Source organism: Mycolicibacterium insubricum, from assembly GCF_010731615.1.
Taxonomy (GTDB): Bacteria; Actinomycetota; Actinomycetes; order Mycobacteriales; family Mycobacteriaceae; genus Mycobacterium; species Mycobacterium insubricum.
On record NZ_AP022618.1, the window covers coordinates 1,256,508 to 1,309,667 of the forward strand.

Sequence of the window (53,160 nt, forward strand, 5' to 3'; positions counted from 1 at the left end):
CGAATCGGTGGTCGATGGCGTCGGCGAAATAGTTCTGCCGCACGTGCCACGGCCGTTTGGTGCCCGACTTGGGCAACGTGTGCCTGGCGCGCTGGACGTAGCCGGCGTTGATGTCCCAGGACGGCTTCTCGGTCAACGGCAGATCGCCGCGATGTGGATACGCGTGCGTGTATCCGTGAGAAGACATGTGAGACAGCAACTTTGCTACCGACTTGGCCGTCATGTCCGCACGCAACGTCCAGGAGGCGTTGGTGTACCCCACGCACCAGGCGAGGTTGGGGACGTCTTCGATCAGGTGTGCCTTGTAGACGAACCTCTCGGCCGGGTCGATCCCGGTGCCGTCGAGCGACACCCGTACCCCGCCCAGGGCCTGCAGGGCCAGCCCGGTCGCGGTGACCACGACGTCGGCCCTCAAGTGCGTGCCGGAGGCCAGCCAGATGCCGGTGGCGTCGAAACGTTCGATCGTGTCGGTGACCACCTCGGTGGCGCCGTCGCGGATCGAGGCGAACAGGTCGCCGTCGGCGTCCAGGCAGACCCGCTGGTCCCACGGGTCGTAACGGGGGTTGAAGTGCACGTCGACGGGATAGCCCTCGGGTAGTTTCTTGATCGCCCGGGTGCGGATATAGCGGCGCATGGAGTGCGGCGCTTTGCGGCACAGGAACCACACGACACCCTCCAGGACGGCGCCCTTGTCGCGGGCGAAGCGGTGAGAGGCCTTGCGGGGGAGTAGTTTCCGAACAACTTCGGTGCTCGGGCTGACCCGGGCCCCGGCGGCGACGTAGGTGGGGGAGCGTTGCAGCATGGTCACCTTGGCCCCGGCGCGGGCCAGCGCGGGCACCAGCGTGACGGCGGTCGCCCCGCTGCCGATGACGACGACCTGCCTGCCGGCGCAGTCCAGATCCTCGGGCCAGTGCTGCGGGTGCACGACGGTGCCGGCGAACTCGTCGATGCCCGGGAAGTCCGGGGTGTAGCCGGCGTCGTAGTCGTAGTAGCCGCTGCCGAAGAACAGGAAGCGGGCGCGGTAGGTCGTTGCGCCGCCGTCGGATTCGCAACGCACGGTCCAAGTGTCGGTCGCCGAATCCCAGTCGACGGACAGCACATGGGTACTGAAGCGGATGTGGCGGTAGATGCCGTGGCGGCGCGCGGTCTGCTCCAGATAGTCGCGGATGTCCGCGCCGTCGGCCACCCCTTCGCGCCTGGTCCACGGCTCCCACGGGAAGCTCAGGCTGAAGATCGAACTGTCGCTGCGCACACCGGGATAGCGGAACAGATCCCAGGTGCCGCCGACCCGCTCCCGGCGCTCCAGGATGAGGTAGTCCACACCGGGGTTGGCCTCGGTGATGCGGTGGGCCGCACCGAGGCCGGAGATCCCGGCACCGATGATGAGAACGTCGAGGACCTCGGTGCCGGAACCCATGGCGCCAGCGTAGCCAGCAACCCGGGGGGTCGGTGCGTTATCCGCAGGCCTTGGCCGGCTCGGGGGTGAGGCCCGACTTGAACTCGATGGTTCCGGACTTGTTCGGGTCTGGTGCATTGACCTTCTGGACCATCGAGTCGACGGCCACCGAGCAATCGAGTTTGAGCCCGGCCAGCCCGGCGCTGTTCACCGACACCTTCAGCCAGGGGGTGTCCGTGTTCTTGGCGGTCACCGTCTTGGTCCATTTGTACCCGGCGGTCACCCCGACGTTGTTCTCGTTGACGATCTGGTTGTTGTCGCCGAGGTAGGAGATGTTGATGCTGGCCAGCGGCAGGCCCTGGGCCACGAGTGAGTAGTCGACCGTCGAGTTGGTCATGTTTTCGGTGAGGCCCGGGGGGATCGTGACGGTCTTGTCGATCCCGTCGATCCCGCCGCGGGGGCCGGTCGACGGTGCCTCCTTGTGCGCGGTGTACAGCGCCACCGCGACACTGCTGAGATCGGAACCGTCGCGGCGGTAGTTGCCGGTGCCGAAGGTGTCATAACCGCAGTCGGCGATCGCGCCGGCAGCCTTGTTCATCAGATCATCGACGGCGTAGCGGTCTCGGGAGTCGCTCTGGTCGATGACCACGGCCCGGTCGGCTTTGGCGCCGACCTTGTCCAGCGAGCCGACCGGATCCGTCTGGGGATTGACCCCCAGATCGATCGGTGGCGGCTCCGGAAAGAGATATTCAGACCCCCGGGTCCCGGGTTCGGCGATGTTGTAGTCGGCATTGATCCAGGAGCTGTACCAGGCCACGGTGGCACCCGGCTTGGCCCAGGTCAGGGGGGCGCAACCGGCAGCCGCGCGAGCGCTGGCCACCCGGGCGTTGAGGTCGTCCTCGGTGCTGGCGTGGGCCAGCGGAGCGATCACTAGGCCGGCCGCGATCAGTGCTGCCGCGGCGGTGCCCGCCAGACGGGTGGGATGTGTGGGAGTGTTCATGCCGCCGATCGTCGGACCGAAACATGTCGGCGGCAACGGGCGGTCCCGCCCAGCGGAACGCAGCCGCTGGCACGCAGCGGCTCCCGGCGGCTACCGGTAGTTGACGAACTGCAGCGCGACGTCGAGGTCGGCGCCCTTGAGCAGGGCGATGACGGCCTGCAGATCGTCGCGCTTCTTCGAGCTCACCCGGATCTCGTCGCCCTGGATCTGGGTCTTGACGCCCTTGGGGCCGTCGTCGCGGATCAGCTTGTTGATCTTCTTGGCGTTCTCCGAGTCGATGCCCTGCTTCAGGGTGCCGGTCACCTTGTAGGTCTTGCCCGAGGCGGCGGGCTCGCCGGCGTCGAACGCCTTCATCGAGATGTCGCGGCGGATCAGCTTCTCCTTGAACACGTCGACGGCCGCCTTGAGCCGCTCCTCGGTGGAGCTGACGAGTTCGATGGATTCCTCGCCCTTCCAGGCGATGGTGGTGTCGGTGCCGCGGAAGTCGAAGCGGGTGGTCAGCTCCTTGGCGGCCTGGTTGAGCGCGTTGTCGACCTCCTGGCGGTCGATCTTGCTCACGATGTCGAACGATGAATCCGCCATGGACCCGTCCTTTCCTCTCGGCCCTCCCGCCCCGGGCCGACGATGCGTTTTCGTGTTCGGTACAACCTCGTTGTACCCTTCATGTCGCATCAAACCCGGCAGGTTGCCCGAGCGGCCAATGGGAGCGGACTGTAAATCCGTCGGCGGAAGCCTACACAGGTTCGAATCCTGTACCTGCCACACCTGGTCAGGCCCCCTTTCGAGGGGGCCTGACTTCGTTCGACGGGTTCGAAAAGTGCACGAAAGTGCACAAGGCCCGTGAAGTAAACGCCCAGGTCGCGTCGCCACGCTCGAACGAATGTTTGCTGAATCAGCCACCCAGAAGCCTCGACAGGCTGTCCGCGCCGATCGCCAGCGCGTCGCTGTTCGGGTTCACATACGTCTGGATCGTGAACGCCTTCGACGAGTGCCCGAGCCACGCCGAGATCACCGCGATCGGCACCCCGTCCAGGTGCATCAGCGTCCCGCACGTGTGCCGGGCATCGTGCAGCCGAACATGGCGGATACCGGCGCCGGACAGCATCCGCTCCCACCGCGACGTCAGCGCATGCGGGCTCAATGCCTCCCCGGCCTCGTTCACGACGACATACCCGCTGCCCTGATACGCGGGCCCCAACCGGACGCGATCTTCGGTCTGGAGGCGTTTGGCGGCCTTCAGGACCCCCAACAGGCGGTCGGTCAACGGCAAAGTCCGCCGCGACGTCTTCGACTTCGGCGTATCGGTGTGCACCGTCGTGCCGAACCGCAGCCGCGTCTCCGTGATCGTCAGCTGCTTGCCCTTCAGGTCGACGTCCTCCCACCGGAGGCCGGCGATCTCACCGCGGCGCAGGCCCGACAACGCCAGATGCCACGCCACCTCGTACCGATCCCCAGCCACATGCGCCAGCAGCTTCTTGAGCTCAGCCGCGGTCAACGGCTGCGGGGGAGCAGGATCGGCCGGGATCCGGTCAACCAGGGCCGCCACGTTGCGCACCACATGCCCCTGCTGCTGCTCACTCTTGAGCACCGCCGTCAACAACCCCAGCAGGTAGTTCACCGACCGCGGCGACCAAGGCTTGCGCGTGCGGTCCAGCGGGGTCTTCAAACCGCCGGCGCGCAACTTCGTCACCAGGTCGTCCACCTGGCGCTTGGTCAGCTTCTGCACCTCGACGCCGCCGAGCTCGGCCAGCACCGGCTCCAGGTTCGTGCGGTGGCCGTGCAGCGTCGACTCCTTCAGCCGGTGCCGTGACGCCAGCCAATCCTCGACCGCATCCCGCACGGTGATCGTCGACGGATGCACATACGTCCCCGCCGCGACCGCGCCCAGCGTCTTGGCCAGCGCGTCACGGGCCTCCGCCTCCGACTTGTACCGCTTGCGGAACTGCAGGCGCTTCCCGCCCTCGTCAACCCCAACGTCGACGGTCAGCTTGTAGCGGACCACCGGCCGCCCACCCGAGCGCGACTTCAACTCGATCTGCTTGATCTGAGGCGGCAACTGCCGACGCTTACTCATCACGACCCCCTGGCTGGATAACCGCCGAGGCTACGCTTGGGTACCGACACTTTCACCCGAAGTGGCGTGCCGGGCTGGCAAAGACTATTCGGGATCGTCGGGGCGATCCCGAAGCGCTCGCATCGTCTCTTGCTCGATGTCCCGCAGGTATTCGTTTTCGGCCTCGATCCGCTCCGCTTCCTTGCGGGCGGCGTCGTACTTGGCGTACTCGCTGGTCGCATGCGCCTCGCCGGTGGCCCGGCTAACTGTGCCCGGTCCGCTCAACACGGTTCGTTCACTGAATGTCAGGAACCGGTCGGTGTAGGTCGCCCAGTCCTGCATCGTCATCTGCTTGCGCTGCGCAGCGCGGTCCCTAGCAAAGTCGAGATACAGGGTGGAGAGCCTGTTCAGCTCGCGAATCTCGTCCTCGTCCAGGTAGTTCTTGGCAACCTTGGTGTCGGCTTTCTTCACTTTCCGACCCGCCCAGCTGGTCAGGCCCATGTTGTCCTTCGTAGCATCCGAGCGCGCGACAATCAGCTCGGCTGCGGTCTGGCCGGTCACCGCGTAGGTGATCTTGTTCTGCACGGTGGCAAAGAACTCGCGAGCGGTGAGAGAGTTCCTGTCGTAGTCGACGGCGGTGGTGAAGATGTCCTTCACTTTCTGATAGAACCGCTTCTCCGAGGCTCGGATCTCCTGGATCCGCTCAAGAAGCTCGTCGAAGTAGTCCACGCCCCACGGGTTCTTGAGCCGGCGATCATCGATGGCGAAGCCCTTGATCAGGTACTCCTGAAGCACGGTGTTGGCCCAGCGGCGGAACTGGGCGGCGCGCGGCGACCGCACACGGAAGCCCACGGCGAGGATCATCTCCAGGCTGTAGGCATCGATCGACCGGACAACCTCACGGCCACCTTCGCTCTGAACTCTTCGGAATTTCCGATAAGTTGCCTCGGACGTGCACTCGCCGTCGTCGTAGATGTTTCGGATGTGTTCGCTGATAGTGCCCTGGCTCTTGTCAAACATCTCCGATATCTGCGCCTGGGTCATCCAGATGGTGCCGTCGATCGGGTGGAGCTCGGCGCGGAACCGACCGTCGTCCGTCGCGTAGACGATGAACTCGCCGTTGTCCGCCGGCATCAGCTCGTTGTCGTCATCCACCAGCTACTCCTCACATGGGCGTGATGTCCCTGCCGTGATGTCCCTGCCGCTCATGCGGCACCCGGGATCGCCCGCACCGCGCCGACCGACCCGCGCGGGAGCGCCGACCTCAGGGATGAATACAGCAATCACGAGATCGTGACAAGATCATCCGCACGCCGGGGGACATGCCACCTTCCCTGGTCAGCGTGACCTGCGAATTCCGCCGAAATGTCGTTACCTAATCGTGATGTTCTGAACGATGCGCGATGTCAGCGGCGGTAGAAGCCATTGAGTTCATCACGAACCTCGTTGACAGTCGCGTACGCGTGCAGGAGCCGCGGAAGCAGCATCAACAAGAGGAGGCCCATGTAGACAAAGATTCCGGCGCATACGCCCGACAACGGGCCAGTCAGCCGTAGATCATTGGAGGGGGCGAACGCCAGGCCCCCGACAAGTACTCCGGCGTTGATGAACGCCAGCATCGCGGCAAAAAGCAGGTGCGTCGCGCTCTCGTCCATCGCGTCCTTGTCGGTGTCGCTGAGCGGCAACCCCGACTCGAAACGATCCGCGTACTTCATTCGCAGGTTGGACACCTGGGCGAATACTGCGAGCAGGCTGCTGGCCAGCAAGGCGTCAGCCGCTAGGAGTGCTCCCGCGTTGGATAGGCCGCCACCAAACAGGGGGAGCGCTATCCCAGCTCCCAGGGCTGGCACCATGAGCCCAAGTCGTGCGGACCAGTCTGGCTTCGTCCTGCCGTCACTAGCGTCGACGGATAGGCACTTCCAGTGGGCGGCGATGAGAGGGATGAAGTTGAATCGATCGGTCATGGCAACCCGCCCCTCTCGTGCTAACTGAAGTCGAAAGCCCCGTTTACCTGCGATGATAACTCTCGGGCTTTCGCTGTCGCCGCGATCCTGAACTCAGTATCGCTCGGCGCCTCCTCCCCGATGGGATAGGTGAAGACGTCCGGGATCCGAGTCGGGCTTACTTGGTGCTTACCGTACTCAGTGTCTACGACAACCCAACCGTCGTCGAGATCGATCTCATCGACGTTCCGGCCCAGCACAGTCGCGAGCTTCGCGGCCAGGTCCTCGTCGGACTGTTTGGCCTTCATCACGGTTTGGAGATCTTTGAGCGCTCTCTTCTTACCCTGCTTGTCCAAGGTGCTCGTGATCCGGAACTCTTCATTGCGGCGGAGTCGACCGCGACCGCTGGACCCAGCCACCAAGACAACTTCGACCAGCGTCGACGTCGCGATGAATTGCTGCACCTGAATCGCATCGCCGAGCGCGTAGGCCGTGAAGTTGTACCAGGGCTTCTGAGACTCAGTTTCGTCTGCCGTCTTGGAGGCCGTCTGCGACCACCACCGTGCCCACTGACTCAGGTAGCGAGTCGGACAAGCGCCCGCAATGGCCTCGACGGCCATCATCCCGGTCTCGCCGGCATCGGGAAACCAGAGAATGAATCGGTAGTCGCGAGTCGGCGAATAGTCACTGATGTCGACCGGCTTGAGTTTGCCTCTTTTTGACGCTTTTGGGATGGCGAGTCCGTGGCCGGATGGCCGACCGTGGCGGAACTGGCCCACTACGCGCTGACCGTGAGATTCGATCCTGATCAGTTGGAACACCGGTGCATGGTCGGGGTTCTGCTTGCGGTCGTCTCCATTGAGCTTCGGGGGCAGGCCGTGGACATCGCGATCGATGAATTTCTTTGCGGTTGCTGCGAAGTGATCCTGATATCGCCAGGTCGGCTTGTCCTTCTCCTCTACGACGAGCGGCTGAGCGTGCTTTCGAGCGCGTTCCTTCTTCACTTCGAAGGTGTAGAGCCGGTAGCCGTAGCTGGTCAATGGAATCTCCTCCGGACAGTGGTTCGACGCGTACCTGATGTGACGTGATCGTGATGGTCTGACCGGCATATCCCACCGGTAACCCCGCTTACGGTGCCTGGAACACACACCACGGGGGCGGGGATGGACGACGAGGTGACCGGGCTGCAGCGCGAGCTGCTCGCCCGACTCGACGCGCACCCGATGGAAGCCTGGTCACCCCGGCTGCTCCGCGCCGTGATCGCCGTCCTGGACCTCACGCAACCGCTCCCGATGCTCCCGGAGACCGGCGGCCGCCGACTCCGCCTCGTCCGATGACCCGACACCCACTCGTGCCCTGGTGAAGTTGTGCGCCACGAAATCCTCAATCTCGACGATGAGCGCTGCGGCCTCCTCGGATTCTCGGCGGGCGTCGAGCTGGGCCACAGCGCGTTGCAGGACCTCCTCCGCGAGGGTCAGATAGGCCGCCATGCCGGCCGGCGACTCACGGTCGGGGATCTGCGCCCGGCGGGAGCTCAGCTCCGCGCACAGACCGGCGCCGGGCGCGAGCTCATCGACCCGGCGCAGATAACCGTCGAGTTGGTCATCGACGGCGACCAGGCGGTGTGCTGCGGGGTCGTTCGCGAGCAGCTCGGCGCGGTCAATCCAATGGATCTGGCGGGTGGCCTGCTCTAGCTGTTCCGGAGTGACGTCGGGTCGTTGCGGCAACAGACGAAGTCGATCCAGCTGACGCACCAGTAACTGTTTCACTGCTGCGACGTAGGCGGTTTGCGTGGCGCTGATGTAGATGGTGGTGGCGAATGCGCGCCGAAGCTCCACGAGGTCGTCCTGCAGGTCAACGAACGGGTGGATGGATGCCGACCGTTGGAACACCGCATCCATCCGGGCGTCAAATGCTTCGAGCCACTCCGGCTTGGCCGCACCTGCCGCCGACTCCGTCCCCTCCGATGAGCTCGATGACGGGGGCTCGCTGGTCAGGCCGCACTCGTACAACACCCGGTGCGCCTCGGCGAACTCATCCTGCACATGCTTGATCTCGGCTCTCCGTGCGCCGACGACCCGCTTGGTGTAGTCCAAGGCCTCCGGGACGTCGAAGGCCGTCAGGAAATCATCGAGCCCGCTGAGGTAGTCCGACCCAACTGCCAGTACCGGAGGGAGATCCCGCAGCTGCGGCGCCGTTGCGTGAATGTCCTTGTCGCGGACCTCCTGGGCGAGCTCGTGACCAGCGTGTAGGAGGTCGTCGATTCTCGACAGAGCCTTGTTCAGCCCCCGGCTGTCGATGCCGTCCTCGGTAGCCGCCGCCTGTGCGATGCGCTGAACAGCATCATTGGTGACGGAAAGGCGAGTCGTCCACTCTTCAACGAAGTAGGGATCGATCCCCGCCGTGTCGGCGAACTGTTGGGACTCCTCACGGGAAGCCTCTCGCTCGATGACATCGAGCGCCTCCCGCGCGGACTCCAGCGCCTTCGCCGCCGCCAGTCGTCGCAGGAACGCATTGTTGGTTGACGGTTCAATCTCGGCGCGCAGCTGCTCGATCTCGGCATTCGCCTGGTCCAACGTCAAGCCCGAGGCCGTCGAATCCGCGGCCGCGCCCGGCTCGGGTTGCTCATCCTGGCCAGTGAGCATCCGGTGGAGCAGTTCATGCTGACGCAGCCGCACGGCCAACTGTGCGACCTGTAACTGCCCCTCGCGGCTCAATAACGGAAAGACGGTCGGTAGCTGACCAATTGTGAATTCGTCGAATGTCGCCCGAACCTTCTCGTAGTCCTCCGGGCTGATCTGCCCCGACTTCAACGCCAACTCGAACAACACATCCGGATCGGCCACACGATCGGCGAGATTCGCCAGCGCTGCCTGCTCCCTCACCGAACGGCCGAGGGGGTCTGCGGTAGGTGCGGTCGGTACCGACCGCTGGGGAGCTGGCGGCACGCCACCTGAGAGGACATTCGCGGCTGCGCCCGGGGGCCAGCCGAATCCCGCGTCGAGCATGGAAAGCGTCCGTGGCGCGATCCCCACGAGCTCTTGGTCATCCATGATCTTGCGGAGCGTGGTGTCGGTCGGGCCTCCACGTCTGCGGAACTCGGCCTGACTGATCTCCAAAGACTCGAACGCCGCCCGGATCGCTCTCGCGAACTCGGGTGTGTTCCTTCGGTTCATGGTCCGAGTCTCCCAGACTTTTTCGGCAAACATTCGGACCGTGTGGCAAACGACACGGCCGTAATTCTCGGCACGTAGATGGCCAGTTCGCCAGTTTCGGCTGATCAGAGACGTTTGCCAGTTTTGGCCATGTTCCGAACATTCGGTTTGCCATAGCGAAAGTATGGTGTAAAGTTCGGGTCATGTCCGGAACTTGTGCCGAAACTCGGCGATATGCGCGGCAGCGGAAACCGAAGGTTCCGCCGCACGTCTCGATCGCCGTGCTTAGGCGCGTGTCCGGACTGACCTTGGATGAGGTTTGCGATCTGGTTGCCGAGGTGACAGGTGACCGCCCGACCCGGGGCGCTCTGAGCGCGATCGAGAACGGCCATCGCGGCGCCAGCGCCCAACTGATTTCCGGCCTTGAGCATGCGTACAACCTCGACGCGGGATCAATTTCGACCGTCTATCGGCCGCGCAATACGCCGGCCGTCAGCGAGGTGGCCTGATGACCGCCGCTGAAACCTTCGGGCGCGGGGTGCGCGTCGGTTCAGGTGTCGCGCTGACGACGCTGACTCCGGCGGAGAGTGCCGCTTGGTGTCATGAGGTGGCGCATGACCTCCTCGACTACGTCGCGTCGCGGAACCTGCTCGGCGGTGAACCAGGTCAGGGTTGCGCGGAACACCGTCTCGACGGTCCGGCCGCTGCTGCCGGCGACGAAGGCGCTGCCGGCGTCGATCGGCTTTCGGCCCGGGTTCATGCGTACGTGTTCGAGGTGCTGCTGGACCGTGCTCGAAAGGTTGAAGTCCAGCTGTTCGAATGCGGGTACGTCCGTCGGGCCGGTCTGAGCTATGACGTTCCCGTCCACGTCGATGATGACGGTGACCTTGTCAGCGCGGTGTCCGCAGTCATTGACGACGACCGCGGTCCCGTCATCCTCAACCTTGAGCACCCAGTGGTATGGGGTGTCGTTCTGCGCGACGATCAGCGCCCGCTCGGCGATCGAATTCGCGTCGCGAGCGAGCTCGTTCGCATCTACCGCGATGCCGTTTGCCTCCTGGGCCTGCCGGAGAGCATCCGCGGCCGTGTCGTTGGCGGACTTCGCGATCTTGTTGGCGTCCTTGGTGGCCTTTACCGCGAATACCGCGATAACCCCGCTGGCGGTCGCCGCCGCGGCGCCGGCGATGGCGATCCAATCGGCAGTGATCATGAAGTCCCTCCTTCGCTCGGCGCCGCCGCCGGCGCTGCTGATCCGAGCACGAGCGTAGGAGACCCCGCACCCGGGCCCGTCGAGCTCAACGACTTCGAGGCGGGTGCCTGATGACCACCACCGAAACCTTCGGCCGCGGCGACATGATCGCGGCCACCGCCGCGGCGACCGCGGCGTCCAAGGCCGAGTACCCGGACCGCCTCGCAGTGCACCTCGGTGCTTGGGAACTCGACGTTCAGCGGCGCCTCGCGCAGTTGGAGCATCTGCGGCACTGGCTGCTGTTCGGGAGTCCGATCGTTGCCCGCCCGTGGCTCGTCCCCGCCGGCGTCGCTGTCGAGAGCGGGGCGGCCCGGTGAGCGCGCAGGCGGAGCTGCTGGGTTTGGTGCACGAGCGGTTGGGTTTCCCGTCGGTGTCGCACCTGTACGCGACGGCGTTCGATCTACACGATGAACTCGGTGAACAGCGCGAGTCGCGCCTGATCGGGGACGCACTGGCGGCCGGCGGCACGCTCGATGTCGCTCTCAAGCTTCACGACGTGACTCAGCAGCGTCAGCACGACGAGGTCGTCGCCGCTCACCGGTCCGCCGAACTCGCCGCTCTCGTCCGGCTGCGCGAACTGGGCGCAAGTCAGGACGTGATCAATCGAGCCACGGCTGAGGTGCATCGACTCGGGTACCTGCCCCTGGAGGGCGAGGACCGCGTTGCGCAGGTCGGCACGAGTGGTCATTACAAGCTCCTTACGTTGCACGGGTTCGCGTCCCGTTATGTCGCCGCGGCGTTCTCCTTGCCGTTGCGGTGGTTGCAGCGTAAGTCGGGCCGCCGACAGGTCCCCGCCCCCGGAGCGGGCCTGTCGGCGGCCACCCCCGAAGCGGGTGCGCAATGAGTGTGGAGGTGGCGGATGCCGTGGGAGCCGGAGAACTTTGCACCGGCGGAACGGAAGGCAGCCGGATCGGCAGTCGTCCAGGCGCAGGTGGTTGTCTACAAGCTGCGGGTGAACGCATCAGAGTTCGGCGCGGAGCACGCCGCCGCGGTCACGGGTGCGTACCTGCGGGTGGGGGACATGCTCGACATGCTCTACCACGACATCTACGGGCTGGACGGAACTGGATCTGTGATACCTCAGCCGCCGAGCGCGAGCTGAATCACCGCCTGGGCGGGTATCGCGGAGACCATGTTGACCGTGAATGGATAAACGAACTTATTCATCCATTCACGCCAGCGGTCCCTTTTGCCGCTGCGGGCCGCCGTAGTGGCCATCGCGGCAATCAGACGGTCGACGGCTTCCCTCAACTCGAAGTCGCCGACGTCGTCGTAACGGTCGATGCACCAAAGCAGGTGGTTGATCACCCCGCGAACGTGCTGTTTCAGCAGGGGGTCGATTGTGTCGTCCTCGTCGAGAACAGTTTGCGTTCCTTCCGCGAACGTGCGGAGAGCATCCAGACCGTCCGTCGAGACGGTCGGGACCAACGTCCGGAACCACTCGGACAGGTTCCACAGGTGATCCAGAGCGGTGTTGTCGATGTGCTTCAAGTTGGACTGGACTTGCCATTCGTTGGGGTTATGCAGCGTCAGCGCGCACCACTTCGGGAACTGCTCTCGGTACACCTCGGTGCCAATGTTCACCGCATCCATCTGGTCGAGCAGATCCTCGATCGCATCCAAATGGCGGACAGCTATCCGCTGATCCGTCGTGTCGGCATAGAGCCTGCCGCCCACACGCCAGTTGGACAGGGTCGCGTGCAGCAGCGCGGCTGGGTTGGCCATTGGACTCCCTCTTCAACATCCACCAAATCGGCCCCCGCCCGTTGCACCGGGACGAGGGCCACGACACCCGAGAGGAAAGCTCAAATGTCAGGAGTCAGCGTATCAATCAGCCTCGGACGGAGCGGCGAATACGTACTCCGCGAGTACGGCAACCACCAGGGCTTGGACAAGCCGGTCGACGACACCACCGTGATGGTCGACCTCGGCGAGGAAGTCTGGCTCTCCGGGAGTGTCGGCGAGCTCCGGCGGCTGATGGCCGCGATCGAGCGGGGCATTGCGAACATCCCGACCGCGCGGGTCGCAGTCCGGGAATGGGAAGCGCGTTGCGCGGCTCGCCGGGCGGCCGCCAAGTCGGTGCCGGCATGAGCGCCCCGGTGAAGGCAACGCCGCCGGCGGCGTTGCTGTACCTCTCCGAGGCCCAGGCCGCCCTGAAGGTCGGGAAAACCGGCCTGTACCGGCTGATGAACTCCGGCCAGATCGCCTGGGTCCAGGTCGGTGCGCACCGCCGGATCGCCTCGACCGAAATCGACCGGTTCATCACCGAGAACACCCGGCGGTCCGCATGAGCGGCGGCGTGCTGGTGAACACATTCGATCGCGACGCCGTCTATCTGAATCCGTGCAGCGCCGCTGATGTACGGCGCTTTGCCCGGGGGCTACGGCAGCTACTCGACGCGCTGGATAGGGAGATTGTCGTCGCGGCCCTTGTCGGAGAGTGCGAGTCCGATCTGCTGGACACCGAACGACAGGAAGTGAATCGCGTCTGCGAGTTCCTTGATGGCCGGATCGCCATGCGATCGGAGCCCACTGACCTTCGCAGTCGCGCTCTGGCAGTTCTGGATGCCTTCCTGGACCAGATCCAGCCGGCTGCTGAGGTAGGTCATGATGCTTCTCCTTCGTTCGATGCCCGTCCGGGCGCTGTTGGCACAGCGAGCGTAGGGGAACGGAGCGGGCCGGCAGTTGTCGCCGGCTCGCTCCGGACACCCGGCGGTGCGCGATGAACGCGGCAGTGAGCTGGGGTGCGGGGCTGGCGTTGCTGGCCACCGCGGTGCTGTGTGTCCTCGACGCGATCGCCGCGCAAGCCCGCGTTGCGTTCGCCCGGCACGCGGACGAGGCGATCGCCCTGGCCGCCGGCCGGGCGTCCGAGCGGTCGGGACCGGTGTCGTGACCGGGGCCGCGGCGAAGTCGGCGCCGGATATCCGCACGGTGTGCCAGCTGACCGGGGAACGCGCCCCGAAGCAGTCCGACGACGTCATGGAATACCTGATTCGGACGATCGCGGTGAGCGTGTGCTCGTGCGGTGATCGACTCGAAATCTATTCGACCCCAACGAAAACCGCTGTTGACGCGGAAGATGTCGCGCTGTTGGACCGCTGGGTTGCTGCGCACCGCGACTGTGGAGGGGGTGCCCGGTGATCCGGCGGATGGGGGACTGGCTGCTGGGCTGGCTGGCCGCCGGCACCGCGGTCGGCCGAGAGCTTCTCGAGTGGCTCGCTGCGGGACCGCTCGACGTCCTCGGCACCGACGTCCCGGCGGCCGGCGGGTTCGGGCGGATGGAATGCGACGGGCCCGACGCGGCCGGACCCGTCTGCGACGAAGCCGACGCCGACCACGACGAACTACTCCCGCTGACCTTGCCCAGCGGGTGTGGGATTCCGGTGCGGGGTTCTTCCCCCATGAGCCAGCCATCTGGCGGCCCCGCACCGGAACCCACCCCACGCCGGGTACTGGCCGGGGCGGACCTGGAAATGCTGCGCGCTGCGCAGCTGCTCACCAACGAACTCCCGGACGGTACGGCGTGCGGGCGGTGCAAACACCGGAGCGGTGTCATCGTCCGCGACTACCTCGCCCCGGCCGCGGCACGGATCTGCGGCACCTGCGCCGTCGACCTCGGTCCATTGCCACCCGCTCGCGTCTTGGCAGCAGCGGCGGAGTTCCTGGAGTACTCCTCCCGGCCGAACCTGTTCAGTTCCGAGCTGAACCGCTGGCGCGCCACGTCGCTCGTTCGCCTCTCCGATGACCTCCGTTCCCTTGCAACACAATTCGACGCACTCGACCAGTAAGGACAACCATGCGTACCCTGACCATCCCGATGCGGCCACGCAGGCTGCACCGGCTCGCCGCACTCATCCTGTTCGGAAGCCTCACCGCCGCCGGCATCCTCACCGCCACGACCCACCACGCTGACGCGTCCCCGGGGCAGTGTCTCCGGGCCGGCTTCTGCGACAGCCTCCCCCTGACCGCCGTCCCGACCACAGTCGACGCCCGAGGCTGGGTGCCCGCGTGAGCGCGGCGCCCAAGGTGGACGACCTCGCGGGGGCCAAGGAAGTCCTCGGCTGGGACGAACCTGATGCCGCCCTCGCCACCGCGTACGCGCTGGTCGACATCGCCGAATCCCTGCGCACCCTTGCCGCCGCCAGCAGCTTCCGGAACTACACCGTCGCGGGCGGTCGGCCCCTCGATGAGAACACCGCGATCCGGATCTCCAAGAACCTGACTGAAGGGGGCCAGCAGTGATCCGCCGGTTCTTCACCGACGGTCTCGTGTGGGTCGTCGCCGCCGTCTTGATCGTCGGCTACGCCGTCGGCCGCAGCGTCGGCGCCGGACTCGTCGGGGGGTACTGGGGTGCCTGAATTCACCATGGGCGAGCCCGGCATCGTCGACATCGCCGATTTCCTCGACGGCAAAACGGCCGCCCGGATGCGTTGTGACCTTCGGGAACGTGCCCTCTACAACGCGGTGCAGCTGCACTGCGAGACCGGTGACGCCATGGCCATCATCGACCGCGACGCCGCGGTCCGGGACGTCCTGGCCACCGCCACCGACTTCTACACCTGGATCACCCAGGGGGCCCGCGATGTCTGACCGTGACCTGATCGTCGTCGACGTCGAAACCACCGGTCTCAACGTGGGCCTGCACGTGCCGATCGAGGTCGCGGCGATCAACACCCGCACCGGCGAACAGCGCAACTTCTTCCCCCGGCTGTCCGCGGATGCCCTGGCGGTCGCGGCGCCGGAAGCGTTGGCCGTCAACCGGTACTTCGAACGCCGCTGCTTCGAACACGCCCTCGATGCCGACGAGACCGTCGCAGCCTACGGGGACCTGCTGGAATTCCTGGCCGGCGCCACCCTCGGCGGCGCGAACGTCCGGTTCGATGCCGCGATGCTCATGGCCGGCGTGCGCGCCGCCCGATACCCGTCGTTCATCGTCGACGTGAACCACGAACCGTGGCATTTCCGGCTGGCCGATCTGGAATCCGCGGCGGCCGGCGCGCTCGGCCTCCCGATGACGGAACTGCCGAGTCTGGCCCGGTGCTGCGAGCTCCTCGGCGTCAAGAACATCGATCCGCACACCGCCCTCGGTGACGCCACCGCCACCGCCGCATGCTTCGCGCGGATCGCCGAACTGCCGAAACCGGAACCGAAGGCGAAGCCGTGACCCTCGACGAAATCGCCACGGCCGAACCGCTGATGGACCGGCGTACCGCCTATCGGCTGCACCTGTGCGTCGACTGCCGCGCGGTCACCGCAGCGGCGGGGATGACGCGCTGCTGGCCGTGTCACTCCGACTGGTCCGGCATCAGGCTCCGCGGCCGGCGTGCCCGCGCCGCGGCGATCCGCGCCATGTGCGGCCAGCTGCGCCACCCCGGCCTGATCGCCCTGGCCTGGACCATCACCGTCGTCCTCGGGATCGACTGATGCCCAGGACGGCGGGGCGGCTCCCCACTATCGACGAACTGACCTGGGACACCGCGGTCCTGCCCGACGGCCGCTTCGCCGTCCGTTGCCACGAATACCCCTCGATCAAGTCCGGCCCGTGCCGGACCGAGCTCGACGCCAAGGACCAGGCCATCACCCGCACCGTCGCCTGGCTGCGCAACCAAGACGACCTCATCGACCTGCAACGCGGACGACCCCGCCCCACCCACTGATCCAACACCTTTCGGAAGGAACCCCATGCCCACCTCCATGCGGATCGCCATCATCACCGCGACCATCGCCCTACTGGCCGCGGCCGCGACCGTCGTCATCCCCAACCCCGGCCAATGAAAGACCAGGGTGCGGTGCGCGGCGAACGGTCAAACCCGTCTCTGCCTGATCTCCACGGGCAAGCGTGGGCCACGACCCGGACTTCTACACGGTGAGCCCATTGCTGCCGACCCGCGTACCGCACCCAACCCCAACCTGATCCGGAAGGAAACTCACTGCCATGCCTGAAGATTCCGCATTCGAAGAATTCGCCGCCGTCCTCGTCGGCCACAACAAAGGCCTCGCCCACGACAAAGCCTCACGCCTCCTGCGCGACGCCGTTGAAGCCGTCAAGCTCACCGGCAAGAAGGCCACCGTCACTGTCGCGCTGACGATCTCACCGCTGAAGAACAACCGCCGCGCCGTCCAGGTAGGCGACAAGGTCACCGCGGCCATCCCCGAACCGAAACTCGAATCCGTCTGGTACGCCGACGACGAGGGCGGCCTGCACCGCAACGACCCCGAGCAGTACCGCATCGACTACGAACCCACCAACGGCACCGCGGCCCGCTGAAACCCACACCCACAGAACAGGACACCACCATGACCGTCACTAACACACCCGTCACCCTGCGGACCGCTGTCGGCAACGGCGCGGTCAGCACCGCGCCGTTCCCCGCCACCGAAATCGACCTCGGCGTCCACGGTGTGCGCAACTACATCGCCGTCACCGAAGAACACGGCCTCCAGCAGACCACCGTCGACGTCCGCGACTACCTGCCCCGACCGTCGCGGCCCTCCGGCCGTCGCCAGGTCAGCGAAGTCGTGTCGTTCCTCGAAGAACTCGACCGGCGGCCCCTGACCACCGAATCCACCCTCTGGGGCGACTACAACACCGGCACCGTCACCGCCGTCTACAACGACCACGGCGACATCGGCGGAGGCTGGCGCGACGACCTGCTCACCCTGCAGCTCATCCCCGACCCCGACTGGGCCGCCTGGACCGCCATGTCCGGGAAGTTCTACTCCCAGACCGAATTCTCCGACCGACTCGAAGAACTCATCCACACCGTCGTCAGCCCCGACCAGGCCGACCTCGAAGAAATCGTCCGCGACCTCCGCGCACACAAGACCGCCGTCTTCGAAAGCCGCAGCGACCCCTCCGTCAGCACCCAATCGGTCACCTACACCGAAGAGGTCCGCGCCAGCGCCGGAACCGCCACCCGCCAACTCGAAGTCCCCCGAACAATCACCCTGCGCCTGCGCCCCTGGGAAGGCCACATCGACACCTACGACATCGACGCCTGGTTCCGCATCGACACCGAAGGCGGCCGACTCACCCTCGCCATCAAACTCACCCCCGTCCAACAACTCCTCCGCAAAGCCTGGGCCGACCTCACCGCCCAAATCGTCGCCGCCGCCGAAACCCCGGTCTACGCCTACCGAGGCACCCGATGACAACCACCGCGGTCGCGGACGCACCTCGGTGCGTCCGCGATCCGGCGTGCCGGCGGCCGGTCAGCCGGCGCGGCATGTGCCATCCCCACTACGAGCAGTACCGGAAACGCCGACACGCCTACGGGTCGTGGGAATCGCGCTACACCGACGCCGCGCCGGTCCGCGCGCACATCGACGCACTGCTCGCCGCCGGGGTCGGGCGACGACGCATCGCCGAACTCGCCGGCATCCGGCGAAGTGTCGTGCAGCAGGTGCTCAACGGGCGCGGGGATCGCGGAACCGGCCCGTCGAACCGGATGCTGAAGACCAACGCGGACAAGATCCTCGCCGTCACGATCCCCGAACTCGCCGAAAAGCACACTGTCCTCGCCGCCGGCGCCCTAGTGCCCGCCGTCGGCACAGCGCGGCGCCTGCAAGCCCTCGTCGCCTTCGGCTACCCGCAGAGCTGGCTGGCCACCCGCCTCGGCGCCACACCAACGAACGCGACCCGCTGGTTCCACAACACCGACAGCCAGATCCTCGCGGCCACCGCCCGAGCCGTCGCAGTCCTGTTCGCCGAACTGCAGCTCACCCCAGGACCATCCGCCCGCGCCCGCCACCGTGGCGCCCGCCTCGGCTGGGCCCCACCGATGGCCTGGGACGAAGACACCATCGACGACCCCGACGCCACCCCCCACACCGGCACGGGGGAGCGGGTCCCGTTCCCGGAGACCTGGGCCGAAATGTGCGACCTCGGCCTCACCATCCCCGAACGCCTCCACGCACTCAACACCAACCCCCAGGCGCTCATCCGCCGCCTGGGACGCAACGGCCTGCCGGTCGACCCGCTGCTGCTGGCCCTCGCCGACGACCAGAAGAGAGCATCCGCATGACAACACCACTGGTCACACTCACCGACGACGAGCGCGAAGCCGCCACAGTATTCCTGAGCGGCCGAAACTTCCTCGCCAACGAATTCATGGTCCGAGTCTTCGGCGGCTACCAGATCACCGGATCGGTCGCGGCCGAACTCCTCGACGGCATCGTCGCCGCGGTCAACCGCATCCGCGAGGGCGACCCGATCGGCACCGTCAGGCAGCACGTCACCTACGAGATGACCGGGGTCATCGCGATCCGCGTCCAGACCGACGACGGCAACCGCTGGCGTGTCATCGACGACGGTGGCGTGTCGTTGGTTGCCGAGCTGCCCGGTGCCCCCGGCGACTGGCAACTCCTGGAGCTCACACGATGACCGCCACCGACAGTGCCCGCCGGTTCTTCTGGTGCTGGCTGCTCGCCGCCAGCACCGCCTCGATCGCCGGCAACGTCACCCACGCACTCCTGCACACCACCGGCACCCCCGCGATCGCCGCCGCCGCCGCGGTCGTCCCGCCCGTCGTGCTGCTCGCCGCCACCCACGGCGTGCACACCCTCGTGCACGCCCGCATCACCGGCGCGGCGTACCGCACCGCACTGTGCATCACCGCCGCACTGGCCCTGTGCGCATTCGTGCTCAGTTTCACCGCGCTGCGCGACCTCGCCATCACCGCCGCCGGCATACCACCCCAGATCGCCTGGCTCTGGCCACTGGCGATCGACCTGAGCATCACCGCCAGCACCGTCGCACTCCTCGCGCTCACCAACGCGCACCGCGTCACCTGGCCCGCAGAGACCGCAGGTCAGCCCGTTGTGCAAGCTGCGCAGAACGTGCACGTATCCGTGCACAACGACATGCACACCACCCCCGACAGCACGCCGGAACGCCCCACCGTTGCGCAGATCGTCGCACGCGAAACCACCGACCAGTGGACCGCAATGCTCCCCGAAGCGGAGTCCGTCATCGCCGCCGGCATCACCCGCATCGACCGCGTCAAAGTCGCCCAGGTCCTCGCCGCCGCCGACACCGGCACCGCCCCCAGCGCCATCGCCCGCAACCTCGGCGTCGGCTACAGCACCGTCACCCGCATCCTCGACCACACCGAACAAGAGGCCCACCCATGAGCGTCTTCGGGCCCGATGTCACCGCCGGGCAAGTCGCCGAGATCGAACAGAACATCGCGGCCGTCCACGAGCTCCTCGCCCAAGGCGTGCGCGAGCACCAAGCCCGCCTCCAGCAGTGCACCACCGCCGACGCTGAACTGCTCGCAGTGATAACCCTCACCAGCCACCTCGTCCATCTCGACAGCGACACCCTCGTCCGATTCCTCGCCCTCGCCATGCACCGACTCGCCACCGCAGCCAACCGAACAGCCGACCAGCGATGAGCGACAAGACGGCCATCGAATGGACCGACGCCACCTGGAACCCGGTCACCGGCTGCACCAAAGTCTCGCCCGGGTGCGACCACTGCTACGCCGAGACGATCGCCGAGCGGTTCCGTGGCGGCCCGGCCTACCCGAACGGCTTCGACATCACCCTGAGACCACACAAGCTCGATCAGCCGCTCCGCTGGAAGCGCCCGCGCCGGATCTTCGTCAACAGCATGAGCGACCTGTTCCACGACAGCGTGCCGGACGAGTACATCGCCCAGGTGTTCGCGGTCATGGCACTGGCCCCGCGCCACACCTTCCAGCTGCTGACCAAGCGGCACGCACGCATGCGGTCACTCGTCGGCAGGGGACTGCTCGATCTGGTGGACCAGACCGGCGCGAAGGTTGAACTGTGGCCGCTGCCGAACGTGTGGCTCGGCGTCTCCACAGAGAATCAGCAGTGGGCCGACATCCGCATACCCGCCCTGCTCGACACCCCCGCCGCGGTGCGGTGGATCAGCGCCGAACCGCTCCTCGGACCGATCGACCTGACGGACATCGGTAATCGGAATGCGTTGACGGGTACTTAGATTCATATGGTCATTGCAACGTCCCTGTTCAGGAAGGTTGCGTATGACTCCGGCTTATCCGCGTGCGATGCGGCGAGAGTTTTTCGATCGGGTGTGCCTGGGCGCGACGCTTCGTGAGGCCGGGTACCAGGTTGGCGTGTCAATCCAGACCGGTTGGAGGTGGTGGGATGAAGCTGGGTCGATGCCCTTGCGATGCGGAACGGGTTCGGCCACGGGTCTGGCTGAGCCTGGTGATCCTGACAGGCCAGGTGGGTATGGGCATCGACTCAGCCTCGATGAGCGCATCGCGATCATGCGCGGCCGCGACGCTGGGCAGACGTATCAGGAGATTGCTGAGAAGATCGGCCGTGACCGTAGCGTCGTGTGGCGCGAGGTACAGCGCAACCGCAACGCCGACGGCGATTACCACGCTGGGATGGCACATTCTCGTGCTGCCCTGAAAGCCAAGCGGCCCAAGGAATTCAAGCTTCAAGACCGCGCATTGTGCGCCCAGATCGAAAACTGGATGGACGACGGGTGGAGTCCGAAGCTGATCGCCGATGTGTTGGCCCGCGACCACCCGGATGACAAGCTGGCGCAGGTGAGCCACGAAACGATCTACCAGTGCCTCTACGTGCAGGGACGGGGCCAGCTGCGCGCTGATCTGAACAAGTGCCTGTCGACTAAACGTGCCGCGCGCAAGTCCCGGGGACATCAGGAGCGCCGCGGCAAGTTCCACGATGTGTACACCATCCGCGACCGCCCGGCCGAAGCCGAAGACCGGGCGGTACCCGGGCATTGGGAAGGTGATCTGATCCTGGGGAAGGAGTGCGCCAGCGCGATCGGCACGCTGGTGGAGCGCAGCACCCGGTTCACGATCCTGCTGCACCTGCCGGTCGACCACACCGCAGAGTCAGTGGCCACGACGATGATCGAGGCCATGAGCGACCTGCCCCAGCATCTGCGTCGCACCATCACCTGGGACCGAGGCGCGGAGATGGCTCGCTGGCGCGACATCGACATGCAGCTGCAGGCCCCGGTCTACTTCTGCGATCCGCATTCACCGTGGCAGCGCGGCAGCAACGAGAACACCAACCGACTGCTGCGGCACTGGTTCGAAAAGGGCGCTGACCTGTCGAAATTCACCAAGGCCGACCTCAAGCGGGTCCAGGACACCCTCAACAAACGACCCCGGCCCACCCTCGACCTCGACACCCCCGCCCAACGGCTCGCCGCCCTGCTCAACGACGCCGCCTGACCCCGGGCAACCAAGGCCCACCCACGGCTCGCCGCGAGTGGCTCAGAAAGGCCGCTTGCCGGGTGCCAGGGGAGGCGCGGAACCGACGGCCGGCTCCCAGTCCTTGAAGTCATCGGGCCAGAGGCTGGTGCGGCTGGACTCGTCGTAGAAGCCAGACTCCTCGCCACCGCGGAGCATCTCGGCGTTGCGCCGTGCACGTTCCTCAGCATCGGGCACCCCAAGACACGCGTACGGGTGCTCGGCCATCAAGTGATGACTCCCTTGCCGCCGCCCTTGCACGCGCCCAGCGTATGCCCAATCACCGGCCCTTGATCACCACGAGAGCAGCGATGTTGCACTAACCGCTTGACAATGCCGTAGAGGGAACCGCGTCGCTGTCACCTCTATGCGGTCACCCCGCAAGACGTTCATCGCGACTCCGCAGACCCTGGACTGGGTCGTGGCCGGCGGCGAATCCGGGCCCGGGGCGCGGCCGATGCACCCGAAGTGGGCGCGTGACCTGCGCGACCAATGCCAGGCCGCAGGTATTGCCTACCTGTTCAAGCAGTACGGCGAATGGTCACCGCTCGGGGAACCATCGTCGCGGCACCTGGTGATGACCGATGACGGAAACACCTACGAGGCCGGTGATCTGGATTGGCCGGACGGGCCGCGGCGCGGAGAAGCCCAGCGCGCCAACTTCCCCCACCATCACCCGACGTTCCTGTACCGCGTCGGAAAGAAGGCCGCCGGCCGGGAACTCGACGGCCGAACGTGGGACGAATACCCGCAGGAGGCGGCTCGATGAACACCCTCGATCATCTGCTGACCTGCTCCTCGTGTGGCCCGTTCGGCCGTCACCGCCGCCAACGTGCGCGCCGAGCCCGCACCATCGCCGAGAACGCCCTCGTCGCCTACTGGCAACGGCTGGGGGCCCAGAGCCGGGCCGAGCGACGCGCACAGAGGTTCTGGTGGGTCAGCCACTCCGGCGAAGCGTGGCCACTCGCCCACGACGGCGAACTCCGCAACGCACTCGTCTGCGTGGGACTCGTCAGTGACTACGGGGGAGGTGCCCAGTGAGGACGCCCAAGACCGATTCCCGAATGTGGCACGGCGGTGTTCCAGGCCTCAATGCCGGAGACATGATCACCCCGCAAGCACTGAACGCTGGTCAGCACCTGCGCGATGACTGCCCGACCTGCCAAGCCCGCGCCAACGGAACACCACTTGCCGGTGACGACAACGATCCGACGCTGGTCTACGTGACGACCGACCGGGAATACGCCCGCCTCTACGCCGCTGGCTACCCGAACGGCGGGCTCTACGTCGTGGAACCCGTCGGCGAGCTGGTCGACCGCGGCGCCCACGATCCCGTCCCGTCGTGGGGATGTGAAGCCGCCCGGGTGCTCTCGGTCTACGACCCGTGCGTGAGCCCGACAGCGAAGGAAGCTCGACGGATGGTCCGGAGGTGGCTCAATGCCTGAACCCGCGTACGACGATCCGGAGGTGGTACGTGCCCTGATGGCCGGGAGTATCCCGGCGAAGGGTGCGGTCCCCGCGGTCTGGTGGATTACCACCGACGCCGACCAATGCGGCGCCTACGACCGCTGGAAGGCCGACTACCAGACCTACACGGAGAAGGTCGAGCGGCTGGCCGAGTCGATCGGACTGACCGTTGACGCCGCGATCATGTGGGAGTCCTTCGACGGGACATCAACGCTGTGCGGATTCCGGCCGCCGAACGGGATGGGAGTCGGCTGGAGCGGGCACCCGAACTATCGGCCAGTGCCCGATGGCTGGCGGATCGACTCGCGCAAGGATCTACTCGTTCCGTCCCGGAAAACGAAGGCTGATAGGGAATCCCAAGCCAACAAGGACTTCGCCGCCGCCGGCTCCATCCCCGACGCGCACGCCTACCTCACAGGCCTGCCGACATCAATTCACCTCGATGACCGATTCCTCGGCGGGACCATCTACCCAGTCCACTACCGCCGCGGCGCTGAATGCGTCTGGGCCTATTGCGGCGGCGACCCAGACCGTCAACCCGACCGCTCCATGAACGACACCGTCGACGAATCGATATGGCAGCGAATGAAGCTCTCCGTCCTCGTCGCACTGATGGAGGAACCGGGAGCGACATCGTGAATACCGTTACTCCACAGCGCATTCAACGACACCGCACCAAGGGTTGGCGGCTACCCGCCGGGGCGCTCTACGTCGGCCGGCCCACCCGGTTCGGCAACCCGTTCCCCATCGACGACGGCGACCCGGCTGAGGCGGTCGACCGCTACCGCGAATGGCTGACCGATCCCCGCACGATTGAGGTCGTCGGCGGACTCGGCTTCTCGGGCTACATCTACTACAACCGCGGCCCGTGGGGACCTGACCTGAACAAGCTCCGCGGCCACGACCTCGCGTGCTGGTGCCCGCTCGACCGACCCTGCCATGCCGACGTGCTCCTGGAGCTCGCCAACGGCGCAACAACCGGAGACGAGGCCCACCGTTGACAGAATCACCCGACGACGCCCTCCTGGGCTCACTGGCCGCCCAGAACCGGCACACCGGCTGGGACCGCCGCCTGTGGGTTCGCGCTGTGCTGGCCGCCACAGGCCTCACCGCGGCAGCCAAAACCGTGCTGCTCGCACTGGAGACGTTCGCCGACTTCAACGACGGCACCAACGCGCACCCCGGCGAAGTGCAGCTCGCCCTCGCCGCAGACCTCAAACAGCGGGCCGTACGCGAGGCCCTCAAGCGCGGCCAGGAACTCGGCTTCATCGAGAAAACCGACTCCTCAGCAAACAAACGCCGCGGCATCGCCGACGTCTACCGGCTTGTCCCGCAGTCGATTACCGGCACCGCCATGCCTGTGAATAACTCGACTACCGGCATGGCCATGCCGGTAAAAGCGGCGGATCACCGGCATGGCGGTGCCGGTGATGATGCGATTACCGGCACCGCGGCGCCGGTGAAAACTGTTGATAACCCTGTGGATAACGGTGGATCACCGGCACCGCCACGCGACTTTTACCGGCATGGCGGTGCCGGGCACCAACTCCAGTACCAACAACTACATGGGGTGTTACGTAACCCGGGTACGTCACCAGCGCGACCGATCGCCGACACACACACCAACGCCCCACCGTCGAGGTTCTGCGACGCGCACCCCGCCGGCACACGGCAACCATGCGGCGACTGCGCAAACGCCCGAACCGCCTTCAACGCTTGGCAAGCCGCGGCCCTGGCCGACGACGTCGCGATCGCCGCGGCGCACGACCTCGAACGCCGACGCCAACGCCGGATCATCGCCGACTGCAACGACTGCGACGACTTCGGTCGCATCGACCTCGGCGACCAGCTCGCCCCCTGCACCCACCCCGCCCTCGCCCCGGTAGCCCGCCATGCCTGACCCCGACGACGACTTCGATCCCACCCTCGACTGCGCCGCCCTCGGCCCCGGCCGCCGCCGATGCACCCCCGGACCCCTGATCGACGCCTACCTCGGCGTCATCAGCGGCGAGTGCACCGCCTGCGACGCACGACCATTCGCCCTCTGCACCGACGACACCGGCCACCCCCGCAAGACACCCTGCCCAGCCCGCCACCGAGGAGCACGAACCGCATGACCACCACGCCGTCGTACACCCGCAGCCAGCTGCTCACCATCTGCCGCCGAGCCAGCGTCCCGGAATCCAAGTGGCACAACCGCGATTCCGCCGACGCGCAACGTCAGCTCGGGGAGGCGTACGCACTCCTGGCCGCCGGCTGCGACTACGCCATCGGCGCGCGCAGTACCGACCGGACGATCTGGGTCACCATCTGGTCCCGCGGCTTCGACTGGTTCGAAGACGGCCCCTCGGATGGGAACCGAGACGCGGGCAGGTACTACCTGCCCACCCCCGAACGGCTGCGTAACGCCAACGGATCCGACTGGTACTGACCCGTGGACGCCAGGAAATGCCACCGCTGCGGGCTCTACTGGGCCTCCAACAGCGGACCCGACAAGCAGTTCACAGGCATCACCCGCATCTGCCCCAACTGCATCCCACTCTCAACCGGCCTGCTGTCTCTGCACGCCGCCCGGCCCGCCACCCGTCAGGAGTGCCGATGACCGCACCGCTGCCGCGCAACGCAGTACCGCAGTACCGCTACCGGCCGCGGATGCGCGAAGCGATCGACAACCTGGAAGCCGCCGTGCACCGTCTCGTCGACCCCGTCGACGCCTACCGCGGCACCTGGCTGCACGCCGACAGCCTGTACCAGCAACTGACGGCGGCGGTGTTCGGGACGTCCACCAACGGCGGGGGAGCGGGCGGCGGCTGGCGCTCTCGGCCTCCAGTCTGGGATGACGCAGCCGAACTGCTGCGCACCATCCAGACCGTGGTGTCAGCGAGCTTCCCGACCGGGATGGCCGGCACCGTACCCGCGTGCCTGCGCGCACTGGCCGCGAAACGCTGGGCACCCGAGCAACACAAGCAGGTTCGCACGATCACCGGGATCATCAACGCGTGGTGCGACAACATCGAAGCGCTCCTCGATGGCACACGCGCCCGACATCTGGTCGCTGCATGCCCAGCCTGCGGAGTGGCAACCGTCGAAGTCCGTGACAGCGCAGGCGAACTCGTTCGTCAACCAGCTCTGCAGATCGTCTCCGGTCAAGGCTGCACCTGCCTCGCCTGCCACCATTGCTGGGCTCCAGACCGATACCTACACCTGGCCGCGGTCCTAGGGTGCGAACGTCCCGCAGGAGTTCTCGAATGACAACGACGCTTGCGCGACCAGGGGAAATCGGGCACACTCGGGAACGCGAGCTACACGTGTGCCCAGAGCCAGGTAGCCGCGAACCCCGAAATCTACACGGCCCCGCGCGAAGCACCGGCTTCTGCGGGGCCATCGTCGTACCCGGGCCGCGGCCAGGCCGCCCGCCGGCGGCCGACCCCCAGGGGGGAGGCCCCCTCCCCGGGTCGGGCCCCCGCCCCTCATGGCTTAGGCGAACGCCCCCCCTGGCCAAACCGTCACCCAGCCCAGCTTCACGTTTTTCCTTTCACCACCACCACGATCCAGCCAAGGTGATCGGCACCCCACGCCCGGTTTCAGCCCGCACAGCGCCATACAGGCGGCCCCTGACCCCAACCCCTCGGAGGACACCCCGATGACCACCACCGACACCCAAACCAAACCGCCCGACGGCCTCGACGCCGACGGACCCGGCCACCAGCTCTGGGCCTCGGTCACCGGCGAATACCGCCTGCGGCCCGACGAACTGCGGATCCTGGAGAACGCCTGCCGCCTCGCCGACGACATCGACTACTGGGAAGCCGAGGCCACCGAGTGCCGGCGCACCGCCGGCAGCGAACGCACCGTCCGCGGCTCCACCGGCCAACGAGTACTCAACAAGCTCCTCGTCCGCGCCGACAAAGCCAAAGCCGAAGCGCTGCGCTGCCGCATCGCCCAGACCAACATGCTGGCCAAACTGCACCTCCCCGACGACCCCGCCGCACCGGCCGCCGATCAGGAACCACAACCCGCCGGCGAACACACCGGCCCGAGGTCCCTGACCGCCTGACATGACAACCCCGCGCAACACCACCACGCGGGACGAGCACCGCCGGATCATCGCCCGCGACGAACCTCCGTGCGGGATCTGCGGACAACCGATCGACTACCGGCTCAACCATCGCCATCCCCGCAGCTTCGTCGTCGACCACATCACTCCACGAGCCCGCGGCGGCCCCGACACCCTCGACAACAAGCAGGCCGCCCACCGCGACTGCAACCGCGCCAAATCCGACAAGACCGTCATGCCCACCACCGGCGTCACCTTCGTGACCGAACGCAACTGGTGGACCAAACGAACCTGCACCAGGAGGTGACCATGGCCTCGAAACGCACCCGCACCCCCGCACGACCCGCAACGAAACTGCGGGCCGTCGGCCCCGACGAACGCCCCGACCCACCGGCGGAACCCGCCCCGCCGGCAGCACCGAAATCACTGGCCGAAGCCGCCGCCGACGGCACCTACCTCGAACTACTGGAAGCACAACGCGCGCTGCTGGCCCAGTCCGTCCTGCACGAGACCGGCCAGGTGAAGATGACCGCACACAAGGAGCTGCGCGCCGTCGCCAAGGAGATCGAGACGATCAAGGCCGCAGCCACCGGAACCGCCACCTCCGTCGCAGCCGGCGAACACGATGAGCCCTGGGACTCCACGGCTCTCTGAGATCGCCCGCCACGTCGTCATCCCCGACGGCATCACGGCAACCGGGTGGCCCGGCGTCAAAGAGACCTGCCGCCGCCTCGGCTGGGAATTCGACCCCTGGCAAGACGGCGCCGGCCGACTGTTCCTCGGAAAACGCTCCGACGGCCTCTACGCCGCCGACACCATCGTCATGTCCATACCCCGCCAGTGCGGCAAGACCTACCTCGTCGGCTGCATCATCTTCGCGGTGTGCCTGATGCAACCCGGGCTCACCGTGATCTGGACCGCGCACCGCAAGACCACCGCGGCCGAGACGTTCGAATCGTTCGCCGGCATGGCGCAACGCCCCAAGGTCGCCCCGCACATCGCCGGGGTCCTGCGCGGCCGCGGCGACGAGAAGGTCCTGTTCACCAACGGATCACGAATCCTGTTCGGCGCCCGGGAATCCGGCTTCGGCCGCGGCTTCTCCGACGTCGACATCATCGTCTTCGACGAAGCCCAGATCATGACCGAAACGACGCTGGAGGACATGTCGGCCGCACAGAACGTCGCCGTCAACCCCCTCACCTTCATGATGGGCACCCCGCCGCGGCCCAAGGACCCCGGCGAAGTGTTCACCCTGATGCGCCAGGAAGCCCTCGACGGCGAATCCGACTCCACCGCCTACATCGAGTTCTCCGCCGACCGCGGCGCCGACCCCATGGCCCGTGCACAGTGGCGCAAAGCCAACCCGTCGTTCCCGCACCGCACCACCGAACGCGCCATGCTGCGACTCCGCAAGAAGCTGAAATCCGCCGACTCCTGGGCCCGGGAAGCACTCGGCATCTGGGACGAAGTCGCCGTGCACCAGGCGATCACCACCCCCAACCACTGGCGCAGCCTCATCGACACCGGACCGGCCGGCAACGTCGCACCGACAGCACTCGGCATCGACATGTCCCACGGCCTGGCCATCTCCATCGCCGGATGCTGGATCGAGGAAAGCGGATCCGCGCACATCGAAGAAGTCTGGGCCGGCACCGATGTCGCCGCCGCGATCAACTGGACCGCCGCAGTCGCCGGCCGCCGCACCGAAGTCATGATCGACGACCTCTCACCCGCCGCCCAGATGATCCCAGAACTCAAAGCACGAGGCGTCAAGGTCCACCGCGGCACCGCCCGCGACATGGTCAAAGGCTGCCTGCTCGTCGACACCCGCATCAAAGACGAACAACTCACCCACGCCGACCAGAAACCACTGACCGACGCCCTGATGGGCGCCCGCAAACGCCCCATCCACGACGCCGGCGGATGGGGCTGGGACCGCCGCGACTCCACCGTCACCATCCACCCCATCGTCGCCGCCACCCTCGCCCTCTACTGCGCCTCCACCAAACGCCCGGCACCGGCAACCCGGACCATACGAAAGGCCGTCATCGGATGACTACCGCAATCACGCTGCCCACTCTGCTGCTCTCCGACGACGAACAAGCCGCGGTCGCCGCGCTGCGCGCCAAGCTCCGAACCGTCGCCCCCGGCAACAAACGGAAATCCGACCTCTACGAAGGCAAACGCACCGCCGCGGACCTGAAGATTTCCGCGCCCGAAGGCCTCCCCGACCTCGTGCGCGCCGTCTCCGGCTGGCCCGGCACCGTCGTCGACGTCCTCGAAGAACGAATCGGGTGGCGGGGCTGGACCGGCGACGGCGACCTGGCCACCGCCCTCACCGACATCGCCCGCGACAACCAGCTGCCCGCCGAAGCCGGCCGCGGCCACCTCGACGGCCTCACCTACGGCTGCGGATTCATCAGCGTCGGCAAAGGCGACACCACCATCGGCGAACCCGAGATCATGGTCACCGTCGAATCCACCGAATCCTGCACCGTCGACTGGGATTACCGCACCCGCCGCGCGAAGTCCGGACTGTCTCAGACCCGCGACAAGTACGGCGTCACCATCGCGGAAACGCTCTACCTCCCCAACGAGACGATTCGCTTCGAGCAGCACCGCGGCGTGCTCGTCGTCGCCGACCGCGACCACCACGGCCTCGGCCGCGTCCCCGTCGCCCGGCTCCTCAACCGCGACCGCGGCGCCGACGTCACTGGCCGCTCCGAAATCACACCCTCGGTCATCTACCTCACCGACGCCGCCATCCGAACCCTCTGCGGCATGGAGATCAACCGCGAGTTCTACACCAGCCCGAAATGGACAGTCCTGAACGCCAACCCCGCGGTCTTCGGGATGGACGAGGAACAGACATCACGAGAAAACCGCCGCGCCGGCTGGAAGGCCACCCAGGGCCGCCTCAACGTCGTCCCCCCGCAGCTCGACGAGAACAACGACCCCGCCGACGTGAAACTGCACGAATTCCGGCCCGCCCCGCCAACCCCCTACATCGAACAGATCCGCGCCTACTCCCAGCTACTGGCCGCCGAATCCGGCATCCCCGCCCCCTACCTCGGGTTCGTCACCGACAACCCCGCAAGCGCCGACGCAATCCGCCAACAGGAATACCGCCTCGTCAAACGCGCCGAACGACGCCAGACCTCCTTCGGGCAAGCATGGCTGGAAGTCGCCCGACTCGCCCTCATGATGCGCGACGCCAAGTTCGACCCCACCCAGATGCGCCGCCTCGGAGTGTCCTGGGCCGACGCCGCCACCCCCACCCGCGCCGCCTCCGCCGACGAAGTCGCCAAGCTCGTCGCCGCCGAAGTACTCCCACCGGACTCCCCGGTCACCTGGGACCGCATCGGCCTGTCCGACCAGGAACAGCAGCAGCTCGCCGACCGCCAACGCACCACCGGATCAACGCGCCTCCTCGACAAGCTCCTGGGCGCCAACCTCCCACCGGTCCCCGCGCCGGCTGCGGCGGCCGCGGGCAACACCGAGGGGCAGTGAACGCATGCCCGTCGCCGTCGACGAACACCAGCAGCTCCTCGTCCTGCTGTCCTCACACCTCGACGCCGACATCGAACAACTCATCAACCGGATCTACGGCCACCTCGACGAACACGAACTCCTCACCTTCCTCACCGACGCCTACCCCGAACTCGCCGACGCATACCTGCACGCCGCCGGCACGCTGACCGCCCAGTACTACGCCGAACAACCCACCACCACCGTCGGATTCGAACCCCAGCCCGCCGACCTCCCACCCGCCGGCCAACTCGGCGCCAACGCGCGCTGGGCCGCCCTGCAGTCCTCACCGATCACCGCGCTGCAAGGCGCAGCGCAACGCGCCGTGTTCAACGCCGCACGCAACACCGTCGTCGACAACGTGCAAGCCGAAAACGAATTTCTCGCTGGCGGAAAGCGCATCGACCCGGCCTTGATCGAACTGCCGCCCGACGTCCGCAGCCCCCAAGCCCGCTGGTACCGCCACGCCGCCGCCAACGCCTGCGGCTTCTGCCGAATGGTCGCGATCAGCGGAGCCCGCTACCGATCCGAAGAATCCGCCCTCACCGTCACCGGCCGATCCGTCAGCCTCCAGACCAACGACTACCGCCAGATCGCCGCCGGCCAAACCACCCGCGACGAAGCCCTCGACCGCCGCAGCCGCTACACCTCCGCCCACCAAGCCGCCAAACAAGGAAAGATGGTCGGCGACACCAAGATCGGAGCCCAGCGCGGCACCCAAGAAGTCGGCATGCGTTACCACGATCATTGTCACTGCACGGCAACCGTCGTCCGGCCCGGCGACACATGGAACCCACCCTCGTACTACGACCAGTGGGACCAGGACTACATCGCCGCGTCCCGCGAAACCGGCAAACCCGGCGCCATCGCCTACCGCATGGAACAACTCGAGAAGCGCCCCGCCGAACCAATCCCCATGGTCGACATCGAGCTCGCCGGAAAAGACGGCCCGATCACCAGATCCGTCCCCGCCGACAGCAGCGCCGCCAAGGCCTACGCAAAACAGCGCGTACCGGCCGCCAAGTCCGGCACCGACGGCCCTCGGGGACCGCGTGGCCCAGGCGGTGGCGTCGGCGGGGGAGCAGGGGGATCCGGACCCGACCCCGACTGGCTGCGCACCAGCAGGGCCCACGTCGCTGCATTGACCGGCCGTCGCCGGCAATCCGTGATCGGCTACACCGGCGACACCCACAAACGGATCAACGGATGGCTACGGCGCGGCCAAACGCCGCAAGACACCTGGGTCGCTGCCCGCATGAAAGACCTCGACGAGGTCCTCGCGCACAACCCACTGGCCGCCCCGACGATCCTCACGCGAACCACCGAATTGTCGACCTTCGGTGTCACGCGCCAGCAGGGGATGTCCAAGGTGGTCGGCACCGCGCGAACAGAACTCGGCTACATGTCGACTACTCGATTCCCCGACGGCGGCGACACGAAGAAATACATCGACCCGGTTCGATTGACCGTACTCGTGCCCCCGGGAACGCCAGCAGCAGCGATCGAAGACATCTCGAAGGTGCCGCGCCAAGGTGAAATCCTGCTCGGCCGCGGACAGCGGTATGTCGTCACCGCTGCGGCGTATGATCGGACCATTGGAATGTGGAGGGCCACCATCGTGATCCGGAGAGGGGTGACACCATGAGCGCACTAGACGACGGAGAGTTCGGCTGCGAGCCTGTCACTGACCTCCGAGAACTCGCGGATATGCGGAAATCGGTCCTGGAGGACTGGGACTACCGGCTCCCCCTGCAGGATGCTGAGCGGGCCGCCGGCCTCACCGAGGCCGATATCTGGCGCTTTCTCGACGAACCCGCCGCCGCAACCGGGTAGCGCCTGCCGCATCAACTGCGGGCCCGACGGACCGCGCACCAACCGATCCGCGAGGTCACCGACCGGCATCGATACTGTCACTTGGCGGGCGCGGCAGATCACCAAATGCGGACAAATGCACCCTCCGGTGGTAAGAATGGCGGCATGGTGCAGTTGACGTTGGGCCGCGCCAGGGCAGGGAAGAACCCGAGACGCGTTGGCGCGCGCCCCGGGTACCTCCACGGGCTGAACCTCCTTCCTGGAGCACACGAGCCGACGGGTCTAAGCCGTCGCCTCGCGAACCTGTACCAACTTCCAGTAGGCGCACTCGCCCCCATTCCGCCCAGGAACGGGCGGGAAGGTGCTGTGCTCATCGAAACGGCACGTATTGCCCCGCTGATCCCGCCACAAACCGCTCCGCGGGCAACGCTGCCCGCTCTTGAAGCTGTCGTCGGGGCCCAACGGCCGCCAGGTGGACTTCCTCACGATCATCACCTCCTCCCATGAACTCGATTACCTCGCTGGACGACCACCGACGGCGATCGGTGGCCACCGAACCACTTCGTTGCCGCCACTGCGGTAGCGAATGGTTCAGGCTCAGTGGTGAAATGAGCGGCCCGGACATACCCCCCGGTGGCGCGATCACCATGAATTGCGACGGAAGAATCACCGGCTATGCCGGACTGCCGGTGTGTATCGAGTGCGGGGAACCGGTCTAACCAGCTCAACCACGCGGCGGGCCTACCGCATCGTGTTTCGGACACAGAACATTCCCGGCGGGATGAAAGACGACCTCAACATCGTCGTGGAACCTTTCGGTTGTGAGGTGGAAGACAATCTGGGTGGTGTGGCTGCGACGCTACAGCGCCCATTCGACGAATCGGCACTATCACGAGTCGGCGTGTCTGAGCCGAACATAAGAAAGAGGGGCTCCGCCGCCAGGCGAAGCCCCTCTGCCGATAGTTCTGTGTATCCGGCACCACCCAGGACCACACAAACAACTCCCGCGCGTCCAAGGATGCCCGAGGGTTCCGGAAAAACCCGGTATTTAGCCCCGGAGTGTCACTGTAAATCACATGCATGTCGTTTCATTCCGGGAAGATCCTTGCAAATCACCTGAAAATCGTGCAGAGTGTCCCTTGCGAGCTACACGTGTGCCCAGAGCCAGGTAGCCGAAATCCACTGAAAAACCTTTCCAGACCGCGTCGTTGAGCCACTGGCTCCGGCGCGGTCTTCGCATATCCACCCCTTGAGACTTCCCGACCGGGACCCGGCCGGGACTGGCGCTTCCAGCCTGCGCGAAACCGGCCTGGGTACTGCTGACGAGCTACGGAGGACCCCCATGAACATCAACGAGAACCCCGGCGCAACCCCGGCCGAAGGCCAACCGCCGGCCACCGTCGCCACCCCCGACACCGACACCGACGGCGACGGCGGCAAGCCGTTCGAGGCGATCACCAGCCAGGAAGCCCTGGACAAGATCATCGGGAAGCGACTGACTCGCGAGAAGGCCACCCACACCCAGGCCCTGGCCGCGGTGCAGGCCCAGCTCGACGACGCCACCGCCAAGCTGGCCTCGGCCGGAACGGCCCCGGCCGGCGACCCGGACGCCTCGGTCACCCAGCAGATCGCCGATCTGCAGGCCCGCCTGGACGCCGAGGTCGCCGCCCGCGCCTGCGCGGAAGCCTCCGCGCTGCGCGCCACCCGGGCCGCGGCCAAGGGCCTCCCGGCACCGCTGGCCGCCAAGCTCGTCGGAACCACCGCCGAGGACATCGACGCCGAGATCGACGAGCTCCTGCCGTTCCTCGGCGCCGGGGCAGCACCTCGGGGGCCGAAACCCAACCCGCAGCAAGGGGTCCCATCGCTGGGCTCCGGCGGCACGCTGTCGGCCGGCCGCGAACGCTACGCGGCACAACACCAATAACCGTCGCAGGCACCTCGCCTGCACAACCACCTTGAAAGGGGTGACACACCATGACTCAGCTCGGAATCCGCAGTGAGTCGTTCGGTGCAGGCGATCAGTCCTGGCTGGGCTCCCGCCACGGCACCGACGTGGCCAAGACGGCCACACTCGCACCGGCCGCATGGGCCGCCAAGACCACCGACGGACGGATCCGCTCCGGCGAACCGTTCGCCATGATCTCCGGTCTGGCCGTGCCCTACGACTCGACGAAGTCCGACGGCACCGAGATCCTGGCCGGCTTCATCCTCACCGACCAGCGCGTCGTCGCCGGCGCCGGGAACGTCACCTTCCCGGCCCTGTGGACCGGCCGCGTCCTGCGGTCCAAGCTGCCGTCCCCGGTCCCCGCAACCGCGAAGACCGCCGGCCCGTTCGCACTGGAGGCCTGACCCATGAACCTGTGGACCGATCTCATCACCCCCGCCGAGCTGACCGGCTTCGCCCGCGCCGCCGTCGAGGACATCGAACGCCAGAAGGCCACCCTGGCCCGCTGGCTGCCGAACTACTCTGTGCCCGACGTCATCGTGCGGACCATCGTCGGCGCCGACGGCAACGGCGCACTGGCCCAGTACCGCAGCTTCGACGCCGAAACCCCCATCGGCTCCGGCGGCACCGGGACCCGCAAGACGTTCGAACTGATGGCCCTGGGCCTCAAGGAACGCGTCGGCGAATATGACCAGCTCCGCGCGCGCGGCAGCGACGGCGCCGCCCTGCTCCTCGGCGGCGTCGAGAAAGCCGCCCAGCGGGTCGCCAACGCGGTCGTCGACCGCCTCGAAGTCGCCCGCGGCCAGGCCCTCGACACCGGTGTCCTGACCATCAACGAGAACGGGGTCGTCCAGACCTTCGACTTCGGCCGGCCCGTCGGCAACACCGTCACCGCCGCCACCCTGTGGTCCGCTGGCGGCGCCAAGCCGCTCGACGACCTGATCGCCTGGTGCGACGCCTACGCGCTGGCCAACAACGGTGCCCAGCCCGGCACGATCGTCACCTCCCGGCAGGTCGTCGCCGCGCTGCAGCGCAACGCCGACATCCGCGGCCTGGTCGCCACCACCGGCGGCACCCCCGGCATCGTGTCGATCGACGCCCTCAACGCGGTCCTCGCCGCCTACGGGCTGCCCCCGATCATCATCTACGACCGCAAGATCCGCGGCACCGCGGTCCTGGCCGCCAACAAGGCGTACCTGCTGCCCGCAGCGGTCGACCCCAACGGCCAGTCGCCGCTGGGTGCCACCTTCTACGGTCAGACCCTGGAAGCCGAAGAGCCCGACTACGGCATCGGCCCTGCCGACCAGCCCGGCCTCGTCGTCGGCTCCTGGAAGACCCACGACCCCATCGCCGCGTGGGTCCACGCCAACGCCATCGCCATGCCGGTCCTGGTCAACCCGGTCGCCTCCATGGTGGCGGTGGTCCTGTGACCGCCATCCGCTCGGACCTCGTCGGGGTCGTCTTCGTCAACGTCCCCGGCGTCGGCATGACCCAACTCCAGGCAGGGGACACCATCCCCGACGGAGCCGTCGTCGGGGATCACCTGACCGACCCGAACGAGCCGACCGAGGACAACCCGACCGAGGACGAGCCGACCGAGGACAACCCGACCGAGGACGAGCCGACCGAGGACAACCCGACCGAGGACGAGCCGACCGAGGAACCGGCGAAGGAATCCGATGACGCTGGCGTCAAGCGCGGACGTCGAAGCACGCCTCGGGCGTGACCTGACGGACGTCGAGCAGCCCCGCGCCGCGGGGCTGCTCGACGAGGCGTCGGTCGCCGTCACCGAATGGCTCGGCTGCACACCGGAACCCGTGCCCGACGCGGTGCGGATCGTCGTGTCACGCATGGTTGCCCGCATCATCACCGCAGCGGCCGGGCAGCTCACCCCCGACCCCGGCGTGTCCTCGCTGCAATCGTCCATGGGCCCGTTCCAGTTCACCCAGGGCTACAGCCCCGACGCCACCTCCGGAGGAGTCTGGCTGTCCCGCCAAGACAAGACGATGCTCGCCGGCCACCGCTGCCGCGGCCACGCCGAAAACGTCGGGACCTCCCGGTGGTGAGCGTCGCCCGACTGTTCCCGCTGCCGTTCACCTGCCAGCACGAGGTCTACCAACCCGGCACCAAGGACGCGCACGGCAACACCACCCCCACCTGGGCCGCGCCGATCCCGCGGGCATGCTCCTGGTGGCCGGCGGACACAACCGAACCCGCCACCGGGCCCACCGGGGGAGACCGGGTCATCGCCGACACCACACTCGTCCTCGACTCCACCGTCACCGTCGACCACCGCGACCGGTTCCTCCTCGACGGCCGCCGCCACGAAGTCGTCGGCATCCCCAAGGACTACAACCACGGCCCCTACGGAATCACCCCCGACCGCATCGTCGTGCAACTGAAATGGGTGGGCTGACATGGACATCACCTTCAACAACGCCGGATTCCGCGAACTCCTCACCGGCCCCATCGCCCAACACGCCGTCGAGACCAACGCCCGCGCCGTCGCCGGGCGCGCCAACAGCGTCCCCTCCACCACCAGCCCCGCCCACGACAAGCCCTACTACGTCGTCAAGGACGGCAGCGACAACAAACGCGCCCGCCGCCGCGTCATCACCGACGGCGCCCGCACCGCCGCCCACGAAGCGAAAACCCAAGCGCTACTGAGGGCCCTGTGACCACCGTCGTCGCCCCCGACGTCGAACACATCGCCACCACCACCATCGACAGCGCGCTCGCCGACCTCGGCCGGGCCTGGCCGGTCGCCACCCGCGAACCCTGCCCACGACCCGACCGGTACGTGAAACTCGTCGTCACCGGAGGCCGCAAACGCAACCTCCGCATCGCCGACTACCTCGTCACCGCCCGCATCCACACACCACTGGCCGAAGCCGTCGAATGCAGCCGCGTCGCCAACCACCTCGCCGGCAGTCTCGAAGCAGCCCCCTGGGACGAGGACGCGGTGACCTGGGCCGGTATCGAATCCTGTGCCCGATTCGACGACCCCGACCTCCCCAGCTACGCCGTATACCAGGCGGTCGTCGCCTGGACCATCGCCATCCCCGTCTAACAACCCGAAAACCGTTCCCCCGTAACCACTCCGGTGCCGGGGGTTTTCAGCCGTGCCAAGGCGGCTCAACCCTGAAAGGAACCGCGTCATGGCGCACACCATCTCGAAGAACACCGGAGTGCTGGTCCCCAAGGCCACCGGCGGCATCTTCCGCTACCCCCTGGGCACCATCCTGCCCACAGACCCCTGGACCCCACGGCCCGTCATCGCCGGATGGGATCCCCGCCTCGGCGGCGTCTCCGACGAAGGCGCCACCAGCAACACCAAGCGCGACAGCGAGAAGAAGAAGGACTGGAACGGCGACAAGGTCCGCGGCATCCAGACCGGCAAGGACGACACCCTCAAGCTCACCTACATCGAACCGCTCAACCCGCGGACGATGGAGGAGTACTTCGGCAAGGCCAACGTCGAGGTCACCCCCGCCACCACCGAACACGGCACCCTCATCGCCGCCCGCTCCAACAGCGACGTCCTGCCGCACTACAGCTACATCATCGACGTCTTCGACGGAGCCGTCCGCAAGCGCCGCTGCCTCCCCGACGCCCAGGTAGCCGAAATCGGCGACGAAGTCTGGAAGTCCACCGACTGGGCCGCCTACCCGCTGACCTACGACCTGTTCCCCGACCTCGCCGGCAACACCTTCTACGACTACACCGAGCTCGACGACAAGCTGGTCGTCACCAACTTCGTCGCCACCCTCGGCGGCAACCCCACCGGCGGCGACTGGGAACTGCACATCGGCGCCGACCACGCCACCATCGGCTACAACATCGCCTCGACCGCATTCAAGACCGCGCTCGAAGCACTCCCGTCCATCGGCGCCGGCAACGCCACAGTCACCGGCTCCGCCGGCGGCCCCTACACCATCGCGATCACCACCGCCGGCGCCCCCGCCATCTCGGCCGACGCCGCCGGCCTCACCCCCAGCGGAACCGTCACCATCACCCAGGCCTGAGCCCAGGCCCCCGGAACGTGTCCCCGCGCCGTAAACCTTGGCGCGGCGCGGGGACACCCACCACCCCAACGCCAAGGACCAAGCCAAGGACAACAATGACCAAGAAACACGCCAAACCCGCCCACCGGCCCGCCCCCCGGCCCGTCGCCGTAGACATCGTCGACATCGACACCCCCTACATCGACACCGACCCACACGGGACGGCGTTCGCCGCCGGCAACCCCGGCATCCCCACCGACCAGCCCGACCAGCCGGAAAACGGCAGCGCCGATGAAGTCCAAGCCGAGGAAGGCAAGGCCGCCGAACCGAAACCCGGCGACCCCGAATATGACTGGACCCAGCACTACCCGGACGGCACCGAACTGTTTCGGTACACCTTCCCGGGCGGCCCGACCGTCGCACTGAAAGCCTTCGGCACCATCTACAGCAAGACCTGGCTGTACAAGCTGCGCGACATCGAATCCGATTTCGAAGTCGAGTTCGCCGCCATCGACCGCGCCATCTGCCCCACCGGCCGCAGCCTCCTGATGGAACTCGACGACGCCAACGGCGACCCGATCGACGACCTCTGGAACGCCTGGATCAAAGCCGGAACCAGCCGCGGGGGCGAAGACGAAGGACTCACCCCGGGAAACTCCAAGAGCTCGCCCGCGCAGTAACGGGCGAGCTCGCCGACGCCGTCCACCGCGACCTACTCCGAGACCGCCTCACTCTCGACGAAATCGGCGACTGGCGCGACCTCTACGCCTACGTCTACTCGGCACCACCGGGAACGGCGATCCACCACGAACTCTGCTCCGGAGCAACTCTCGACACCCACCTGCTCGTCGAAATGCTCTCCGAAATCAGGGAACTGCTCTGGCGCTACACCACTGTCCACTTCGAAGGCGGATCGGAAAACCCATTCCCGACCCGCGTACCCCACCCCGGAATCGAAGAACCCGAACCGGAACCCGGAACCACCTGGGACACCGTCGAAAGCATCGACGACATCATGCCCAACAACGTCCGAGAAATGCTGAAAACGTGACCGTCATCCCCACCCGGTCACATCAGCGTTCGCTGACCATTCGCCTTTGCTGTCTTTACTGACGTAGCACCGGAAGCTCTTGAACCCTTCGTAGGCCCCGAACGAGTTCTTTCCGTTCACCTGGCCGCGGACAGTCCACATTGTCCCTGTCGTCCCGTCGCTGAAGTCCAGGGATTCTGGACCGTCGTTGTCGCCGAATTCGACCTTCAACGCATCCGGGTCTTTTGCTTGTTGACGGAGATTCTCCTCGCATGTTTTCCGCGCGATCTCTTCGTCGCTTGGTGTCGGAGGTGCCGAGCTACATCCGGCCAGAAGAAGTAACGCCGCAATTGCTACCCCCGTGCTTTTCATCCCGTGACCGTACCGCCTGAGGAGGTGCCATGCCTGAACTCGCCACCGCGTGGGTGACCCTCGCCGTTCGCGCGGCCGGCATGCGTTCGGACGTCCAGCGCGTCTTCAACCAGATCGACGGGGCCAGGGCAGGCCGGCGGGTGGGTGAACAGTTCTCACGTGGCGTCGCCGCGAACACCAACCTGACTCCCGTTGAGCGGAAGATTGCCGAGGTCGGCCGAGCGGGTGCCGCGGCGATGGGCAAGGCAATGAAGGTCGGCGCGGTCACCGCAGCCGCCGGCGTCACCGCCGCACTCGGCACGGCCCTCACGCTGGGCCTCAACCGGTTGACGGCGATCGATGACGCCCGCGGCAAGCTCACGGCGCTCGGTCACGATGCGCAGGGCACCGCCCAGATCATGGACTCCGCACTGTCCAGTGTGAAGGGCACCGCCTACGGGCTCGGTGATGCCGCCACCATCGCAGCCAGCGCCGTGGCCGCCGGGGTCAAGCCCGGCAAGGAACTGACCTCGTATCTGAAGCTGACGGCCGATGCTGCCGCGGTGGCTGGAACCTCACTGTCGGATATGGGCCTGATCCTGAACCAGGTCCGCACCGGCCGCACCGCCTACACCGACGACCTCAACCAGCTCGCCGGTCGCGGTCTACCGATCTACCAGTGGATCGCCAAGGAAATGGGCGTCGCCCCGGAGCTGGTCAAGAAGATGGCGGGGAAGGCGAAGATCTCCTCGGAGGTGTTCGAGGCGGCGATCCGCAACAACATCTCCGGCGCTGCCCTCGACATGGGCAAGACCGTCAAAGGCGCGGCCGAGAACGTCAAGGCCGCCATGAGCCGCGCCGGCGCCGCTGCCTTGCAGCCAGGCTTCACACGGCTGCCAGGAACGCTGTCGGCGATCACGGTGGCGGTCGACAACGCGACCCCGAAGATCACCGAACTGGCACAGGCATTCGACCGTCGAGTGTTCAACGACTGGATTCCGGGAGCCGAGCGGGCTTGGCACGCTCTGGCGGGCAATGAGGCGGTCCGGTCCAACGTCGGGGAGCTGCGGGCGTTACTTGCATCGCTGGGGTCCACCGCGAAGGGACTCGGCCCCTCGCTTGGCCAGATCGCCACGTCCCTCGGCCGAGCATCAGCATCGCTCGGGGTGTCCTCGTGGCGCCTGCTCGTCACCGCGTTGGAAGCTGCGGCCGGCGCCCTCAACACCGTCGCACCGCTGGCCAGTGGAGTCGCCAACTTCATGAGCTCGCACCAGGGAGTGGTGACCGCCGCCGCCGCGGCATGGCTGGCATTCCGCACCGTCCCGGCGATCCTCGGCCGGATCACCCCCGCCACCACAGCTGCCGGTCAGGCGGTCAGCTCGTTCGGGCAGAAGCTGCGCGCCGCGGGCACTGGCGTCAAGGACTTCGGTGGGGCATACCGCCAGTCGGTGAAGTGGATGCAGCAGGCCAACCCAACCGCATCGACTGCGGGCCGGGTTCTGTTCGGTATGGGACCACAAGCTGCGACGGCGAGCGCGCATCTCCGCGTCCTGGGCGCCAACGCCCGGGCTGCCGCGACAGGCGGCCTGAACATGCTCAAATCAGCCGGCGCCGGGGTCGTCGGGGCGTTGGGTGGCCCGTTCTCCGCTGCGCTGATGGCGGCTGGTGTCGCGATGACTGTGGTGATGGCGAAGAACCAACAGGCGTCACAGTCCATGCAGGCCTATCGGGACGCCGTCGACCGGACGAAGAACGCCCAGGCGGGCCTCAACGAGGCACTGATGAACTCCCGCGGCGCCTTCGACGAGACCGTCAAGGGCACGGCCGTCACCCGAATCAAGGCGATCGGCGACGAGTTCGAGGCCGCGGGCAAGCGGACCGGGAGCTTCATGGATCAGTTCCGCAGCCGCAACGGCGGCGCGGGTGAGGCCTCCGCTTGGCTGACGGTGATGAGTGGCGGGGCAGGCATGCTCGCGTCCAAGCTTGGAGTCTTCGGCGACAGCAAAGACGACAAGATCAAGGCCCAGGCAGACGCTGCGAACCGGGCTAACGAGGCATTCAAGCAGCTGGGAATCACCCAGGAAAAGCTGACCGACATCACCTACGGAAGCCAAGGCGCGTTCGACGCTCTCGTCGGGCAGCTTGACCAGACGGGTTCGGCGGGCAAAAAGTACGCGGATCAGTTGCGCGAGGCGCGCAAGGAGTTCCAGCAGCAGCAGGAAACCGCCCGGACCGTCGTGCCGGGCATCAAGCAGATGTCCGATGCCATGCGGATACTAGGTGATTCCACGGCTTCGGCGGCTGACAAGACGCGCGCGTTGACGTTGGCGCTGGACATGCTCAACCCGGAACGTTCCGCTGCTGCGGCAGAGTCGGCGCACACGCAGGCGATGCAGCGCATAGCCGAATCCGCTAAGGAAGCCGCCGACGCCGCGGGGGGACTCGGCGCTGCTCTCCTGAAAGCCGACGGGGGGATCAACACGAACCTGCCCAACGGAGCCGAGCTCTCACAGACCCTCGACTCGATCGTGAAATCAACAGAGGCCGTGGCCACATCCGGCGGAGATATGGGTGCCGCGGTAGCGCGTGCCAACGCTCAGTTCGACGCGCTGGGAAAGAAGTTCGGGCTGCTCCCGCAGCAGATCAAGGACGCTGCTAACCAGCTCGGCTGGCAGAACCTCTTGGACATCAAGATTGCCGCCGATGATCACGAGGCGATCCAGGCGCTCACCGCTGTGCAGGAGGCCGCGCGCAAGGCTACCGCCGAGAAGCACGACCTCATTCTGGATTCAACGACTGTCGCTCCGCTGAAGAAACTCCTCGAATCGGTGTATGAGATCAAGGGCGACATCACAAAGCCGGGCGGCACCGTCACCTTGATCCCGAAGACCGACGACGCTCAGAACAAACTCGCCCAGCTGAAGACGCTCCTGGACTCCATCCAGGACAAGGCCGTCAACGTCCGGATCAACCAGATCGCCACCACGCAGGGCATCCCGCAGGACGTCGTCAACAACTCCTGGTGGGCCCCGCCGGCCAAACCGCGGCTCCTCGGCGCCATCGTCCCCATGGAGGACGGCGGCCTGCGCTACATCCGCAAGCCCGACACCGCGGGCCTCTACGCCGGCCGGGGACTGGGCACGATCTTCGCGGAGAAGCAAACCGGCGGTGAGGCCTACATCCCCCTGGCACCGGGGAAGCGGAAGCGGTCGGCGGCGATCCTGTCCGAAGTCGCCCGGCTGTTCGGGATGACGGTGATGGAAGACGGTGGTATCAGCCTCGAAGGATTCAAGCGGTTTGCCGCGCAGATCGCCGGCCACAGGTACGTCCGCGGCGGCGGCAACGGCGACAGTTTCGATACGGATTGCAGTGGCGCACAGGCAACTTTGGTCAACGCACTGACCGGGGCGGCGGGGCGTTTCTCCACCGGCAACGAGGCCGCCGCGCTGCTCGCGCGCGGGTTCCAGATGGGTGACCCGCCCGCCGGCGTCGCCGCGTACTGGGTCGGTTGGCGCAACGGCGGCCCCGGCGGCGGCCACACGGCCGGGACGATCGTCGACCCCGACGGCGGCAACGTCAACGTCGAGATGGGCGGCCGCTCCGGCGGCGGCGCCTACGGAGCCCTCGCCGCCGGCGCATCCGACTTCCCGCAGCGCGCCTGGCTCGCCATCGCCGGAGGGGAAGACCCCAACCGATCCGGCTCCGGCGGCAGCTCCGCCGCGGTGCGCACCGCATCGGCGCGGGTCACCAGCAGCAAGGCTGCCGTCACTTCCGCCCAGGCGTCCCTCGACGCCGCGGAGAAGAACGTCGCCGACCTCAAGGCCAAGGGCGCATCCGCCGACAAGGTCGCCGTCGCCGAGAAGAAACGCGACGCCGCCGCACAACGACTCACCGCCGCCCAGGAACGCCAGGGCATCGCCGAAGACAAACTCGCCGACGCGAAAGAGAAGGCCGCCAAGGGATCAGACAAACAGGCCAAGGGCGGGGATGGGGGAGCGGAGAGCTTCGGCCAGTCCCTGGTCTCCGGCATGCTGCAGGGCCTGGGCCTCGACGGCAGCGTGTTCTCCAACCCGTTCGACTGGCCGAACGTCAAATCCGCCATGGCCCTGGCCAACTTCGGCGGCGGCCTGGTCAAAAACGCCATGTCCGGCGACACCAGCACCACCAGCACCACCACCGGCGGCGGGGGCATGGGCGGCGGCGCGCTCGGTGGGATCGGCCTGCCCAACATCACCGACCTGATCAAGCCGATGGACACCCGCAACACCCGCACCCCGATCGACCACCCGGGCAGCGGCGCCGAACCCGGACCGACGACGAACGTCACCACGAACTACAACATCCAGGCCGCCCCGCAGAACCAGCTGCCGAATGCCACCGCCCGCCAGTACGCGGCCGCACGCCGGAACGGGATGGCCTGATGTCCATCACCTCAGCGAGCAGCTGGCTGCCGTACGACCCGATCCTGGGCCGCACCTCCGCGCCGACATTCGACGCCTGGACCCCCGAAGCCCTCGGCCCCTACGTCAAGCAGCTGCGCGGCGACCAGACGAAGATCGTGTACGTCTCACCGGACGGGCAACGGATCTACACCCTGGCCGGCGGATTCAAAGGCAACCGGGGGATCGTGCTGGCCCCGAAACTCAAGGGCCACACCGGTGCTGCGTTCGAACAGCGTTACTCGTCCGGGCCGTGGATGCTCGGCGAAGAACCCGAACGCACCGACTACCGCAAACGCGTCATCCACCTCGGCGTCATCATGGCCCCGCACGTCAACGAGATCTCGCGGCGCCGCTACGCCGACACCGGCATCGCCCTGGAACAGGTCCGCGAACAGTGGTGGGACGACTGGCCCGAAGACGTCGAATCCCCGATGGGCTTTTGGGGCGAGTTCACCCGCTATGACGGCTGGCGATTCACCCGCGTCCGTAACGGCGAACCGAACCTCGACGACGTCGAATACGACCCCCGCGCCCACGGCAACAACCTCGCCACCGCGGCCATGACCATCCACGGCCCGTTCCCGTTCTACTCCAAGCGCACGATGACCCGCGAGTGGCGCAACGACGCCGCCAACGCCACCATCAACGGCCGCAACCACGGCATCCTGCGCCTGCCGAACCGCGGCGACTACGAACAGTGGCCCAAGTTCATCGTCGAAGGCGCCGGCGAGGTGACGATCTCCGACGGCATGACCGACCGCATCGTCGTCCTGCCGAAGATCAGGGAAGCCGACGGCATGATCCTCGTCGACACCGACCCGGCCGCCCGCACACTGACCTCCGAGCACGACCCGATCGACAACGAGTTCTACAAGCTGATCCGCAACAGCGAGATCCTCGACTTCCTCCTCGGCGACATCACCAACGCCGACGCCGGCATCCCGGTCGGCCGCCGCATCCCCGGCGGAATCGGATTCACCTCGCCGATCCCGCCGATGACGATGGCCGTCATCAAGGTCACCCACACCAACCCGGCCGGCAAGATCAGCATGGTCATGCCCCAGTGGTACCGGCGGGGCCTGGGCTAATGCGGCAGTACACCGCACCGGTCGACGCCCTCGCGAAGTACCGGCTCCTCGATGGGCGCCGCGAACTGTGGCGCCGCGCCGGCAAACAGAAACCACTGCTGCGCGTCCTCGACAAGCGGCTGCAATACCTCGGCACGCTGCGCGGCCAGGTCCGCGAAGGCGACTGGGAACGCCTCTGGGACGACACCGGCGTCGGCAAGATCCGCATCCGCCGCGACGACTGGCTCGCCGACCTCATGGCCCGCGGCACCCGCTACGTCGAAGACCTCCACCTGGCCATCGACCTCAACCCCAACATCCGCTCCTGGAAAACCCGCCTCGGCTACCGCATCCAATCCGTGGTGGCCACCAAAGACGAAGACGGCACCTACTGGGTGGATCTCGAGCTGGTGTCCCTGCGCGAGCACGCCAAGCACATCGCCCTGATCCCCACCCCGGTGTCCGCGCCGGAATTCCAGCCACTCAAGGCCTGGATCTGGATCCAGAACGCCCGCAGCGGCTTCGCATTCACCACGTTCCTCAACCTGATGCGCACCTTCTTCCCGATCCTCGCCATCCCCACCAGCTGGGCCGACCCGGTGCACTGGCTGACCAGCCGCGCCGGCAACCTCTCCCCGCTGCACTGGCCGATCCAGGTCCAATTCGTCAACCCGATCACCGACCAGTCCCGGATCGTGCCGATCACCGCGAAAGCGCAGATGCTGCACGACATCCACGCCCCCATCGGCGACGACACCGGCGTCGGCCTGATCGACTACCTCTGGCTGGAAGAAGACGACACCAGCCCCCACCCCGAACTCGCCGCCCTCGTGGGCGAGAAGCTCGCCCGCCCGTCACGCAACTGCATCGTGCTGGCCTTCGAGCAGAAAGACGGGGTCACCGGACCCACAGGAACCGCCGCCGACGGCGCCCTGTCGACGATCGGCGCGGTCCTCGACGACACCATCACCGAAGTCATCCTCCCGCTCGACCAGGACGGCGACGGGATCACCGACCCCCTGTTCCGCCGGCTCCTCGGCGTCGCACCGGAGAAACCGTCCCTGGTGTGGCGCGACTGCAAACACAGCGGAATCCTCACCAGTTCCCATCGGATGCAACGCGGCACCGCCACCACCGTGTGGACCGGCGGCCACAGCCCGACCATCCTCAACCAGACCATCAGCTTCGTCGTCCGCTATGCCCTGGCTCAACTGGAGCAGGTGATCAATTACGGCATGGGCGCCTACCAGCAATACGGCACCTCGGGCCTCGACAACGTCTACCAGGGCCAGGCCGACGACATCTTCTTCGCCTGGCAGAAATTCTCCAATCCCAAAGTCGCCCTGTGGCTCAACGACTACGCCATGCTCGACCACGTCGAATCCGGTAACGGCTTCGCCTGGGTCGTCTCCAGCGCGCTCACCCTGCGCCAGGGCCTGCACAAGACCTCCCCGAAGGTCTCGTTCACCATGACCGCCCGCGATGGCTGCCCGCACGTCTACGGATTCGACTACGTCGTCGGCGACCGCGGCATGTGGGAAGTCGACGGCATCTACTACGTCGACCAGATCCGCGGCACCAAATGGTCGGTGTCCGAAGAACAACCACTCCTGCCGGCACTCACGATCGGCAAGGAACGTGACCACGACCCGTTCGAATCCGGCATGAAAGCCCTCGCCGACGGCTGGAACGCCATCGGCTCCATCATCGGCGGCGCGGCGGTCGGCGCATGACCCGCGACCCCAAGGCCCGCGAACTGATCGAAGCCGCAGCACGACTCACCGACGCCCTCGCGTACGCCCGAGGCCCCCGCGGCGAGGTGCTATTCCTCACCGACGACCAACGCGTCGCGTTCGCGTTCCACCTCGCCCGCGCCGGCGCCGACATCATCCCCGGCAACGCGATCATCAAACGCCGCGCCATCCCCGACCGGCCCGGCCAACTCACCGGCGTCATCGACTGGGTCCCCGTCGACACCCCCGACGACCCCACCCTGCCCGAACCCATCAGCGCAGTCGGACCCGTCCCGACACCCCCGGAACTACCCGACCTCGACGAACTCGTCCCCTGGCACACCAACACCCGAATCGAAGGTGACCGATGACCTCCATGATCCCGGCCGGCCAGCCGTTCCACATCATCGACGTGATGTCGATGCTGCACTTCTTCGGCGTCCTGTCCGACGGCGAAGTGCCCGGCCTGCAAGCCGTCACCATGGAAGGCGTCGGCGACGACCTCGTCATCACCATCCCCATCGCCAAAGGCGACAAAGGCGACGACGGCCTGCCCGCACCCGCCGTCGACATGCAGATCGACCCCACCATCACCCTCCCGTCGCAGCTGCCCACCAACCTCGGCGCCAACGACAAGGGCAAAACCTGGTGGCTCGGCGACCTGCTCTACTACTGGACCGGCTCCGGCTACATCACCCGCCCCGCCGGCTACCCCGGCCGCCCCGGCCCCGTCCCGCAGCTCTCCGTCACCGGCGAAGCGATCGACCCGTCGCTGCCGTTCGTCGTCGAGCAGTCCGGCAACGCCCTCGCCCCGCACCTGCACCTCAAAGTCCCCGCCCCCCGCGGATTCACCGGCCCGGCCGCCGCCATCCGCGACGCCCTCGACTACGACAACTCCCACCCGCCGAACAACGGCCAGATCCCCACCTGGAACGAGACCGAACAGAAGTGGCAGCCCAGCGACTTCGCCTCCAAGCACCCGCAGCTCTTCTCGATCCCCGAGTCCGCATTCACCAACGTCACCCAGATCATCAACGGCCGCGTCCCGATCCTGTCCTACCCGATGCCCGTCTTCGACTTCGCCTGGGTCCCCTACGTCACCGGACACTTCAAGGCCTTCGGCGTCGACCTCAACATCCTCGACCCCTTCAAGATCGGCGCCGAAGTCCGCATCGGTGACCCCGTCAACGGGCAGCTCGTCGGCCGCGGCAAAGGCACCATCGCGCAGGAAACCACCGTAATCCCGCACTTCTCCTCCCACGGCGACCCCGACACCGCGGTCACCCCCGACAACGGCACCGCCCAGATCAACGCCGGCCAACAGATGACGCTGACCGTCAACCTCGTCAACGACGGCATCCTCGGCGCCTACTCCTTCAACCGCGCCGACGCCCAACTGTCCGTCCTGGCCGTCCCCCAGGGCCTCTGATGGCCTACACCCGCCAACTGCGCACCGTCATCCCCGTTCTCGCCGACCAACACACCGACGCCGACGACCAGACCCTCGTGTGGCTTGTCCGGGAGAGTTTCGAACGCGAAGCCGCCGGCGAAGAACTCGTCCTCACCGACTGGCGCGACTGCGGCGACATGGACCCCGCCGACGTCCCCCCTAAAACCGAACGCGACTTCCTCAAACGACCCGCCACCGACTTCCGCTGGCGCATGTTCGAAGCCGTAGCCACCAGGGCGGTACCAGGTGCCGGCATCGATTGACCTCGGCCGCGCCGTCGCGGTCACCCACAACCCCAACCAACGACTCGACCAGGTTCTGCCCCCGCTCCCGCCATTCAACCCGCAGCAGGTGCTCGACGGCTTCCTGCAGATGGTCAAGGACCTCACCGGACTCGACCTGACGCAACTCCGCGACGCACTCCAAGGCATCGACCTCACGCAGCCCGGCTCCATCCTCACCGCGATCGCCGCCGGGGCACTCAACCTCGGCCGCCTCGCCCAGGCCCTCGGCCTCCCCGACGTCGACCTCGACGACCCACCCACCATCGACGAGATCCGCACCTGGCTTCAGGACCGATGGACCGGCGTCATCGACCTGGCCCGCATCCCGCGGCTGCCGTGGTCGCACCTGGTCGACGGGTCCGCGGAACTCCTGACCGACCCGGGGTTCGACGCCGAGTTTTCCGCCGGCTCCGGGGTGGTGCCGGATAAGAACTTCGGCCGCCGGAAGCCAGGGTCGGCGCGGTTCGCGTGCGACGGCGGCCTGCACACCGCAGTGTCGAATCTGATCCCGGTGGACGAGGGCGAGACCCTACCCGTGTCGGTGTGGGTGTTCTACGAGGAGATCGTCGCCACCGCCGGCCAGAACGCCATCCGAATGTCGGTGCGGGACTACCGGATCGAACCGGACGGCACGACCCGGACGCTGCTGGCCACCACACTGGTGGCCGGTGTGCTGTCCCCGGTGGGGGAGTCGGCTGATCACCCCGACCAGGTGGACGACTGGGTGAAGCTGGCCGGCGAGTTCACCGTGCCCGCTGGTGTCGATGAGGTGGTGCTGGAGGTCCAGACCACCCCAGACGCCACCGACGGCACCATGTGGGCTGATGACGCCTCGGTGACCAAGACCCGCGACGGGATGCCGCAGGAGTGGATCCTGCACCTGGTCCCCGAACTCACCGACCTCGGTCACCGTATCGAAGCCGTCGTAGACGCAGCCCTGGATGCGCTGGGGTTGCCGAAGATCGGCAGCCTGTTCGACAAGCTGCTCGACTTCCAGGACGGACTCGAAACGCTGCAAGACACGGCCGATCAGGCGTGGGTAAAGGGCGGGCAGGCCCTGACCAACGCGGCGGCTGTGGTCACCGACCTCGCCTCTGCGATGCGGAACGAGTACACCGGCGACGACGAAGCGATGATCTGGATCCAGAACACGTTCGGATTCTTCTCGCTGAGCATGTCCGGCTTCTACGAGTGGATCTCCACGGCCACCACGTCATTCGGCTGGGAAGACTGGCAAGATTTCCGCGACAACGGCATCAAACCCGGCGCATTGTCCGCGGCGGTCGTGGATGGTCTGGAGCTGTTCCAGACCGTCCAGGATCAGATCAATGCCCTGCTGTCGCCGGACCCGGATCTGATGGTGGTGCCGATCAACGCCCTCGTGCAGGACGTCAAGGACTTCATCATCGGTAACGGCGCGAAGACGTCGCGGCTCACCGGTGACGGAAAGCTCGACAAGACGAACGTGCTCGGCCTGCAGGTGGCGCTCGACGGCGCCGGCCAGGACGTCCGCGACGCCATCTGCAACTCGATGGGGATGACCGGCACCGGGCACACCGCCGCCGACGTCGTCACCGCCCTCACCCAGATCCCGGCCAGCGTCGTCCAGTCCGGTATCGACGGCGCCACCACCATCGACAACGCAATCCAGAAGGTGATCGACGGCGCGATCCAGGGCGCCGGGGACCTCGTCGGCAGCGGCTTCGCGATCGGTGACCTGATCGCCCAGATCGCGGGCCTACGCAAGGCGACCTCCGGTGCCAACTCTGCGGTGCTCGACGTGCAATCACAGCTGGCCGGGCTCAACCCCGCCGCGTCGTCGGAGATCGTGAACTTCGCCGAGTTCGCCAACGCCAGCACGCCGCCGTCGATGTTCACCAAGATCAACGACGTTGGTTCGGGTGGGATCGTCACGTCCGGCGGCCAGCTCGTCTGGTCCGGTGGTACCGGCCGGGAGTTCTACGCCTTCAACGGTGGCCCGTTGCAGACCGATTTGTTCGAGGTGTCGGCGGTGCTTCCGGCGGTGCCGTCGCACGGGTGGCTCGGCGCCGACGACAACAACTACGTGTACCTGTTCGGCCGGTGTGATTCCGGCGGCGACAACATGGTGATCGCCCGGGCCGCGTGGGACGAAGTCCGGGTCTACAGCTTCAATTCCGGCACCTTCACGCAGATCGGGTCGACGCTGTCTCGGAGCGACGTGCTCACCGGCGGCTGCCGCATCTCATTCAAGGGCGGCACCGTCGTAGAGCCGAAGCGGTTCACGGTGGCGGTCAACGGAGAAGTGGTGCACAACGTTCTCGACAGTGGCAATGTGTCGCTGATCGGCACCTCATATCGGTTGTGCGGCCACGGGATTGAGAAGGGCGGTTCCTACGACACGGCGAGGATCGCGACCTGGTCCATGATGGACGGCGGGGCGTCCGCCGGGTCCGGCGTCGTCGCCGGCTACAGCTCGTCCGGGCTGACGAACCTGGGCCTGTGGAAGGGCACGGCCGCGCAGTACGCAGCGATCGGCACCAAGAGCAGCAGCACCATCTACGTGGTGGCCGGCTGATGCCGGTCTACCTCGGCGACGTTCCGCTGGATTCCGCAGCCGTCGGCGCCACAGCGGCGTCCGCGATTTACCTTGGCAGCACCAAGATTTGGCCCGCCGTCACCTTCCCCTACGTCATCGAGAACTCGAACGTCACCGACGCCGATGTGCCGGTCGGGGCGACCGGGTGCTGGGTCACGCTGCACGGCCCCGGGGCCGACGGGGCCGACGGTCCGCAGTCTTCCTATTCGTCGTCGGCGCGGACAGTGCAGGGCGGCGGCGGCGGTGGCGGCGGTGCAGCGATCCCGCGGTTCTTCATCCCCGCCTCGGCGCTCGGACCCACATGGTCACTGACCCTCGGCACCCCCGCACGGTCGGCCAGCGACTCGCGGTTCGTCTCCGGGACCATCACCTTGACGGCTGGTGGCGGCAAGGGCGGCGACGGCGGGACCGCCACCGCCACCGGAATCACCGGGGTGACGACCATCGACGGCGGCAATGCCGCAAGCAACGCAATAGACAATGCAGATTCCACCGGCGCCGGTGCCGGCGGCGGCAAGGGCGGCAACAGTCAAAAGTCGTCCAACGCAAGCCCCACCAACTTCTCCGGGATCGCGGGCGGATCCGCAACGGTCATCCCCGCAACCGGAGTCGCGCCGAACGGCGGCAACGGCGCGAAAGCTAGATCTTCGGGATCCCAGACCAGCGGCACAATGTACGGCGGTGGCGGCGGTGGCGGCGGCGGCGCGTATCCCGGTGGCGGACCCGCCACCACCTCCACCGTCAGCAGCGTTGGGGGCGACGGCGGCGCCGGCTACGTCAAGGTCGAGTGGGTCACCAACCACTACTGGTCCGCCCCGGACATCGGGTCCTGGTCCTTCACTCCTCCCGCGTGGGCAAAGGCCGGTGACCTCTGCGACGTGATCCTGATCGGCGGCGGTGTAGCCGGCGGGGAAGGCAGCAACAGCGCGACTGGTCCCGGTGGAAACGCCGCCAGCTATGTCACCCAAACCATCACCCTCGGGGTCCAGCTCGCGCCGAACGGGACCCTGTCTGGGACCGTCGGCGCTGGGGGAACACCGAACGGCAGTGCAGGTGGAGCCACCACCTGCACCCAGCTGGGTCTATCGGCCGCCGGTGCAACCGGAACCTCGGCCGGCCAAGCGGGCAAGACCCCGACCCCCGTCACCGTCGGAGGAACCACCTACGCGGATTTCGGCGCGGGCGGCGATGGTGGCCCCAGCAAGGGCATCTTCGGGCTCGGCAACGGCACCGGCGCCCCGGGACAGCGCGGCGGCGTCCTCATCTGCGTCCGAGGAGCAAGCTGACATGAACTGGGCCGCCGACATCCTCACTCCCACGCGGGTGGCCCCGCGGGGATGGTTCGGCGAGCTGCACATCACCCCGGACCCGGCCTACACCGTCGGCTGGTGG

General features: G+C 67.0%; 70 protein-coding genes, 1 tRNA gene and 2 pseudogenes (2 of these 73 running past the window's edge). 60 read left to right on the top strand and 13 right to left on the bottom strand.

Annotated features, from left to right (window positions below; translation table 11 throughout):
- From G6N16_RS05820 to G6N16_RS05830, 3 genes are all read right to left on the bottom strand, one after another.
- Positions 1–1,417 carry the 5' portion of a flavin-containing monooxygenase gene (locus tag G6N16_RS05820; RefSeq protein ID WP_083033360.1) on the bottom strand. The gene continues 83 nt to the left of window position 1, outside the view, so 1,417 of the gene's 1,500 nt are visible here — the first part of the coding sequence; the start codon lies at positions 1,415–1,417; its stop codon lies beyond the left edge, outside the window.
- Between the two features lie 37 nt (positions 1,418–1,454).
- On the bottom strand, positions 1,455–2,396 hold the full coding sequence (locus G6N16_RS05825; protein WP_083033358.1) for a hypothetical protein: 942 nt from the start codon (positions 2,394–2,396) through the stop codon (positions 1,455–1,457).
- A 90-nt stretch (positions 2,397–2,486) separates the two neighbouring features.
- Entirely contained in the window at positions 2,487–2,978 is a 492-nt protein-coding gene (locus G6N16_RS05830; RefSeq protein ID WP_163787786.1) for a YajQ family cyclic di-GMP-binding protein, read from the bottom strand.
- A gap of 97 nt (positions 2,979–3,075) precedes the next feature.
- Between G6N16_RS05830 and G6N16_RS05835 the strand changes: the two genes are divergently transcribed.
- Positions 3,076–3,158: transfer RNA gene (locus G6N16_RS05835), tRNA-Tyr, on the top strand.
- Positions 3,159–3,288: 130 nt separating this feature from the next.
- Here the strand turns inward: G6N16_RS05835 and G6N16_RS05840 are convergent.
- The 5 genes from G6N16_RS05840 to G6N16_RS05860 all read right to left on the bottom strand — a co-directional run bounded on the left by G6N16_RS05840 (position 3,289) and on the right by G6N16_RS05860 (position 9,568).
- Entirely contained in the window at positions 3,289–4,470 is a 1,182-nt protein-coding gene (locus G6N16_RS05840) for a site-specific integrase (RefSeq protein ID WP_083033354.1), read from the bottom strand.
- An 84-nt stretch (positions 4,471–4,554) separates the two neighbouring features.
- On the bottom strand, positions 4,555–5,604 hold the full coding sequence (gene rhuM / locus G6N16_RS05845) for a virulence RhuM family protein (RefSeq protein ID WP_234806014.1): 1,050 nt from the start codon (positions 5,602–5,604) through the stop codon (positions 4,555–4,557).
- Positions 5,605–5,855: 251 nt separating this feature from the next.
- Positions 5,856–6,413, bottom strand: coding sequence for a hypothetical protein (locus tag G6N16_RS05850; protein WP_083033353.1), 558 nt, complete (start codon positions 6,411–6,413; stop codon positions 5,856–5,858).
- 20 nt (positions 6,414–6,433) lie between these two features.
- Positions 6,434–7,432 carry a hypothetical protein gene (locus G6N16_RS05855; protein ID WP_083033351.1) on the bottom strand — a complete coding sequence of 333 codons (999 nt, stop codon included), beginning with the start codon at positions 7,430–7,432 and terminating at the stop codon, positions 6,434–6,436.
- 195 nt (positions 7,433–7,627) lie between these two features.
- On the bottom strand, positions 7,628–9,568 hold the full coding sequence (locus G6N16_RS05860) for a hypothetical protein (protein WP_133053007.1): 1,941 nt from the start codon (positions 9,566–9,568) through the stop codon (positions 7,628–7,630).
- A 182-nt stretch (positions 9,569–9,750) separates the two neighbouring features.
- Here G6N16_RS05860 and G6N16_RS05865 point away from each other — a divergent pair, with 182 nt between their 5' ends.
- The gene (locus G6N16_RS05865) at positions 9,751–10,056 is read left to right on the top strand and encodes a helix-turn-helix domain-containing protein (RefSeq protein ID WP_235674061.1); all 306 of its coding nucleotides are present in this window, start codon (positions 9,751–9,753) and stop codon (positions 10,054–10,056) included.
- A gap of 41 nt (positions 10,057–10,097) precedes the next feature.
- Here G6N16_RS05865 and G6N16_RS05870 read toward each other — a convergent pair whose 3' ends face one another.
- Positions 10,098–10,757 (bottom strand): hypothetical protein, encoded by a 660-nt coding sequence (locus G6N16_RS05870; RefSeq protein ID WP_083033348.1) that lies wholly within the window; start codon positions 10,755–10,757, stop codon positions 10,098–10,100.
- A 110-nt stretch (positions 10,758–10,867) separates the two neighbouring features.
- On the opposite strand from G6N16_RS05870, the gene G6N16_RS05875 reads away from it, so the two are divergent.
- From G6N16_RS05875 to G6N16_RS05885, 3 genes are all read left to right on the top strand, one after another.
- The gene (locus G6N16_RS05875) at positions 10,868–11,113 is read left to right on the top strand and encodes a hypothetical protein (RefSeq protein ID WP_083033347.1); all 246 of its coding nucleotides are present in this window, start codon (positions 10,868–10,870) and stop codon (positions 11,111–11,113) included.
- Positions 11,110–11,640, top strand: coding sequence for a hypothetical protein (locus tag G6N16_RS05880; protein ID WP_083033345.1), 531 nt, complete (start codon positions 11,110–11,112; stop codon positions 11,638–11,640). The genes G6N16_RS05875 and G6N16_RS05880 overlap by 4 nt, the downstream gene beginning before the upstream one ends.
- Positions 11,641–11,748: 108 nt before the next feature.
- A complete protein-coding gene (locus G6N16_RS05885; RefSeq protein WP_163787787.1) occupies positions 11,749–11,898 on the top strand; it encodes a hypothetical protein in 150 nt (49 codons plus the stop codon).
- Here the strand turns inward: G6N16_RS05885 and G6N16_RS05890 are convergent.
- Positions 11,877–12,521 carry a hypothetical protein gene (locus G6N16_RS05890; protein ID WP_083033342.1) on the bottom strand — a complete coding sequence of 215 codons (645 nt, stop codon included), beginning with the start codon at positions 12,519–12,521 and terminating at the stop codon, positions 11,877–11,879. The genes G6N16_RS05885 and G6N16_RS05890 overlap by 22 nt on opposite strands.
- Positions 12,522–12,605: 84 nt before the next feature.
- Between G6N16_RS05890 and G6N16_RS05895 the strand changes: the two genes are divergently transcribed.
- Together G6N16_RS05895 and G6N16_RS05900 are read left to right on the top strand one after the other, a co-directional pair.
- On the top strand, positions 12,606–12,887 hold the full coding sequence (locus tag G6N16_RS05895) for a hypothetical protein (protein WP_083033340.1): 282 nt from the start codon (positions 12,606–12,608) through the stop codon (positions 12,885–12,887).
- A complete protein-coding gene (locus G6N16_RS05900) occupies positions 12,884–13,087 on the top strand; it encodes a helix-turn-helix domain-containing protein (RefSeq protein WP_110810964.1) in 204 nt (67 codons plus the stop codon). Before G6N16_RS05895 ends, G6N16_RS05900 begins: the two co-directional genes overlap by 4 nt.
- A gap of 98 nt (positions 13,088–13,185) precedes the next feature.
- On the opposite strand, the gene G6N16_RS05905 is transcribed toward G6N16_RS05900, so the two are convergent.
- Entirely contained in the window at positions 13,186–13,404 is a 219-nt protein-coding gene (locus G6N16_RS05905; RefSeq protein WP_083033336.1) for a hypothetical protein, read from the bottom strand.
- A gap of 113 nt (positions 13,405–13,517) precedes the next feature.
- Here G6N16_RS05905 and G6N16_RS05910 point away from each other — a divergent pair, with 113 nt between their 5' ends.
- From G6N16_RS05910 to G6N16_RS05990, 17 genes and pseudogenes are all read left to right on the top strand, one after another.
- On the top strand, positions 13,518–13,688 hold the full coding sequence (locus G6N16_RS05910; RefSeq protein WP_163787788.1) for a hypothetical protein: 171 nt from the start codon (positions 13,518–13,520) through the stop codon (positions 13,686–13,688).
- Positions 13,685–13,936: a hypothetical protein gene (locus G6N16_RS05915; protein WP_083033335.1), complete on the top strand. Its 252-nt coding sequence runs from the start codon at positions 13,685–13,687 to the stop codon at positions 13,934–13,936. Before G6N16_RS05910 ends, G6N16_RS05915 begins: the two co-directional genes overlap by 4 nt.
- On the top strand, positions 13,933–14,583 hold the full coding sequence (locus G6N16_RS05920) for a hypothetical protein (RefSeq protein WP_133053006.1): 651 nt from the start codon (positions 13,933–13,935) through the stop codon (positions 14,581–14,583). Before G6N16_RS05915 ends, G6N16_RS05920 begins: the two co-directional genes overlap by 4 nt.
- Before the next feature lie 8 nt (positions 14,584–14,591).
- Positions 14,592–14,807, top strand: a complete 216-nt coding sequence (locus G6N16_RS05925; RefSeq protein ID WP_083033332.1) for a hypothetical protein — start codon at positions 14,592–14,594, stop codon at positions 14,805–14,807.
- Complete coding sequence (locus G6N16_RS05930) at positions 14,804–15,037, top strand: hypothetical protein (RefSeq protein ID WP_083033330.1); 234 nt, start codon at positions 14,804–14,806, stop codon at positions 15,035–15,037. The genes G6N16_RS05925 and G6N16_RS05930 overlap by 4 nt, the downstream gene beginning before the upstream one ends.
- Before the next feature lie 108 nt (positions 15,038–15,145).
- Positions 15,146–15,385, top strand: a complete 240-nt coding sequence (locus G6N16_RS05935) for a hypothetical protein (RefSeq protein WP_234806012.1) — start codon at positions 15,146–15,148, stop codon at positions 15,383–15,385.
- Entirely contained in the window at positions 15,378–15,959 is a 582-nt protein-coding gene (locus tag G6N16_RS05940) for a 3'-5' exonuclease (protein ID WP_083033329.1), read from the top strand. Before G6N16_RS05935 ends, G6N16_RS05940 begins: the two co-directional genes overlap by 8 nt.
- Complete coding sequence (locus G6N16_RS05945; protein WP_083033327.1) at positions 15,956–16,219, top strand: hypothetical protein; 264 nt, start codon at positions 15,956–15,958, stop codon at positions 16,217–16,219. The genes G6N16_RS05940 and G6N16_RS05945 overlap by 4 nt, the downstream gene beginning before the upstream one ends.
- Complete coding sequence (locus G6N16_RS05950; RefSeq protein ID WP_083033326.1) at positions 16,219–16,452, top strand: hypothetical protein; 234 nt, start codon at positions 16,219–16,221, stop codon at positions 16,450–16,452. Before G6N16_RS05945 ends, G6N16_RS05950 begins: the two co-directional genes overlap by 1 nt.
- A gap of 278 nt (positions 16,453–16,730) precedes the next feature.
- Positions 16,731–17,063: a YfdP family phage-associated protein gene (locus G6N16_RS05955; RefSeq protein WP_083033324.1), complete on the top strand. Its 333-nt coding sequence runs from the start codon at positions 16,731–16,733 to the stop codon at positions 17,061–17,063.
- Between the two features lie 29 nt (positions 17,064–17,092).
- Positions 17,093–17,947 (top strand): DUF2303 family protein, encoded by an 855-nt coding sequence (locus tag G6N16_RS05960; protein WP_083033323.1) that lies wholly within the window; start codon positions 17,093–17,095, stop codon positions 17,945–17,947.
- Entirely contained in the window at positions 17,944–18,819 is an 876-nt protein-coding gene (locus G6N16_RS05965; protein ID WP_163787789.1) for a hypothetical protein, read from the top strand. The genes G6N16_RS05960 and G6N16_RS05965 overlap by 4 nt, the downstream gene beginning before the upstream one ends.
- The gene (locus G6N16_RS05970; protein WP_083033981.1) at positions 18,816–19,178 is read left to right on the top strand and encodes a hypothetical protein; all 363 of its coding nucleotides are present in this window, start codon (positions 18,816–18,818) and stop codon (positions 19,176–19,178) included. Before G6N16_RS05965 ends, G6N16_RS05970 begins: the two co-directional genes overlap by 4 nt.
- Positions 19,175–19,927, top strand: a complete 753-nt coding sequence (locus G6N16_RS05975; RefSeq protein WP_083033980.1) for a DUF2637 domain-containing protein — start codon at positions 19,175–19,177, stop codon at positions 19,925–19,927. Before G6N16_RS05970 ends, G6N16_RS05975 begins: the two co-directional genes overlap by 4 nt.
- Positions 19,924–20,190, top strand: coding sequence for a hypothetical protein (locus G6N16_RS05980; protein WP_083033979.1), 267 nt, complete (start codon positions 19,924–19,926; stop codon positions 20,188–20,190). Before G6N16_RS05975 ends, G6N16_RS05980 begins: the two co-directional genes overlap by 4 nt.
- Positions 20,187–20,726 (top strand): annotated as a pseudogene (locus tag G6N16_RS05985) (DUF5131 family protein); the annotation flags it as partial. The gene G6N16_RS05980 and the pseudogene G6N16_RS05985, both read left to right, overlap by 4 nt.
- A gap of 82 nt (positions 20,727–20,808) precedes the next feature.
- Complete coding sequence (locus tag G6N16_RS05990; RefSeq protein WP_163787790.1) at positions 20,809–22,002, top strand: IS30 family transposase; 1,194 nt, start codon at positions 20,809–20,811, stop codon at positions 22,000–22,002.
- A 42-nt stretch (positions 22,003–22,044) separates the two neighbouring features.
- Here the strand turns inward: G6N16_RS05990 and G6N16_RS05995 are convergent, their stop codons facing one another.
- A complete protein-coding gene (locus tag G6N16_RS05995; protein ID WP_163787791.1) occupies positions 22,045–22,248 on the bottom strand; it encodes a hypothetical protein in 204 nt (67 codons plus the stop codon).
- A gap of 181 nt (positions 22,249–22,429) precedes the next feature.
- Here G6N16_RS05995 and G6N16_RS06000 point away from each other — a divergent pair.
- From G6N16_RS06000 to G6N16_RS06125, 27 genes and pseudogenes are all read left to right on the top strand, one after another.
- Positions 22,430–22,789: pseudogene (locus tag G6N16_RS06000) on the top strand (DUF5131 family protein); the annotation flags it as partial.
- Positions 22,786–23,061 carry a hypothetical protein gene (locus G6N16_RS06005; RefSeq protein WP_083033998.1) on the top strand — a complete coding sequence of 92 codons (276 nt, stop codon included), beginning with the start codon at positions 22,786–22,788 and terminating at the stop codon, positions 23,059–23,061. The pseudogene G6N16_RS06000 and the gene G6N16_RS06005, both read left to right, overlap by 4 nt.
- Before the next feature lie 62 nt (positions 23,062–23,123).
- Complete coding sequence (locus tag G6N16_RS06010; protein ID WP_197913096.1) at positions 23,124–23,465, top strand: hypothetical protein; 342 nt, start codon at positions 23,124–23,126, stop codon at positions 23,463–23,465.
- On the top strand, positions 23,458–24,126 hold the full coding sequence (locus G6N16_RS06015; protein WP_083034001.1) for a hypothetical protein: 669 nt from the start codon (positions 23,458–23,460) through the stop codon (positions 24,124–24,126). Before G6N16_RS06010 ends, G6N16_RS06015 begins: the two co-directional genes overlap by 8 nt.
- Positions 24,123–24,488: a DUF4326 domain-containing protein gene (locus G6N16_RS06020; RefSeq protein ID WP_234806051.1), complete on the top strand. Its 366-nt coding sequence runs from the start codon at positions 24,123–24,125 to the stop codon at positions 24,486–24,488. Before G6N16_RS06015 ends, G6N16_RS06020 begins: the two co-directional genes overlap by 4 nt.
- Complete coding sequence (locus tag G6N16_RS06025; RefSeq protein ID WP_163787792.1) at positions 24,485–25,387, top strand: hypothetical protein; 903 nt, start codon at positions 24,485–24,487, stop codon at positions 25,385–25,387. Before G6N16_RS06020 ends, G6N16_RS06025 begins: the two co-directional genes overlap by 4 nt.
- Positions 25,380–25,604 carry a hypothetical protein gene (locus G6N16_RS06030; RefSeq protein ID WP_163787793.1) on the top strand — a complete coding sequence of 75 codons (225 nt, stop codon included), beginning with the start codon at positions 25,380–25,382 and terminating at the stop codon, positions 25,602–25,604. Before G6N16_RS06025 ends, G6N16_RS06030 begins: the two co-directional genes overlap by 8 nt.
- Entirely contained in the window at positions 25,601–25,918 is a 318-nt protein-coding gene (locus tag G6N16_RS06035; protein WP_133053049.1) for a hypothetical protein, read from the top strand. Before G6N16_RS06030 ends, G6N16_RS06035 begins: the two co-directional genes overlap by 4 nt.
- A 167-nt stretch (positions 25,919–26,085) precedes the next feature.
- Positions 26,086–26,739: a DUF7341 domain-containing protein gene (locus G6N16_RS06040; RefSeq protein ID WP_163787794.1), complete on the top strand. Its 654-nt coding sequence runs from the start codon at positions 26,086–26,088 to the stop codon at positions 26,737–26,739.
- A 391-nt stretch (positions 26,740–27,130) separates the two neighbouring features.
- A complete protein-coding gene (locus tag G6N16_RS06045; protein WP_083033749.1) occupies positions 27,131–27,544 on the top strand; it encodes a hypothetical protein in 414 nt (137 codons plus the stop codon).
- 1 nt (position 27,545) lies between these two features.
- On the top strand, positions 27,546–27,851 hold the full coding sequence (locus tag G6N16_RS06050) for an HNH endonuclease (protein WP_083033747.1): 306 nt from the start codon (positions 27,546–27,548) through the stop codon (positions 27,849–27,851).
- Positions 27,852–27,853: 2 nt separating this feature from the next.
- Positions 27,854–28,198 carry a hypothetical protein gene (locus tag G6N16_RS06055; RefSeq protein ID WP_083033745.1) on the top strand — a complete coding sequence of 115 codons (345 nt, stop codon included), beginning with the start codon at positions 27,854–27,856 and terminating at the stop codon, positions 28,196–28,198.
- A complete protein-coding gene (locus G6N16_RS06060) occupies positions 28,170–29,600 on the top strand; it encodes a terminase large subunit domain-containing protein (protein ID WP_083033743.1) in 1,431 nt (476 codons plus the stop codon). Before G6N16_RS06055 ends, G6N16_RS06060 begins: the two co-directional genes overlap by 29 nt.
- Positions 29,597–31,054: a phage portal protein gene (locus G6N16_RS06065; RefSeq protein ID WP_083033742.1), complete on the top strand. Its 1,458-nt coding sequence runs from the start codon at positions 29,597–29,599 to the stop codon at positions 31,052–31,054. Before G6N16_RS06060 ends, G6N16_RS06065 begins: the two co-directional genes overlap by 4 nt.
- A 4-nt stretch (positions 31,055–31,058) precedes the next feature.
- On the top strand, positions 31,059–32,717 hold the full coding sequence (locus G6N16_RS06070; protein WP_083033741.1) for a VG15 protein: 1,659 nt from the start codon (positions 31,059–31,061) through the stop codon (positions 32,715–32,717).
- A 62-nt stretch (positions 32,718–32,779) separates the two neighbouring features.
- Positions 32,780–32,905, top strand: a complete 126-nt coding sequence (locus G6N16_RS21935; RefSeq protein WP_264027209.1) for a hypothetical protein — start codon at positions 32,780–32,782, stop codon at positions 32,903–32,905.
- Between the two features lie 1,321 nt (positions 32,906–34,226).
- Entirely contained in the window at positions 34,227–34,808 is a 582-nt protein-coding gene (locus tag G6N16_RS06075) for a hypothetical protein (RefSeq protein ID WP_083033740.1), read from the top strand.
- 50 nt (positions 34,809–34,858) lie between these two features.
- Entirely contained in the window at positions 34,859–35,233 is a 375-nt protein-coding gene (locus G6N16_RS06080; RefSeq protein WP_083033739.1) for a potassium transporter, read from the top strand.
- Positions 35,234–35,236: 3 nt separating this feature from the next.
- Positions 35,237–36,259, top strand: a complete 1,023-nt coding sequence (locus G6N16_RS06085; RefSeq protein ID WP_083033738.1) for a major capsid protein — start codon at positions 35,237–35,239, stop codon at positions 36,257–36,259.
- Positions 36,256–36,555: a hypothetical protein gene (locus G6N16_RS06090; RefSeq protein WP_083033737.1), complete on the top strand. Its 300-nt coding sequence runs from the start codon at positions 36,256–36,258 to the stop codon at positions 36,553–36,555. Before G6N16_RS06085 ends, G6N16_RS06090 begins: the two co-directional genes overlap by 4 nt.
- A complete protein-coding gene (locus tag G6N16_RS06095; protein ID WP_163787795.1) occupies positions 36,509–36,895 on the top strand; it encodes a hypothetical protein in 387 nt (128 codons plus the stop codon). Before G6N16_RS06090 ends, G6N16_RS06095 begins: the two co-directional genes overlap by 47 nt.
- The gene (locus tag G6N16_RS06100) at positions 36,892–37,245 is read left to right on the top strand and encodes a hypothetical protein (protein ID WP_133053023.1); all 354 of its coding nucleotides are present in this window, start codon (positions 36,892–36,894) and stop codon (positions 37,243–37,245) included. Before G6N16_RS06095 ends, G6N16_RS06100 begins: the two co-directional genes overlap by 4 nt.
- Before the next feature lies 1 nt (position 37,246).
- Positions 37,247–37,507 (top strand): hypothetical protein, encoded by a 261-nt coding sequence (locus tag G6N16_RS06105; protein ID WP_083033714.1) that lies wholly within the window; start codon positions 37,247–37,249, stop codon positions 37,505–37,507.
- Positions 37,504–37,899 carry a hypothetical protein gene (locus G6N16_RS06110; RefSeq protein WP_083033712.1) on the top strand — a complete coding sequence of 132 codons (396 nt, stop codon included), beginning with the start codon at positions 37,504–37,506 and terminating at the stop codon, positions 37,897–37,899. Before G6N16_RS06105 ends, G6N16_RS06110 begins: the two co-directional genes overlap by 4 nt.
- Positions 37,900–37,987: 88 nt before the next feature.
- Positions 37,988–38,854, top strand: coding sequence for a phage tail tube protein (locus G6N16_RS06115; protein ID WP_083033710.1), 867 nt, complete (start codon positions 37,988–37,990; stop codon positions 38,852–38,854).
- A 95-nt stretch (positions 38,855–38,949) separates the two neighbouring features.
- The gene (locus G6N16_RS06120) at positions 38,950–39,513 is read left to right on the top strand and encodes a hypothetical protein (protein ID WP_083033708.1); all 564 of its coding nucleotides are present in this window, start codon (positions 38,950–38,952) and stop codon (positions 39,511–39,513) included.
- Positions 39,514–39,686: 173 nt separating this feature from the next.
- Positions 39,687–39,884, top strand: a complete 198-nt coding sequence (locus G6N16_RS06125; RefSeq protein ID WP_083033707.1) for a hypothetical protein — start codon at positions 39,687–39,689, stop codon at positions 39,882–39,884.
- Between the two features lie 3 nt (positions 39,885–39,887).
- Here the strand turns inward: G6N16_RS06125 and G6N16_RS06130 are convergent, their stop codons facing one another.
- Positions 39,888–40,235, bottom strand: a complete 348-nt coding sequence (locus G6N16_RS06130; protein WP_133053022.1) for a hypothetical protein — start codon at positions 40,233–40,235, stop codon at positions 39,888–39,890.
- Positions 40,236–40,264: 29 nt separating this feature from the next.
- On the opposite strand from G6N16_RS06130, the gene G6N16_RS06135 reads away from it, so the two are divergent.
- The 9 genes in view from G6N16_RS06135 to G6N16_RS06175 are tightly spaced (at most 1 nt apart) and all read left to right on the top strand, a layout consistent with a single transcriptional unit that may run on beyond the window.
- The gene (locus G6N16_RS06135) at positions 40,265–44,635 is read left to right on the top strand and encodes a tape measure protein (RefSeq protein WP_083033705.1); all 4,371 of its coding nucleotides are present in this window, start codon (positions 40,265–40,267) and stop codon (positions 44,633–44,635) included.
- The gene (locus G6N16_RS06140) at positions 44,635–45,744 is read left to right on the top strand and encodes a hypothetical protein (RefSeq protein ID WP_083033703.1); all 1,110 of its coding nucleotides are present in this window, start codon (positions 44,635–44,637) and stop codon (positions 45,742–45,744) included. Before G6N16_RS06135 ends, G6N16_RS06140 begins: the two co-directional genes overlap by 1 nt.
- Positions 45,744–47,456, top strand: a complete 1,713-nt coding sequence (locus G6N16_RS06145; RefSeq protein ID WP_083033702.1) for a Gp37-like protein — start codon at positions 45,744–45,746, stop codon at positions 47,454–47,456. The genes G6N16_RS06140 and G6N16_RS06145 overlap by 1 nt, the downstream gene beginning before the upstream one ends.
- A complete protein-coding gene (locus G6N16_RS06150; protein ID WP_083033700.1) occupies positions 47,453–47,827 on the top strand; it encodes a phage gene 29 protein family protein in 375 nt (124 codons plus the stop codon). Before G6N16_RS06145 ends, G6N16_RS06150 begins: the two co-directional genes overlap by 4 nt.
- Complete coding sequence (locus G6N16_RS06155) at positions 47,824–48,885, top strand: phage tail protein (RefSeq protein ID WP_163787796.1); 1,062 nt, start codon at positions 47,824–47,826, stop codon at positions 48,883–48,885. Before G6N16_RS06150 ends, G6N16_RS06155 begins: the two co-directional genes overlap by 4 nt.
- Positions 48,885–49,169 (top strand): hypothetical protein, encoded by a 285-nt coding sequence (locus tag G6N16_RS06160; RefSeq protein ID WP_083031833.1) that lies wholly within the window; start codon positions 48,885–48,887, stop codon positions 49,167–49,169. The genes G6N16_RS06155 and G6N16_RS06160 overlap by 1 nt, the downstream gene beginning before the upstream one ends.
- Complete coding sequence (locus G6N16_RS06165) at positions 49,153–51,747, top strand: DUF7257 domain-containing protein (RefSeq protein WP_083031835.1); 2,595 nt, start codon at positions 49,153–49,155, stop codon at positions 51,745–51,747. Before G6N16_RS06160 ends, G6N16_RS06165 begins: the two co-directional genes overlap by 17 nt.
- On the top strand, positions 51,747–53,054 hold the full coding sequence (locus G6N16_RS06170; protein WP_110810890.1) for a glycine-rich domain-containing protein: 1,308 nt from the start codon (positions 51,747–51,749) through the stop codon (positions 53,052–53,054). The genes G6N16_RS06165 and G6N16_RS06170 overlap by 1 nt, the downstream gene beginning before the upstream one ends.
- Before the next feature lies 1 nt (position 53,055).
- A protein-coding gene (locus G6N16_RS06175) for a glycine-rich domain-containing protein (RefSeq protein WP_083031841.1) crosses the window boundary here: on the top strand, positions 53,056–53,160 show its 5' portion. Its footprint extends 1,107 nt past the window's final position; the window shows 105 of its 1,212 coding nt (coding positions 1–105); its start codon is at positions 53,056–53,058; its stop codon lies off the right edge, out of view.

What these genes read in the sequence shown, in the direction of transcription:
- G6N16_RS05825 (WP_083033358.1), bottom strand. Translation starts at nt 2,396, where the DNA reads ATGAACACTCCCACACATCCCACCCGTCTGGCGGGCACCGCCGCGGCA.
- G6N16_RS05830 (WP_163787786.1), bottom strand. Translation starts at nt 2,978, where the DNA reads ATGGCGGATTCATCGTTCGACATCGTGAGCAAGATCGACCGCCAGGAG.
- G6N16_RS05840 (WP_083033354.1), bottom strand. Translation starts at nt 4,470, where the DNA reads ATGAGTAAGCGTCGGCAGTTGCCGCCTCAGATCAAGCAGATCGAGTTG.
- G6N16_RS05850 (WP_083033353.1), bottom strand. Translation starts at nt 6,413, where the DNA reads ATGACCGATCGATTCAACTTCATCCCTCTCATCGCCGCCCACTGGAAG.
- G6N16_RS05860 (WP_133053007.1), bottom strand. Translation starts at nt 9,568, where the DNA reads ATGAACCGAAGGAACACACCCGAGTTCGCGAGAGCGATCCGGGCGGCG.
- G6N16_RS05865 (WP_235674061.1), top strand. Translation starts at nt 9,751, where the DNA reads ATGTCCGGAACTTGTGCCGAAACTCGGCGATATGCGCGGCAGCGGAAA.
- G6N16_RS05870 (WP_083033348.1), bottom strand. Translation starts at nt 10,757, where the DNA reads ATGATCACTGCCGATTGGATCGCCATCGCCGGCGCCGCGGCGGCGACC.
- G6N16_RS05875 (WP_083033347.1), top strand. Translation starts at nt 10,868, where the DNA reads ATGACCACCACCGAAACCTTCGGCCGCGGCGACATGATCGCGGCCACC.
- G6N16_RS05890 (WP_083033342.1), bottom strand. Translation starts at nt 12,521, where the DNA reads ATGGCCAACCCAGCCGCGCTGCTGCACGCGACCCTGTCCAACTGGCGT.
- G6N16_RS05895 (WP_083033340.1), top strand. Translation starts at nt 12,606, where the DNA reads ATGTCAGGAGTCAGCGTATCAATCAGCCTCGGACGGAGCGGCGAATAC.
- G6N16_RS05900 (WP_110810964.1), top strand. Translation starts at nt 12,884, where the DNA reads ATGAGCGCCCCGGTGAAGGCAACGCCGCCGGCGGCGTTGCTGTACCTC.
- G6N16_RS05905 (WP_083033336.1), bottom strand. Translation starts at nt 13,404, where the DNA reads ATGACCTACCTCAGCAGCCGGCTGGATCTGGTCCAGGAAGGCATCCAG.
- G6N16_RS05910 (WP_163787788.1), top strand. Translation starts at nt 13,518, where the DNA reads ATGAACGCGGCAGTGAGCTGGGGTGCGGGGCTGGCGTTGCTGGCCACC.
- G6N16_RS05925 (WP_083033332.1), top strand. Translation starts at nt 14,592, where the DNA reads ATGCGTACCCTGACCATCCCGATGCGGCCACGCAGGCTGCACCGGCTC.
- G6N16_RS05940 (WP_083033329.1), top strand. Translation starts at nt 15,378, where the DNA reads ATGTCTGACCGTGACCTGATCGTCGTCGACGTCGAAACCACCGGTCTC.
- G6N16_RS05950 (WP_083033326.1), top strand. Translation starts at nt 16,219, where the DNA reads ATGCCCAGGACGGCGGGGCGGCTCCCCACTATCGACGAACTGACCTGG.
- G6N16_RS05955 (WP_083033324.1), top strand. Translation starts at nt 16,731, where the DNA reads ATGCCTGAAGATTCCGCATTCGAAGAATTCGCCGCCGTCCTCGTCGGC.
- G6N16_RS05960 (WP_083033323.1), top strand. Translation starts at nt 17,093, where the DNA reads ATGACCGTCACTAACACACCCGTCACCCTGCGGACCGCTGTCGGCAAC.
- G6N16_RS05965 (WP_163787789.1), top strand. Translation starts at nt 17,944, where the DNA reads ATGACAACCACCGCGGTCGCGGACGCACCTCGGTGCGTCCGCGATCCG.
- G6N16_RS05970 (WP_083033981.1), top strand. Translation starts at nt 18,816, where the DNA reads ATGACAACACCACTGGTCACACTCACCGACGACGAGCGCGAAGCCGCC.
- G6N16_RS05975 (WP_083033980.1), top strand. Translation starts at nt 19,175, where the DNA reads ATGACCGCCACCGACAGTGCCCGCCGGTTCTTCTGGTGCTGGCTGCTC.
- G6N16_RS05980 (WP_083033979.1), top strand. Translation starts at nt 19,924, where the DNA reads ATGAGCGTCTTCGGGCCCGATGTCACCGCCGGGCAAGTCGCCGAGATC.
- G6N16_RS05990 (WP_163787790.1), top strand. Translation starts at nt 20,809, where the DNA reads ATGACTCCGGCTTATCCGCGTGCGATGCGGCGAGAGTTTTTCGATCGG.
- G6N16_RS05995 (WP_163787791.1), bottom strand. Translation starts at nt 22,248, where the DNA reads ATGGCCGAGCACCCGTACGCGTGTCTTGGGGTGCCCGATGCTGAGGAA.
- G6N16_RS06005 (WP_083033998.1), top strand. Translation starts at nt 22,786, where the DNA reads ATGAACACCCTCGATCATCTGCTGACCTGCTCCTCGTGTGGCCCGTTC.
- G6N16_RS06010 (WP_197913096.1), top strand. Translation starts at nt 23,124, where the DNA reads ATGATCACCCCGCAAGCACTGAACGCTGGTCAGCACCTGCGCGATGAC.
- G6N16_RS06015 (WP_083034001.1), top strand. Translation starts at nt 23,458, where the DNA reads ATGCCTGAACCCGCGTACGACGATCCGGAGGTGGTACGTGCCCTGATG.
- G6N16_RS06030 (WP_163787793.1), top strand. Translation starts at nt 25,380, where the DNA reads ATGCCTGACCCCGACGACGACTTCGATCCCACCCTCGACTGCGCCGCC.
- G6N16_RS06035 (WP_133053049.1), top strand. Translation starts at nt 25,601, where the DNA reads ATGACCACCACGCCGTCGTACACCCGCAGCCAGCTGCTCACCATCTGC.
- G6N16_RS06040 (WP_163787794.1), top strand. Translation starts at nt 26,086, where the DNA reads ATGACCGCACCGCTGCCGCGCAACGCAGTACCGCAGTACCGCTACCGG.
- G6N16_RS06045 (WP_083033749.1), top strand. Translation starts at nt 27,131, where the DNA reads ATGACCACCACCGACACCCAAACCAAACCGCCCGACGGCCTCGACGCC.
- G6N16_RS06050 (WP_083033747.1), top strand. Translation starts at nt 27,546, where the DNA reads ATGACAACCCCGCGCAACACCACCACGCGGGACGAGCACCGCCGGATC.
- G6N16_RS06055 (WP_083033745.1), top strand. Translation starts at nt 27,854, where the DNA reads ATGGCCTCGAAACGCACCCGCACCCCCGCACGACCCGCAACGAAACTG.
- G6N16_RS06060 (WP_083033743.1), top strand. Translation starts at nt 28,170, where the DNA reads ATGAGCCCTGGGACTCCACGGCTCTCTGAGATCGCCCGCCACGTCGTC.
- G6N16_RS06065 (WP_083033742.1), top strand. Translation starts at nt 29,597, where the DNA reads ATGACTACCGCAATCACGCTGCCCACTCTGCTGCTCTCCGACGACGAA.
- G6N16_RS06070 (WP_083033741.1), top strand. Translation starts at nt 31,059, where the DNA reads ATGCCCGTCGCCGTCGACGAACACCAGCAGCTCCTCGTCCTGCTGTCC.
- G6N16_RS21935 (WP_264027209.1), top strand. Translation starts at nt 32,780, where the DNA reads ATGCGGAAATCGGTCCTGGAGGACTGGGACTACCGGCTCCCCCTGCAG.
- G6N16_RS06075 (WP_083033740.1), top strand. Translation starts at nt 34,227, where the DNA reads ATGAACATCAACGAGAACCCCGGCGCAACCCCGGCCGAAGGCCAACCG.
- G6N16_RS06080 (WP_083033739.1), top strand. Translation starts at nt 34,859, where the DNA reads ATGACTCAGCTCGGAATCCGCAGTGAGTCGTTCGGTGCAGGCGATCAG.
- G6N16_RS06085 (WP_083033738.1), top strand. Translation starts at nt 35,237, where the DNA reads ATGAACCTGTGGACCGATCTCATCACCCCCGCCGAGCTGACCGGCTTC.
- G6N16_RS06095 (WP_163787795.1), top strand. Translation starts at nt 36,509, where the DNA reads ATGACGCTGGCGTCAAGCGCGGACGTCGAAGCACGCCTCGGGCGTGAC.
- G6N16_RS06105 (WP_083033714.1), top strand. Translation starts at nt 37,247, where the DNA reads ATGGACATCACCTTCAACAACGCCGGATTCCGCGAACTCCTCACCGGC.
- G6N16_RS06115 (WP_083033710.1), top strand. Translation starts at nt 37,988, where the DNA reads ATGGCGCACACCATCTCGAAGAACACCGGAGTGCTGGTCCCCAAGGCC.
- G6N16_RS06120 (WP_083033708.1), top strand. Translation starts at nt 38,950, where the DNA reads ATGACCAAGAAACACGCCAAACCCGCCCACCGGCCCGCCCCCCGGCCC.
- G6N16_RS06125 (WP_083033707.1), top strand. Translation starts at nt 39,687, where the DNA reads ATGCTCTCCGAAATCAGGGAACTGCTCTGGCGCTACACCACTGTCCAC.
- G6N16_RS06130 (WP_133053022.1), bottom strand. Translation starts at nt 40,235, where the DNA reads ATGAAAAGCACGGGGGTAGCAATTGCGGCGTTACTTCTTCTGGCCGGA.
- G6N16_RS06135 (WP_083033705.1), top strand. Translation starts at nt 40,265, where the DNA reads ATGCCTGAACTCGCCACCGCGTGGGTGACCCTCGCCGTTCGCGCGGCC.
- G6N16_RS06140 (WP_083033703.1), top strand. Translation starts at nt 44,635, where the DNA reads ATGTCCATCACCTCAGCGAGCAGCTGGCTGCCGTACGACCCGATCCTG.
- G6N16_RS06145 (WP_083033702.1), top strand. Translation starts at nt 45,744, where the DNA reads ATGCGGCAGTACACCGCACCGGTCGACGCCCTCGCGAAGTACCGGCTC.
- G6N16_RS06150 (WP_083033700.1), top strand. Translation starts at nt 47,453, where the DNA reads ATGACCCGCGACCCCAAGGCCCGCGAACTGATCGAAGCCGCAGCACGA.
- G6N16_RS06155 (WP_163787796.1), top strand. Translation starts at nt 47,824, where the DNA reads ATGACCTCCATGATCCCGGCCGGCCAGCCGTTCCACATCATCGACGTG.
- G6N16_RS06160 (WP_083031833.1), top strand. Translation starts at nt 48,885, where the DNA reads ATGGCCTACACCCGCCAACTGCGCACCGTCATCCCCGTTCTCGCCGAC.
- G6N16_RS06170 (WP_110810890.1), top strand. Translation starts at nt 51,747, where the DNA reads ATGCCGGTCTACCTCGGCGACGTTCCGCTGGATTCCGCAGCCGTCGGC.